Annotated in this window: 56 protein-coding genes and 2 pseudogenes (2 of these 58 running past the window's edge); 27 read left to right on the top strand and 31 right to left on the bottom strand. The window is 73.4% G+C overall.

Going from position 1 to position 54,920, the window contains the following annotated elements; genetic code table 11:
* From ABZ565_RS16940 to ABZ565_RS16975, 8 genes are all read left to right on the top strand, one after another.
* Positions 1–108: the 3' portion of a sensor histidine kinase gene (locus ABZ565_RS16940; protein WP_361026623.1), read on the top strand. It extends 327 nt beyond the left edge of the window; only the last 108 of its 435 coding nucleotides appear in the window; the start codon falls outside the window, past its left edge; it ends in the stop codon at positions 106–108.
* A gap of 392 nt (positions 109–500) precedes the next feature.
* Positions 501–1,352, top strand: coding sequence for a HipA family kinase (locus ABZ565_RS16945; protein ID WP_361026626.1), 852 nt, complete (start codon positions 501–503; stop codon positions 1,350–1,352).
* Positions 1,349–1,732 carry a DUF3037 domain-containing protein gene (locus ABZ565_RS16950; RefSeq protein WP_361026629.1) on the top strand — a complete coding sequence of 128 codons (384 nt, stop codon included), beginning with the start codon at positions 1,349–1,351 and terminating at the stop codon, positions 1,730–1,732. The genes ABZ565_RS16945 and ABZ565_RS16950 overlap by 4 nt, the downstream gene beginning before the upstream one ends.
* Positions 1,733–1,945: 213 nt before the next feature.
* Positions 1,946–2,707, top strand: a complete 762-nt coding sequence (fabG, locus tag ABZ565_RS16955) for a 3-oxoacyl-ACP reductase FabG (RefSeq protein ID WP_361026632.1) — start codon at positions 1,946–1,948, stop codon at positions 2,705–2,707.
* A 20-nt stretch (positions 2,708–2,727) separates the two neighbouring features.
* Positions 2,728–3,483, top strand: coding sequence for an SDR family oxidoreductase (locus ABZ565_RS16960; RefSeq protein ID WP_164401963.1), 756 nt, complete (start codon positions 2,728–2,730; stop codon positions 3,481–3,483).
* A 117-nt stretch (positions 3,484–3,600) separates the two neighbouring features.
* Entirely contained in the window at positions 3,601–5,187 is a 1,587-nt protein-coding gene (locus ABZ565_RS16965) for an ABC transporter substrate-binding protein (protein ID WP_361026981.1), read from the top strand.
* A 102-nt stretch (positions 5,188–5,289) separates the two neighbouring features.
* Positions 5,290–6,021 carry a uracil-DNA glycosylase gene (locus ABZ565_RS16970; protein ID WP_361026635.1) on the top strand — a complete coding sequence of 244 codons (732 nt, stop codon included), beginning with the start codon at positions 5,290–5,292 and terminating at the stop codon, positions 6,019–6,021.
* 51 nt (positions 6,022–6,072) lie between these two features.
* Complete coding sequence (locus ABZ565_RS16975) at positions 6,073–6,558, top strand: hypothetical protein (RefSeq protein WP_361026638.1); 486 nt, start codon at positions 6,073–6,075, stop codon at positions 6,556–6,558.
* Between the two features lie 25 nt (positions 6,559–6,583).
* Here ABZ565_RS16975 and ABZ565_RS16980 read toward each other — a convergent pair whose 3' ends face one another.
* Positions 6,584–7,024, bottom strand: a complete 441-nt coding sequence (locus ABZ565_RS16980; protein WP_361026984.1) for a hypothetical protein — start codon at positions 7,022–7,024, stop codon at positions 6,584–6,586.
* Positions 7,025–7,128: 104 nt separating this feature from the next.
* The gene (locus ABZ565_RS16985; protein ID WP_361026641.1) at positions 7,129–7,716 is read right to left on the bottom strand and encodes a TetR family transcriptional regulator; all 588 of its coding nucleotides are present in this window, start codon (positions 7,714–7,716) and stop codon (positions 7,129–7,131) included.
* An 82-nt stretch (positions 7,717–7,798) separates the two neighbouring features.
* Between ABZ565_RS16985 and ABZ565_RS16990 the strand changes: the two genes are divergently transcribed.
* Together ABZ565_RS16990 and ABZ565_RS16995 are read left to right on the top strand one after the other, a co-directional pair.
* Entirely contained in the window at positions 7,799–9,013 is a 1,215-nt protein-coding gene (locus ABZ565_RS16990; RefSeq protein ID WP_361026644.1) for an FAD-dependent monooxygenase, read from the top strand.
* A 19-nt stretch (positions 9,014–9,032) separates the two neighbouring features.
* Entirely contained in the window at positions 9,033–9,932 is a 900-nt protein-coding gene (locus tag ABZ565_RS16995) for a Gfo/Idh/MocA family oxidoreductase (RefSeq protein ID WP_361026647.1), read from the top strand.
* A 17-nt stretch (positions 9,933–9,949) separates the two neighbouring features.
* On the opposite strand, the pseudogene lnt reads toward ABZ565_RS16995, so the two are convergent.
* Both lnt and ABZ565_RS17005 read right to left on the bottom strand, forming a co-directional pair.
* Positions 9,950–11,500 (bottom strand): annotated as a pseudogene (lnt, locus tag ABZ565_RS17000) (apolipoprotein N-acyltransferase); the annotation flags it as partial.
* A 92-nt stretch (positions 11,501–11,592) separates the two neighbouring features.
* Complete coding sequence (locus tag ABZ565_RS17005; RefSeq protein WP_361026650.1) at positions 11,593–12,462, bottom strand: universal stress protein; 870 nt, start codon at positions 12,460–12,462, stop codon at positions 11,593–11,595.
* 152 nt (positions 12,463–12,614) lie between these two features.
* Between ABZ565_RS17005 and ABZ565_RS17010 the strand changes: the two genes are divergently transcribed.
* The gene (locus ABZ565_RS17010; RefSeq protein ID WP_361026653.1) at positions 12,615–12,992 is read left to right on the top strand and encodes a hypothetical protein; all 378 of its coding nucleotides are present in this window, start codon (positions 12,615–12,617) and stop codon (positions 12,990–12,992) included.
* Between the two features lie 45 nt (positions 12,993–13,037).
* Here the strand turns inward: ABZ565_RS17010 and ABZ565_RS17015 are convergent, their stop codons facing one another.
* Together ABZ565_RS17015 and ABZ565_RS17020 are read right to left on the bottom strand one after the other, a co-directional pair.
* On the bottom strand, positions 13,038–13,910 hold the full coding sequence (locus ABZ565_RS17015; RefSeq protein ID WP_361026656.1) for an undecaprenyl-diphosphate phosphatase: 873 nt from the start codon (positions 13,908–13,910) through the stop codon (positions 13,038–13,040).
* Positions 13,911–14,087: 177 nt separating this feature from the next.
* The gene (locus ABZ565_RS17020; RefSeq protein WP_361026659.1) at positions 14,088–14,798 is read right to left on the bottom strand and encodes a TVP38/TMEM64 family protein; all 711 of its coding nucleotides are present in this window, start codon (positions 14,796–14,798) and stop codon (positions 14,088–14,090) included.
* Positions 14,799–15,164: 366 nt separating this feature from the next.
* On the opposite strand from ABZ565_RS17020, the gene tuf reads away from it, so the two are divergent.
* Together tuf and ABZ565_RS17030 are read left to right on the top strand one after the other, a co-directional pair.
* Positions 15,165–16,334 (top strand): elongation factor Tu, encoded by a 1,170-nt coding sequence (gene tuf / locus ABZ565_RS17025; protein ID WP_361026662.1) that lies wholly within the window; start codon positions 15,165–15,167, stop codon positions 16,332–16,334.
* A 69-nt stretch (positions 16,335–16,403) separates the two neighbouring features.
* Positions 16,404–17,249, top strand: a complete 846-nt coding sequence (locus tag ABZ565_RS17030; RefSeq protein WP_361026665.1) for a fused MFS/spermidine synthase — start codon at positions 16,404–16,406, stop codon at positions 17,247–17,249.
* Here the strand turns inward: ABZ565_RS17030 and ABZ565_RS17035 are convergent.
* Together ABZ565_RS17035 and ABZ565_RS17040 are read right to left on the bottom strand one after the other, a co-directional pair.
* Complete coding sequence (locus ABZ565_RS17035; protein WP_361026668.1) at positions 17,211–18,524, bottom strand: MFS transporter; 1,314 nt, start codon at positions 18,522–18,524, stop codon at positions 17,211–17,213. The genes ABZ565_RS17030 and ABZ565_RS17035 overlap by 39 nt on opposite strands.
* A 54-nt stretch (positions 18,525–18,578) precedes the next feature.
* Positions 18,579–19,661 carry a hypothetical protein gene (locus ABZ565_RS17040; RefSeq protein WP_361026671.1) on the bottom strand — a complete coding sequence of 361 codons (1,083 nt, stop codon included), beginning with the start codon at positions 19,659–19,661 and terminating at the stop codon, positions 18,579–18,581.
* A gap of 155 nt (positions 19,662–19,816) precedes the next feature.
* Between ABZ565_RS17040 and ABZ565_RS17045 the strand changes: the two genes are divergently transcribed.
* Positions 19,817–20,254 carry a DUF4442 domain-containing protein gene (locus tag ABZ565_RS17045; RefSeq protein ID WP_361026987.1) on the top strand — a complete coding sequence of 146 codons (438 nt, stop codon included), beginning with the start codon at positions 19,817–19,819 and terminating at the stop codon, positions 20,252–20,254.
* Positions 20,255–20,413: 159 nt separating this feature from the next.
* Positions 20,414–21,076 carry a DedA family protein gene (locus ABZ565_RS17050; protein ID WP_361026674.1) on the top strand — a complete coding sequence of 221 codons (663 nt, stop codon included), beginning with the start codon at positions 20,414–20,416 and terminating at the stop codon, positions 21,074–21,076.
* A gap of 29 nt (positions 21,077–21,105) precedes the next feature.
* On the opposite strand, the gene ABZ565_RS17055 is transcribed toward ABZ565_RS17050, so the two are convergent.
* Entirely contained in the window at positions 21,106–21,636 is a 531-nt protein-coding gene (locus ABZ565_RS17055) for a gamma carbonic anhydrase family protein (RefSeq protein WP_361026677.1), read from the bottom strand.
* Positions 21,637–21,772: 136 nt separating this feature from the next.
* Here ABZ565_RS17055 and ABZ565_RS17060 point away from each other — a divergent pair, with 136 nt between their 5' ends.
* Positions 21,773–22,510, top strand: coding sequence for an acyltransferase (locus ABZ565_RS17060; protein WP_361026680.1), 738 nt, complete (start codon positions 21,773–21,775; stop codon positions 22,508–22,510).
* An 8-nt stretch (positions 22,511–22,518) separates the two neighbouring features.
* Here ABZ565_RS17060 and ABZ565_RS17065 read toward each other — a convergent pair whose 3' ends face one another.
* On the bottom strand, positions 22,519–23,385 hold the full coding sequence (locus ABZ565_RS17065; protein WP_361026683.1) for an EamA family transporter: 867 nt from the start codon (positions 23,383–23,385) through the stop codon (positions 22,519–22,521).
* A gap of 92 nt (positions 23,386–23,477) precedes the next feature.
* Between ABZ565_RS17065 and ABZ565_RS17070 the strand changes: the two genes are divergently transcribed.
* Complete coding sequence (locus tag ABZ565_RS17070) at positions 23,478–24,050, top strand: XRE family transcriptional regulator (protein WP_361026686.1); 573 nt, start codon at positions 23,478–23,480, stop codon at positions 24,048–24,050.
* A 43-nt stretch (positions 24,051–24,093) separates the two neighbouring features.
* On the top strand, positions 24,094–24,666 hold the full coding sequence (locus ABZ565_RS17075) for a YbaK/EbsC family protein (protein ID WP_361026689.1): 573 nt from the start codon (positions 24,094–24,096) through the stop codon (positions 24,664–24,666).
* On the opposite strand, the gene ABZ565_RS17080 is transcribed toward ABZ565_RS17075, so the two are convergent.
* Positions 24,663–25,073, bottom strand: a complete 411-nt coding sequence (locus tag ABZ565_RS17080; protein ID WP_361026692.1) for a CoA-binding protein — start codon at positions 25,071–25,073, stop codon at positions 24,663–24,665. The genes ABZ565_RS17075 and ABZ565_RS17080 overlap by 4 nt on opposite strands.
* A gap of 59 nt (positions 25,074–25,132) precedes the next feature.
* On the opposite strand from ABZ565_RS17080, the gene ABZ565_RS17085 reads away from it, so the two are divergent.
* From ABZ565_RS17085 to ABZ565_RS17095, 3 genes are all read left to right on the top strand, one after another.
* On the top strand, positions 25,133–25,759 hold the full coding sequence (locus ABZ565_RS17085) for a YigZ family protein (RefSeq protein WP_361026695.1): 627 nt from the start codon (positions 25,133–25,135) through the stop codon (positions 25,757–25,759).
* A gap of 134 nt (positions 25,760–25,893) precedes the next feature.
* Complete coding sequence (locus tag ABZ565_RS17090) at positions 25,894–27,060, top strand: exonuclease SbcCD subunit D (protein ID WP_361026698.1); 1,167 nt, start codon at positions 25,894–25,896, stop codon at positions 27,058–27,060.
* A complete protein-coding gene (locus ABZ565_RS17095; protein WP_361026701.1) occupies positions 27,057–30,155 on the top strand; it encodes an SMC family ATPase in 3,099 nt (1,032 codons plus the stop codon). Before ABZ565_RS17090 ends, ABZ565_RS17095 begins: the two co-directional genes overlap by 4 nt.
* Here ABZ565_RS17095 and ABZ565_RS17100 read toward each other — a convergent pair.
* Entirely contained in the window at positions 30,145–30,591 is a 447-nt protein-coding gene (locus ABZ565_RS17100) for an Lrp/AsnC family transcriptional regulator (protein WP_361026704.1), read from the bottom strand. The genes ABZ565_RS17095 and ABZ565_RS17100 overlap by 11 nt on opposite strands.
* A gap of 93 nt (positions 30,592–30,684) precedes the next feature.
* Between ABZ565_RS17100 and ABZ565_RS17105 the strand changes: the two genes are divergently transcribed.
* Complete coding sequence (locus ABZ565_RS17105; RefSeq protein WP_361026707.1) at positions 30,685–31,173, top strand: rhodanese-like domain-containing protein; 489 nt, start codon at positions 30,685–30,687, stop codon at positions 31,171–31,173.
* 45 nt (positions 31,174–31,218) lie between these two features.
* On the opposite strand, the gene ABZ565_RS17110 is transcribed toward ABZ565_RS17105, so the two are convergent.
* On the bottom strand, positions 31,219–32,904 hold the full coding sequence (locus tag ABZ565_RS17110; RefSeq protein ID WP_361026710.1) for a DUF885 domain-containing protein: 1,686 nt from the start codon (positions 32,902–32,904) through the stop codon (positions 31,219–31,221).
* A gap of 38 nt (positions 32,905–32,942) precedes the next feature.
* Entirely contained in the window at positions 32,943–33,461 is a 519-nt protein-coding gene (locus ABZ565_RS17115; protein WP_361026712.1) for an Lrp/AsnC family transcriptional regulator, read from the bottom strand.
* A 59-nt stretch (positions 33,462–33,520) separates the two neighbouring features.
* On the opposite strand from ABZ565_RS17115, the gene ABZ565_RS17120 reads away from it, so the two are divergent.
* The gene (locus ABZ565_RS17120; RefSeq protein ID WP_361026715.1) at positions 33,521–34,768 is read left to right on the top strand and encodes a PLP-dependent transferase; all 1,248 of its coding nucleotides are present in this window, start codon (positions 33,521–33,523) and stop codon (positions 34,766–34,768) included.
* Here ABZ565_RS17120 and ABZ565_RS17125 read toward each other — a convergent pair.
* The 4 genes and pseudogenes from ABZ565_RS17125 to ABZ565_RS17140 all read right to left on the bottom strand — a co-directional run bounded on the left by ABZ565_RS17125 (position 34,695) and on the right by ABZ565_RS17140 (position 38,273).
* Entirely contained in the window at positions 34,695–36,107 is a 1,413-nt protein-coding gene (locus ABZ565_RS17125) for a GNAT family N-acetyltransferase (RefSeq protein ID WP_361026718.1), read from the bottom strand. The genes ABZ565_RS17120 and ABZ565_RS17125 overlap by 74 nt on opposite strands.
* Before the next feature lie 154 nt (positions 36,108–36,261).
* A complete protein-coding gene (locus tag ABZ565_RS17130) occupies positions 36,262–36,474 on the bottom strand; it encodes a hypothetical protein (RefSeq protein WP_361027016.1) in 213 nt (70 codons plus the stop codon).
* A 28-nt stretch (positions 36,475–36,502) separates the two neighbouring features.
* Positions 36,503–36,769, bottom strand: a pseudogene (locus ABZ565_RS17135) (SWIM zinc finger family protein); the annotation flags it as partial.
* Between the two features lie 55 nt (positions 36,770–36,824).
* Positions 36,825–38,273, bottom strand: a complete 1,449-nt coding sequence (locus ABZ565_RS17140) for a PLP-dependent aminotransferase family protein (protein ID WP_361026721.1) — start codon at positions 38,271–38,273, stop codon at positions 36,825–36,827.
* Between the two features lie 47 nt (positions 38,274–38,320).
* Here ABZ565_RS17140 and ABZ565_RS17145 point away from each other — a divergent pair, with 47 nt between their 5' ends.
* Both ABZ565_RS17145 and ABZ565_RS17150 read left to right on the top strand, forming a co-directional pair.
* The gene (locus ABZ565_RS17145) at positions 38,321–39,292 is read left to right on the top strand and encodes a DMT family transporter (RefSeq protein WP_361026724.1); all 972 of its coding nucleotides are present in this window, start codon (positions 38,321–38,323) and stop codon (positions 39,290–39,292) included.
* A gap of 152 nt (positions 39,293–39,444) precedes the next feature.
* Entirely contained in the window at positions 39,445–40,212 is a 768-nt protein-coding gene (locus ABZ565_RS17150) for a GntR family transcriptional regulator (RefSeq protein ID WP_361026727.1), read from the top strand.
* 37 nt (positions 40,213–40,249) lie between these two features.
* Here ABZ565_RS17150 and ABZ565_RS17155 read toward each other — a convergent pair whose 3' ends face one another.
* On the bottom strand, positions 40,250–41,407 hold the full coding sequence (locus ABZ565_RS17155; protein WP_361026730.1) for an ROK family protein: 1,158 nt from the start codon (positions 41,405–41,407) through the stop codon (positions 40,250–40,252).
* 281 nt (positions 41,408–41,688) lie between these two features.
* Here ABZ565_RS17155 and ABZ565_RS17160 point away from each other — a divergent pair, with 281 nt between their 5' ends.
* The gene (locus ABZ565_RS17160) at positions 41,689–42,123 is read left to right on the top strand and encodes a hypothetical protein (protein ID WP_361026732.1); all 435 of its coding nucleotides are present in this window, start codon (positions 41,689–41,691) and stop codon (positions 42,121–42,123) included.
* Here the strand turns inward: ABZ565_RS17160 and mug are convergent.
* The 10 genes from mug to bioB all read right to left on the bottom strand — a co-directional run bounded on the left by mug (position 42,057) and on the right by bioB (position 53,070).
* Positions 42,057–42,665, bottom strand: a complete 609-nt coding sequence (gene mug / locus ABZ565_RS17165; RefSeq protein WP_361026735.1) for a G/U mismatch-specific DNA glycosylase — start codon at positions 42,663–42,665, stop codon at positions 42,057–42,059. The genes ABZ565_RS17160 and mug overlap by 67 nt on opposite strands.
* Positions 42,666–42,693: 28 nt before the next feature.
* Positions 42,694–44,136: an adenylosuccinate lyase gene (gene purB, locus ABZ565_RS17170; protein ID WP_361026738.1), complete on the bottom strand. Its 1,443-nt coding sequence runs from the start codon at positions 44,134–44,136 to the stop codon at positions 42,694–42,696.
* A gap of 59 nt (positions 44,137–44,195) precedes the next feature.
* Positions 44,196–45,065, bottom strand: coding sequence for an SGNH/GDSL hydrolase family protein (locus ABZ565_RS17175; protein WP_361026740.1), 870 nt, complete (start codon positions 45,063–45,065; stop codon positions 44,196–44,198).
* An 81-nt stretch (positions 45,066–45,146) separates the two neighbouring features.
* Positions 45,147–46,166 carry a hemolysin family protein gene (locus ABZ565_RS17180; protein WP_361026743.1) on the bottom strand — a complete coding sequence of 340 codons (1,020 nt, stop codon included), beginning with the start codon at positions 46,164–46,166 and terminating at the stop codon, positions 45,147–45,149.
* Positions 46,163–47,500 (bottom strand): hemolysin family protein, encoded by a 1,338-nt coding sequence (locus tag ABZ565_RS17185; protein WP_361026746.1) that lies wholly within the window; start codon positions 47,498–47,500, stop codon positions 46,163–46,165. Before ABZ565_RS17185 ends, ABZ565_RS17180 begins: the two co-directional genes overlap by 4 nt.
* A 166-nt stretch (positions 47,501–47,666) precedes the next feature.
* Positions 47,667–48,107 carry a GNAT family N-acetyltransferase gene (locus ABZ565_RS17190; RefSeq protein WP_361026749.1) on the bottom strand — a complete coding sequence of 147 codons (441 nt, stop codon included), beginning with the start codon at positions 48,105–48,107 and terminating at the stop codon, positions 47,667–47,669.
* 64 nt (positions 48,108–48,171) lie between these two features.
* A complete protein-coding gene (locus ABZ565_RS17195) occupies positions 48,172–49,455 on the bottom strand; it encodes a cytochrome P450 (protein WP_361026751.1) in 1,284 nt (427 codons plus the stop codon).
* A gap of 410 nt (positions 49,456–49,865) precedes the next feature.
* On the bottom strand, positions 49,866–50,555 hold the full coding sequence (gene bioD, locus ABZ565_RS17200; protein WP_361026754.1) for a dethiobiotin synthase: 690 nt from the start codon (positions 50,553–50,555) through the stop codon (positions 49,866–49,868).
* 3 nt (positions 50,556–50,558) lie between these two features.
* Positions 50,559–51,863 (bottom strand): adenosylmethionine--8-amino-7-oxononanoate transaminase, encoded by a 1,305-nt coding sequence (locus ABZ565_RS17205; protein ID WP_361026757.1) that lies wholly within the window; start codon positions 51,861–51,863, stop codon positions 50,559–50,561.
* A complete protein-coding gene (gene bioB, locus ABZ565_RS17210; RefSeq protein ID WP_361026760.1) occupies positions 51,856–53,070 on the bottom strand; it encodes a biotin synthase BioB in 1,215 nt (404 codons plus the stop codon). Before bioB ends, ABZ565_RS17205 begins: the two co-directional genes overlap by 8 nt.
* A gap of 142 nt (positions 53,071–53,212) precedes the next feature.
* Here bioB and ABZ565_RS17215 point away from each other — a divergent pair, with 142 nt between their 5' ends.
* On the top strand, positions 53,213–54,355 hold the full coding sequence (locus ABZ565_RS17215; protein ID WP_361026762.1) for an 8-amino-7-oxononanoate synthase: 1,143 nt from the start codon (positions 53,213–53,215) through the stop codon (positions 54,353–54,355).
* Between the two features lie 13 nt (positions 54,356–54,368).
* Here ABZ565_RS17215 and ABZ565_RS17220 read toward each other — a convergent pair whose 3' ends face one another.
* Positions 54,369–54,566, bottom strand: coding sequence for a DUF397 domain-containing protein (locus tag ABZ565_RS17220; RefSeq protein WP_361026765.1), 198 nt, complete (start codon positions 54,564–54,566; stop codon positions 54,369–54,371).
* A 25-nt stretch (positions 54,567–54,591) separates the two neighbouring features.
* Positions 54,592–54,920, bottom strand: partial view of a helix-turn-helix transcriptional regulator gene (locus ABZ565_RS17225; protein ID WP_361026768.1) — the 3' portion only. 532 nt of this gene lie beyond the right edge of the window; the window shows 329 of its 861 coding nt (coding positions 533–861); the start codon falls outside the window, past its right edge; the stop codon is at positions 54,592–54,594.

Consider the following 54,920-nt stretch of genomic DNA (forward strand, 5'->3'; position numbering starts at 1 on the left):
GTCGGCACACACCACGGACACGTCGAGGTCGACACCGCCCCCGGCCAGGGCACGACTTTCCGCATCCTGTTGCCCCTGCCCGACGAGAGCCCCCTCACCGGTTCCTGAAGAGCCCCGCTCAAGGCCGTGGCTCCAGGCCGCTCCGACAGCCAACCTGCCCAGCCCGTCGGGGTCCCGACGCAGCTTGCGCGGCACAGGACCCACCCGCCGGAGACGACACACCCGCGGCACGTACGTGGAGAGTCCGTCGTGACCCTGGTTCGGCGGCACGGGCACTCCTCGCCTGCGATCACTCTCGGTTACTATGCTCACTTCATGCCTGAGGCCGGCAGCAAGGGGCGCGGCACCGTCGACGGTCTGCTTGGAGAGCGTGAGGGATCAGCTTGCCAGCCGAAACTCCCCGGATGCTCCCCAGCACTGTCGACCCGTGTCCCCGGCCTCTACGCTCCGGAGAAGCCTTCCGTGGATCGCAAGGTTGAAGAGATGGGTGGCCTGGGAAAATGTTGGAAGAGGTCGTAGCGACCCGCTATGTCACGCCCTTGCGTGAAGGCGGCTCGCTCCCCGGGATCGTCGAGGCCGACGACCTCGGCACGTACGTCATGAAGTTCACCGGAGCCGGCCAGGGCCGCAAGACCCTCGTCGCGGAGGTGATCTGCGGGCAGCTCGGGCGGCGGCTCGGGCTGCGCGTGCCCGAGCTCGTGCAGATCCAGCTCGACCCGGTCATCGGGCTCGCCGAGCCCGACCAGGAGGTGCAGGAGCTGCTGAAGGCCAGCGGCGGCCTGAACCTCGGGATGGACTTCCTGCCCGGCTCGCTCGGCTTCGACGCGCTCGCCTACGAGGTGGACCCGCGCGAGGCCGGGCGGGTCGTCTGGTTCGACGCGCTGATCAACAACGTCGACCGGTCCTGGCGCAACCCGAACTTGCTCGTCTGGCACGGCGACCTCTGGCTCATCGATCACGGCGCCACCATGATCTGGCACCATAACTGGCCCGGTGCCCAGGCGTCCGCCGCCAAGCCGTACAACGCCTCGGACCACGCCCTCGCCCCCTTCCGGCCCGACATCGCCTCGGCCGCCGCCGAGCTCGCTCCGCTGGTGACGCCCGAGCTGCTCGCCGAGGCCGCCGCCGACGTCCCGGACGAGTGGCTGGTGGACGAACCCGGTTTCGGCTCGACGGACGAGCTGCGGCAGGCGTACGCGGACGCGCTGGCCGTTCGCGCGGCCACCATCCACGAACGGATCATCATGGACGCCCCCACCCCCGACAAGCCGTCCCAGGCCCCGGGCTGGATCACCGAACGGCTCGCCCCGCGCACCCACGCCACGGACGGCGAGAAGGGCGGCCGGGCATGAGCGGGCGCGATGTCTTCGAGTACGCGCTGCTGCGCGTCGTCCCCCGCGTCCAGCGCGGGGAGTGCTTCAACGCCGGGGTGGTGGTCTACTGCCGCGCCAAGGGCTTCGTGGCCGCCCGCACCGAGCTGGACGAGGCCAAGCTGAAGGCGCTCGACCCCGGCGCCGACGTGACCGGGGTCCGGGCCGCGCTGCACGCCGTCGAGGGCGTCTGCCGCGGCGGTACGGACGCGGGCCAGGCCGCCGGCGACGATGCGGGCCGCCGCTTCCGCTGGCTGATCGCGCCGCGCTCCACCGTCGTACAGCCGGGGCCCGTGCACAGCGGCCTGACCGCCGATCCCGAGGCCGAGGTGGAGCGGCTGCTCGACCTGCTGGTGCGCTGACCGGCGCCCGGGGCCGCCGCCCGCGCACCGCGTGACGGCGGCCCGGCGGAGTGTGACATGCGCCGCTGCGCCCGTGGCCCGTTGACACCGGGTGCCAGGGCTTCTAGCGTCTCGTCTGCTGAAGGTACTAAGCGGTTGCTCAGTCATCGGGCGGGTTCTCTCCGAGCCCCCGACGTCCGCTGAGCCGCTATCCAAGGGCGAGGAGAGCCAAGCATGTCGACCAGCGAGCAGCGCGTAGCCATCGTGACGGGAGCGGCCCGGGGCATCGGTGCCGCCACCGCGGTACGTCTGGCGGCCGAGGGCCGCGCCGTCGCCGTACTCGACCTCGACGAGGCGGCCTGCAAGGACACCGTCGAGAAGATCACCGCCGCCGGGGGCAAGGCCCTGGCCGTCGGCTGCGACGTGTCGGACGGCGCCCAGGTGGAGGCCGCCGTCGCCCGGGTCGCCGCCGAGCTGGGCGCCCCGACGATCCTCGTCAACAACGCGGGCGTGCTCCGCGACAACCTGCTCTTCAAGATGAGCGAGTCCGACTGGGACACCGTGATGAACGTGCACCTCAAGGGCGCGTTCCTGATGGCCAAGGCCGTCCAGAAGCACATGGTGGACGCCAAGTTCGGCCGTATCGTGTCGCTGTCCTCCTCCTCGGCGCTCGGCAACCGCGGCCAGGCCAACTACGCGGCGGTCAAGGCGGGCCTCCAGGGCTTCACCAAGACCCTCGCCAAGGAACTCGGCAAGTTCGGCATCACCGCCAACGCCGTGGCTCCCGGCTTCATCGTCACCGAGATGACCGCGCAGACCGCGGCCCGCGTCGGCATGGGCTTCGAGGAGTTCCAGGCGGCCGCCGCGACGCAGATCCCGGTCCAGCGCGTCGGCGTCCCCGACGACATCGCCAACGCCATCGCCTTCTTCACGGGCGACGCCGCCGGCTTCGTCTCCGGCCAGGTCATGTACGTGGCCGGCGGACCGCTCAACTGACCCGAAGGGCTGCGGACATCATGACTGTGCAGGACAGCGGCAAGGTCGCGCTGATCACCGGCGCGAGCCGGGGCATCGGCTACGGCATCGCGCAGGCGCTCGTCGAGCGCGGCGACCGGGTGTGCATCACCGGGCGCAACGAGGACGCCCTGAAGGAGGCCGTCGAGACGCTCGGCGCCGACCGGGTCATCGGCGTCGCCGGCAAGGCGCACGACGAGGCGCACCAGGCGGCGGCCGTCGCCCGCACCATGGAGGCGTTCGGCCGGGTCGACTTCCTGGTCAACAACGCCGGTACCAACCCGGTCTTCGGGCCCATCGCGGAGCTCGACCTGAACGTCGCCCGCAAGGTCTTCGAGACCAACGTGGTCTCGGCGCTCGGCTTCGCCCAGCAGACCTGGAAGGCGTGGCAGAAGGAGAACGGCGGGGCGATCGTCAACATCGCCTCGGTCGCCGGTGTCTCCGCCTCGCCCTTCATCGGCGCGTACGGGATGAGCAAGGCGGCCATGGTCAACCTGACCCTCCAGCTGGCGCACGAGTTCGCACCGGTGGTCCGGGTCAACTCGATCGCGCCCGCGGTCGTCAAGACCCGTTTCGCCCAGGCGCTGTACGAGGGCCGCGAGGAGGAGGCGGCGGCCGCCTACCCGCTCGGCAGGCTCGGGGTGCCGGAGGACATCGGCGGCGCGGCCGCCTTCCTCACCTCCGACCAGTCCGCCTGGATCACGGGCCAGACGCTGGTGGTCGACGGCGGCATCTTCCTGAATGCCGGAGTCGGCTGATCCGGCCTGGGCCGATATGGTCCTGATTGCCTCAAGTGCCCCGCCGGGCCTGCGGATTGACCCGGCGGGGCGCTGCGGTATGGTCTGCCGACCCATGGCTGATCGAGGAGCGTGCACGTGTTCTACCGGGCCAGTCTGCAGGCCGCTGCAGCCCTTGCGTCCCTGTCCTTGCTGGCCGGCTGCGGGCTGCTGCCCGGCGGCAGCTCGGATGTGGAGCAGAAGCTCGCCGTCGGGACGACCAGTGAGCCTTCGACCCTGGACCCGGCGGCGGCGTGGGACGGCTCCTGGGAGCTGATGCGCAACGTGTTCCAGACCCTGGTGAGCTTCCCCACCGGCAGCACGACCCCCGAGCCGGACGCGGCCGAGGAGTGCAGGTTCACCGACCGCACCAGCACCGCCTACCGCTGCCGGCTCCGCGAGGGGCTGAAGTTCTCCAACGGCGACAAGCTGGACGCGGCGGCCGTGAAGTACTCCATCGACCGGATCTCGGAGATCGGGGTCAAGGGCGGACCCGTCGGCATGCTCGGCTCGCTCGACCGGGTCGAGACCAAGGGCGACGACGTCGTCATCTTCAACCTGAAGAAGCCCGACGCCACCTTCCCGTTCGTCCTGGCCACCCCGGCCATGTCCCTGGTCGCGCCGAGCGCGTACTCGAAGCACAAGATCCGCGACGACGGCAAGGTCACCGGCTCCGGCCCCTACCTGCTGAACGCCTACGAGCAGGGCGACCGCTCCGAGCTGGTGAAGAACCCCGACTACGAAGGGTTCGCCGACCGCAAGAACGACGCCGTGACCATCCGGTACTTCAAGGACTCCGGCGCCATGGTGAAGGCGCTCCGGAAGAACGAGATCGACGCCACCTACCGCGGCCTGTCCGCCGAGGACGTCGTCAGCATCGAGGACAGCAACAGCAACGGGGAGGGCGGGGACCTCCAGATCGTGGAGTCCACCGGCGCCGACATCCGCTTCCTGGTCTTCAACCCGGACGACCCCGCCGCCGGGAAACCGGCCGTCCGGCGGGCCATAGCCCAGCTGGTCGACCGGGACGCGCTCGTCGCCAAGGTCTACCGGGGCACGGCCGAACCGCTGTACTCGATGGTCCCCAAGGGCATCGCGACGCACACCACCACCTTCTTCGACACCTTCGGCAACCCCAGCAAGGACAAGGCCCGCCGGATCCTGGCCGACGCGCACATCACCACGCCCGTCCCCATGACCTTCTGGTACACCACCGACCGCTACGGCTCCTCGACCGCGCCCGAGTTCGACGAGCTGAAGCGCCAGCTGGAGGCCTCCGGACTCTTCCGCATCACCCTCAAGAGCCGCCCGTGGAAGACCTTCCAGGCGGGCTTCACCAAGGGGGAGTACCCGGTCTTCGGCCGCGGCTGGTTCCCGGACTTCCCGGACCCGGACAACTTCATCGCCCCGTTCGTGGGCAAGAACAGCGTCACGGGCATGCCGTACGTGAAGGACGAGATCACCCAGCTGCTGCTGCCCCGGTCCCGCAAGCAGAGCGACCGGGGCGCGGTCGCCAAGGAGTTCGAGCGGGCCCAGAAGATCCTGGTGGACGACGTGCGGCTGCTGCCGCTCTGGCAGGGCAAGCTGTACGTGGCGGCAGGCGAGGACATCGGCGGCGGCGAGCGCGCCCTGGACCCGCAGACCGTCATGCAGATGTGGGAGCTGTACCGCAAGGCCAGCTGGTAGCACCGCGCGGGGCGGGCCCCGGTGGCCCGCCCGGACCGCGTTGTCAGTGGCGCCCGGTAGGTTCTGGAAGCAAGAACGGATTGCTTACCGGAGGTTGTTCACGTGACCGACACCGACCTGCTGCCCGAGTCCTGGCGCGGCGTCCTCGGCGAAGAGCTGCAGAAGCCGTACTTCAAGGAGCTCACCGCGTTCGTCGAGGAGGAGCGCTCCGCCGGACCGGTCTACCCGCCCCGGGAGCAGGTGTTCGCGGCCCTGGAAGCGACCCCGTACGACAAGGTGAAGGTCCTGGTCCTCGGCCAGGACCCCTACCACGGCGAGGGCCAGGGGCACGGTCTGTGCTTCTCCGTTCGGCCCGGCGTGAAGACCCCGCCCTCGCTGCGCAACATCTACAAGGAGATGAACGAGGAGCTGGGCCTGCCCGTCCCGGACAACGGCTATCTGATGCCGTGGGCCGAGCAGGGCGTCCTGCTGCTCAACGCCGTGCTCACCGTCCGCGCGGGCGAGGCCAACTCGCACAAGGGCAAGGGCTGGGAGAAGGTCACCGACGCGGTGATCCGGGCCGTCGCCGCCCGCCCCGACCCTGCGGTCTTCGTCCTCTGGGGCAACTACGCGCAGAAGAAGCTCCCCCTGATCGACACCGAGCGCCACGTGGTGGTGAAGGGCGCGCACCCCTCGCCGCTGTCGGCGAAGAAGTTCTTCGGCTCCCGCCCCTTCACCCGGATAAACGAGGCCATCGCCCAGCAGGGCCACCAGCCCATCGACTGGCGCATCCCCGACCTGGGCGGAGCCGGGCCGAGCCCGAGCCTCCCCGTGTCCGCCCGTCCCGGCGGTTAGCGTCGGAACCCGGACCGCCGGGTTCGGGCGGACGGGTGCGAGGAGGCCGTGGTGACGGAGCAGCGGGAGGCGTCGGAGGACGTCTTCATGACCAGGATCGGCCAGGCGGTCATGCTGCTGCACGGAGGCGACCGGGAGGAGGCCCGCAACCGCTTCACCGTGCTCTGGTCCGAGATCGGCGACGAGGGCGACGCCCTGCACCGCTGCACCCTGGCGCACTACATGGCCGATACGCAGGACGATCCGGCCGACGAGCTGGCCTGGGACCTGCGCGCGCTGACCGCGGCCCGGGCCCTGGCCGACGAACGCGTGGCCGGAGACCGGGACGCGCTCGCGATGCGCGCCTTCTACCCGTCGCTGCACCTCAACCTCGCCGCGGACTACATGAAGCTCCAGCGCCCGGCCGCAGCCCGGGACCATCTGGAGCGGGCCCGGGCGGCCTCGGCGGTGCTGGCCGACGACGGTGCGGACGACGGATACGGGGGCGGCGTCCGGGCCGCGATCGGCCGGCTGGAACGGCGGCTCCGCGAGTGGTGACCGGCTGCTCCGGAGCTCCGCCGCTTCACCGGCCGTAGGCGCGGTCGCAGATCCGGGACTGGGGGCTGCCCGCCGGCCAGTGGCCGTAGCCCCTGCCGAGATCGCACACCCCGGTTCCGCCGCCGGGCGCGGGCAGAACGGGCGCGGAGGCGGCCGGGGCGATCCGGCGCGGCAGCGGCAGGTCCGGAGCGGGCGCGGGCCGCTGCGGCAGCGGGAGGCGCGGCTCGCCGGGGCGGGCTGCCGGGCGGCCCGGCGACGGCTTGCGCGCGGCGGACGGCGAGGCCGCGCGGGACGGCTTCGCCTTCGGTACGGCCTCCAGCGTGTCGTGCACCGGCGGCCCGGCGGTCTGCGGGGCCAGGTCGTGGGCCGGCCGGCTGACCCCGGGGCGGGGCGGGGCTGCCGGATGCGGCTGGACGGACACGCACCCCGACAGGGCCGCGACCGCGAGGCAGACCAGGAGTTTCACGGCGGTTCTCGTTCGTTGCACGTGATCAACTCTGCGGGGCCGGCGACCGGTCCACGCCTCCGTCGCCCCCGATCCGCCCGCACGAGTGACGCCGGAGCGGCGCGTCAGCGCCCCAGCATCCCGCGCAGCAGCTCGTCGAAGCCGCGGCGCAGCTCCGCCTCGCTGGGGACGGAGCGGTGGTAGGAGCCGGCCGCGCACGAGAACATCAGCCCCTCGCACCAAGCCACCAGGGACAGCGTGTGCCGCTCCGGTTCCGGAGATCCGGCCGCTGTCATCAGCGCCACCAGCGGCGCGCGGAACTGCATGCCCGTCGCGTCGAAGAACTCCCGCAGCTCGGGGCGGCGAGTGGCCTCCAGCGCCAGTTCGTACCGGCAGACCAGCAGCTCCGGGTGGTGCGTCAGATAGCGGTGCAGCGCCCGGGCCAGCCCCGCGACCAGCTCGTCGGTGTCCGTGCCCGACCCCAGCCCACCGGGCGCCAGGATCCGCCCCTCGCGCTCCGCCAGCCGTCGCACCGCCGCCTCCAGCAGGGCCTGCCGGGTCCGGGCGTGGTTCGAGGTCGAGCCCTGGGGCAGACCGGCCCGCTCGTCCACCGCGCGGTGCGTCAGCCCCCGCATGCCGCGTTCCGCGAGGAGGGCGAGGGCGGCGTCGGCGATCAGTCCGGCCCGGTCGGAGCCGGTGGGGCGTGCGGTCATGGGGTCAACCTACCGCCGCAACTACAGCTGTAGTACGCTGGGCGGTGTCACTACAGATGTAGTTCCGACGGAAGGAAGGGTCATGGACATGCCCCGTGCGGTCGTCATGGGCAGCGGGATCGGCGGGCTCACCGCGGCTCTCGCCCTGCACAGGTCCGGCTGGCAGGTCACCGTGCTGGAACGCGCGGACTCCCTGGAACCCGTCGGCGCCGGCATCGGGCTCGCCCCCAACGCCCAGCGCGCGCTCGACGTCGTCGGCCTCGGCGACGAGATCAGGTCCCTGGCCGCCTGGCAGGGCGAGGGCGGGATGCGCGCGCCGTCCGGCCGCTGGCTCTCGCGCACCGACGCCTCGGCTGCGGCCGAGCGGTTCGGCGGCCCCCTCGTCCTCCTGCACCGGGCCGTCCTCATCGACCGCATCGCCGCCCGGCTCCCCGCCTCCGCCATCCGCACCGGCTGCCCGGCCCGCCTGACCGACCCGGGCACCGCCGTCGGCGCCCCCGCCGTCGTCACCACGCCGGCCGGGGCGATCGAGGCCGAACTCGTCGTCGGCGCCGACGGCATCCACTCCGGCGTCCGCAGCGCCCTCTTCCCGGACGCCCCCGGCCCCTCCTACGCGGGCTTCACCACCTGGCGCGTCGTCGTCCCGGCCCCGGACCGCCCCTTCCCGCCGCACGAGACCTGGGGACGCGGCGCGCTCTGGGGCACCCAGCCGCTCAAGGACGGCAGGATCTACGCGTACGCGGCGGCGACCGCCCCCGCCGGGGCCCGGGCGGCCGACGACGAGAAGGCCGAACTCCTGCGCCGCTTCGGCGACTGGCACGACCCGGTTCCGGAGATCATCGCCGCCACCGCACCGGAGGAGATCCTCCGCAACGACGTGTACCGGATGGCCGACCCGCTCCCCGCCTTCCACCGGGGCCGCACCGTGCTGCTCGGGGACTCCGCCCACGCCATGGCCCCCACCCTCGGCCAGGGCGGCAACCAGGCCATCGAGGACGGCATCGTCCTCGCCCACCACGTGGCGCCCGGGCGGGACCTGGGCGCCGGCCTCGCCGCGTACACCGCCGACCGGCTGCCGCGCACCGCCGCCGTCGTCCGCAAGGCCGACCGGGTCTCCCGGCTCATGAGCCTCAGCAGCGCCCCGGCCGTCGCCGCACGCGACTTCCTCATGTCCACCGTTTCGCGCCTCGGTCCCGGGCTCGTCCTGCGCACCTTCGACGGGATCGCAGACTGGCGCCCGCCGGGGGACACGTATGCTGCCGGGACGACGGACGAGGCGCCCGGCACACGGCGCTGACCAGCGAGAGGAACACCCTGTGAAGGTCGGCTGCATCGGGCTCGGGGACATCGCGCGGAAGGCGTACCTGCCGGTGCTCGGCGCCCTGCCGGGCATCGAACTCCACCTCCAGACCCGCACCCCGGCCACCCTGGCCGCGGTCGCCGCCGCCCACCGCGTCCCGGCGGACCGGTGCCACCGGGACCTGGACTCGTTGCTCGCCCAGGGGCTCGACGCCGCGTTCGTGCACGCCTCGACCGCCGCCCACCCGGAGATCGTGGGCCGGCTGCTCGACGCGGGCGTCCCCACGTACGTCGACAAGCCGCTCGCGTACACGCTGGCCGAGTCCACCCGCCTGGTGGAGCTCGCCGAGGCGCGCGGCACGGGTCTGGCCGTCGGCTTCAACCGCAGGCTGGCCCCGGGCTACGCCCAGTGCGCGGAGCACCCGCGCGAGCTGATCCTCCTGCAGAAGAACCGGGTCGGGCTCCCCGAGGAGCCCCGCACCATGGTGTTCGACGACTTCATCCACGTCGTGGACACCCTGCGCTTCCTGGCGCCCGGCCCCGTCGAGCGCACCGTGGTGAGCGGCCGGCTCGTGGACGGTCTGCTGCACCACGTCGTGCTCCAGCTCTCCGGCGACGGCTTCACCGCGATCGGCGCGATGAACCGGCTCAGCGGCTCGACGGAGGAGCGCCTCGAGGTCTCCGGCCAGGACTCCAAGCGCGAGGTGCTCAACCTCGCGGAGGTCATCGACCACAAGGGCCGGCCCAGCGTGCGCCGGCGCGGCGACTGGGTGCCGGTGGCCCGTCAGCGCGGTATCGAGCAGGCCGTGCTGGCCTTCCTGGACGCCGTACGCGAGGGCCGCCCGCTGAGCGCCCGGGACGCCCTGGAGACCCACGAACTCTGCGAGCGCGTCCTGCGGGAGCTGGACGCGGCCTGAACAGCCTGCGCCGCCGCCCGCGTACGCCTCCGGCCGCGCGCCCCCCGTACACCCTCCGCCGCGCAGAAGGCGGCCAGCACCCCCAGCGCCCCGTACACCGGCCAGTCGCCCAGGCGTACGTACAGCGTCGTGCCCCGGGCGAGCGGCACCCCGTAGACGGCGGTGCCGCTGGTCTCCGTGCCGAGGCGGGGTCCGACGGGCTCGCCCCCCGGGCCGTACACCGCGCTCACGCCCGTGAGGGTGGCGTGCACCATCGGGCGGCCGCTCTCCGCCGCCCGCAGCGCGCCGAGCGAGGCGTGCTGGACCGGGGCCCAGCTGTGCTGGAAGGACGAGGTGGAGGACTGGGCGACCAGGAGCCCCGCCCCGTCCCGGACCAGACGCCGGCTCATGTCCGGGAACGCGGACTCGAAGCAGACCAGCGGGCCGAGACGCAGTCCGTCCGCACCGGGCACCCGCATCGTGACCGGGCCCGTGCCGCGCAGCCGGTCCTCGCCCGCCGCCCGGCCCATCGAGGTCGCCCAGCCGAGCGCCGTCCGGGCCGGGATGTACTCGCCGAACGGCACGAGCCGCATCTTGTCGTACCGGTCCCCGGTGAGTCCCTGGGGCCCGACCAGCACGGCGCTCTTGAAGATCCCGGTGCGTCCCGCCGCGTCGGTCTGCCGGGCGTCCACGTTCACCAGGAGGGGGGCGCCCACCGACCGGGACAGGGCCGCGAGCCGGGCCGCGATGTCAGGCCGCCGGACCGGGTCCACGCCGACGCTGCTCTCACCCCACACGACCAGGTCGACGCCGCGCCCCGCGAGCGACCGGGTCAGCGCCTCGCTGCGGGCGAACCTGCGCTGGATGCTGCCCGGCCCCTCCACGATCCCGGGCTGCACGACGGCCACCCTGGCCGTGCCCGTCCGTTCGGGCTGCGGCGCCCACACCCAGGCCGCCCCGACCACCAGCGCGCCCACCAGGAGCGATACGGCGGCCACGACGCGGGCGGCGGAGTGCACCAGCAGCACGGTGACCGCCGTGTTCACCGCCACCACCAGCAGGCTCACCAGCCACACCCCGCCCACCGAGGCCAGCCGGAGCGCCGGTGCCACCTGCCACTGGCTCGCCCCCAGCAGCCCCCAGGGGCCGCCCAGCGCCTCCCAGGACCGCACCAGCTCGATCATCAGCCAGCCGCACGGCACCACGACCACCGCCACGACCGCCGCCCGCCCGCTCACCGGACCGCGCAGCAGCCGGTGCGCCAGCAGCCCCCACGGCGCCCACAGCAGACCGAGCAGCGCCGCGAGGATCACGATGAACACATGCAGGCTCGGCATCAGCCAGTGGTGCACGGCGATCATGTACCCCGTGCCGCCCAGCCACGCGTCGCGCGCAGCCCCGCGCCCCGTCCCGGCGGACCGGACCAGCAACAGCAGCGGGACCAGGCAGACATAGGCGAACCACCACAGCGAGGGCGCGGGAAAGGCGAGCGCCGGCAGCGCACCGGCCACCAGCGCGGCGGCCGCGCGCCCGGGGGCCCGGTCCAGCACGCGGGCGCCCCGCTCGCGCCACCCGGTCCACGCATCCATGCCGCACCTCCTCGCCCCGCCCGCCGGCAGGTCCGTCCGCCATCCGGTCCCGATCTTCTGCCCAGTGTGCGGCAGCGGACGCGGCCCGGCCGTCAGCAGGGGACGACGGCCACCGGGCCCAGGGCGTGCGTGAGCGTCGTGTGCGCCACCGGCGACAGCCCGAGGCCCAGCGACTCACCGCCGCGCCGCCGCCCGATGACGGTCAGCGACGCCGTCGCGGACGCGGTGACCAGGGTGCGGGTCGCGGAGCCGTTGACCGGCTCCTTCATGACCTCGACCTGCGGATACCGGGCCCGCCAGCCGGCGGTGAGTTCGGCCAGCGACCGCTCGGCCGCGTCCGCCGCCGCGTCCCGGTCGAAGACGGGCCCGCCGGACAGCATGGACGAGAACATGGTCCAGCCGTGCACGATCCGCAGCCGCGCGCCCGGGTGCGCCGCCGCCGTCTCGAAGGCGAAGTCCAGTACCCCTTCGCTGCTCTCGTCGGCGGCCACCCCGGCGACGATGTCCGGGAAGACCTCGCCCGCGCCCTCACCGGCCGGCTCCTCCTCGTCCCGGCCGCCGTGCACGATCACCACGGGGCACTTCGCCATGGACGCCGTCGCCAGGCTGTTGGACCCCAGCATCAGGGACCGGAATCCGCCTAGACCCCGCGAGCCGAGCACCAGCAGCGAGGCGTCCCGGCTCAGCGAGACCAGCGCCGCCGACGGGAAGTCGAGCGGCGCGAGCGTCGTGGGCCGCAGCCCCGGAGCGACCTGCGCGACGCGGCGCACGGCCGAGGCCAGCAGCTCGCCCGCCTCCCGCTCCTGCACTTCCTGGTCGGTGCGCCGGGCCAGCTGCCGGACATGCACGACGAGCAGCGGCCAGTTCCGTACGACCGCCTCACGGGCCGCCCAGTCCAGCGCGTCCCAGCTGTGCGAGGAGCCGTCGACCGCCGCGATCACGGGAAGCTCGGTGCCGCTCATGGGTTCCTCTCCGCCGTACGGACCTGTTGCGTACGCTACGGCGGCGCGGGCGCGGGTGCCGAGGTGGAGGCGGCCGTCCGGGCCCCGGCACGGCATGGCCGCGCACGTCGTTTGTCCCTCTGGGCCGGTCCGGCTGCGCCTATGCTCGCCGTATGGAGCAGAGCGAAGTGGTGAAGCGTGTGGTCGGCATCCTCACCGAGGCGGGGGAGATGCGCCGGCTGCTGGAGGAGAACCCGGACCGCGAGGACGCCGACACCGACTCGACCGTGGTGACCGCCCTACTCAACGAGACCATGCCCCGGATCGCCATCCCGGAGGACGCCACCGTCGAGGACGTGGTGGTGGTCGTCGGACGCGAGGTCGGCGGTGCGGTGGAACAGCTCGTCGGGGCGTTCACCCTGGCGTTCGCCATGCTGGCTCAGGTCCACGACTCCGGGCAGACGGACGTCACCTCGGCGGACGTGCTCCAGGACCTCGCGCTGCGCGCCGAGCAGTTCGGCGCCGAGGGCCCCGGCGACACGGAGATCTGACGTGGTGCGCCGCCCCCGGCGCGGCCGGGGGCGGTATGGCGGACGTCAGCCCGCGGACTCGCCCGCGTGCGGGCTCAGCGCGTCGGCGCCGACGAGGATGAAGAGCAGCACGCCCAGGACGATCCGGTAGATCACGAACGGCATGAAGCTCTTGGTCGTGATGTATTTCATGAACCACGCGATGACCGCGTACCCCACCCCGAACGCGATGACCGTAGCGAAGATCGTCGGGCCCCACGCGACGTGCCCCTCGCCCGCGTCCTTCAGTTCGAAGACGCCCGACGCGAGCACCGCCGGGACCGCCAGCAGGAACGAGTAACGCGCCGCCGCCTCCCGGGTGTAGCCCATCAGCAGACCGCCGCTGATCGTGGCGCCGGACCGCGAGACGCCGGGGACAAGGGCCATCGCCTGGCAGCAGCCGTAGATGAGGCCGTCCTTGACGCCCAGTTCGCGCAGGGTCTTGCGCTCCTTGCCGGCCCGGTGCCTGCCGCCCTTCTCGTCCCGGGCGGCCATCCGGTCCGCGAAGCCGAGGACGACGCCCATCACGATCAGGGTGGTGGCGATCAGCCGCAGATCGCGGAAGGGGCCCTCGATCTGGTCCTGGAACGCCAGGCCCAGCACGCCGATCGGGATGGAGCCGACGATGACCAGCCAGCCCATCTTGGCGTCGTGGTCGCCGCGCATCGAACGGTCCGTCAGCGACCTGAACCACGCCGAGACGATCCGGGCGATGTCCTTGCGGAAGTAGATGAGGACCGCGGCCTCCGTGCCGATCTGGGTGATCGCGGTGAAGGCCGCGCCCGGGTCCTGCCAGTCGGCGAACGCAGCGGTGAGCCGCAGATGCGCGCTGGAGGAGATCGGCAGGAACTCGGTCAGTCCCTGGACGAGTCCGAGGACGAACGATTCGAACCAGCTCATGGGGCTTGGGCCATCCCGGGATACTCATGCACCGGCCGCCGGCGTCGGGCGCCGGCGGCGTGCGGTCGTGCGAGGACAGGGCCCGGCCGGGCCCTGTTTCGTCTGTCGGTCGCGGGCAGCGTATCGCCCCCGGGTGAACGCCCGGCGACAACCCCCGCGCGCCCCGCCCTGTCGCCCTCAGCCGCCCAGACGGTGCCGGCGGCGCCAGGCGACCACCACCGCGCCGGCCCCCGTCAGCACGATGAACCCCATCGCGGCGAGGAACGCGGGCGAGGTCGGCGAGGACGCCTCGCTGCCCGCCACCACGTAAGCGGCGGTGTTCGGGATCGAGCCCAGGCCCGTGGCCAACAGGAACGGCGGATAGCCCATGCGGGAGACGGCGGCACAGTAGTTGGCGGCGGCGAACGGCACTCCGGGGAAGAGCCGCAGTGCCAGCATCGAGCGGAAGCCGTGCCGGCTCAGCTGACCGTCCGCAGCCCGCAGCCAGCGCCCCCGTACCAGGGTGCGCAGCGCGTCCTGGCCCAGCACCCGGCCGAGCATGAAGGAGACCCCCGCGCCCAGCACCGTGCCGCCGATCGCCGCCGCGAGGCCCGCCTGCGCCCCGAACAGGGCCCCCGCCGCGAGGTTCAGCAGCGGACGCGGCACGAACGCCACCGTGCAGACGCCGTACACGAGCCCGAAGAGCACCACCGCCATGGAACCGCCGCTCAGCTCCCCGAGCCGGCCGGAGGTCAGCAGCCGCTGCGGATCCAGGAGCAGCATGGCCGTCGCGGCGCCCACCAGAACGGCGACGAGCAGCGAGAGCCGGCACCACGGCGACAGCAGCATCCGCGTGCAGCGCACGGCGAGGCCGGGGGCGGGGCGGGTGGCGGGGGCGGTGTCGAGCATTCGGGGAGAGTAACCGACAAAGGTGTGTGATCGCCGTAATGCGACCCCGCCGGAGCGCAGCCCGCCCCGGGCTCAATCCCCGTACGGTCCGCCGTAATTCGCTCGACGGGCGGGCGGCCCTTCGGAGATGATCGGCGCATGTCCCGGTACGCCTTCCCCGCAGCGCCGTCCGCAGTCGCGGACGCGCCGAAGGCTGCCGTGTGCACCCTCGCAGCAGTTGTCGCCGCAGCGGTCACCGCTGCCGCAGCGCCCCTCGGCGGCGCCCGAAGCTGACCCTCCCCCGACCGTCCGGCGGACCCCGCGAGGGGAGGGTCGGCCGGGCCCCGGGGTCCTCACGTCACGCTTCGCATCCCAAGGAATGAACCCATGCCCAAGACGGCATACGTGCGCACCAAGCCGCACCTCAACATCGGCACCATGGGCCACGTCGACCACGGCAAGACGACCCTGACCGCCGCCATCACCAAGGTGCTCAGCGACCGCGGCACCGGCACCTTCGTCCCCTTCGACCGCATCGACCGCGCGCCCGAGGAGGCGCAGCGCGGCATCACCATCAACATCGCGCACGTCGAGTACGAGACCGGCACCCGGCACTACGCGCACATCGACATGCCCGGCCACGCCGACTACATCAAGAACATGGTCACCGGGGCCGCCCAGCTCGACGGGGCGATCCTCGTCGTCTCCGCCGTCGACGGGATCATGCCGCAGACGGCCGAGCACGTCCTGCTCGCCCGCCAGGTGGGCGTCGACCACATCGTGGTGGCGCTCAACAAGGCGGACGCCGGTGACCCCGAGCTCACCGACCTGGTCGAGCTGGAGGTCCGCGAGCTGCTGTCCGCGCACGGCTACGGCGGCGACACGGTGCCCGTCGTACGGGTGTCGGGGCTGCGGGCGCTGGAGGGCGACCCGCGCTGGACGGGGGCCGTGGAGGCGCTGCTCGACGCCGTCGACACCTACGTACCGATGCCGGTGCGCTACACCGACGCGCCGTTTCTGCTGCCGGTGGAGAACGTCCTGACCATCACCGGACGGGGCACGGTCGTCACCGGTGCCGTGGAGCGCGGCACGGTCCGCGTCGGCGACCGGGTGTCGGTGCTCGGCCCGGACATCGAGACGGTCGTCACCGGTCTGGAGACCTTCGGCAAGCCGATGGAGTCCGCCGAGGCCGGCGACAACGTCGCGCTGCTCCTGCGCGGCGTCGAGCGCGACCGGCTGCGCCGCGGCCATGTCGTCGCGGCGCCGGGCAGTGTCGCCCCGAGCCGGCGCTTCACCGCGCGGGTGTACGTCCTGTCGGGGCGTGAGGGCGGCCGCACCACCCCGGTCACCACCGGATACCGGCCGCAGTTCTACATCCGCACGGCCGACGTGGTCGGCGACGTGGACCTCGGCGAGGCGGCGGTCGCACGGCCCGGGGACACGGTCACCATGACCGTCGAGCTGGGCCGGGACGTCCCGTTGGAGCCGGGCCTCGGCTTCGCGATCCGCGAGGGCGGCCGCACGGTCGGCGCGGGCACGGTCACGGAGCTGCTCTGAGCCGTGCGGGTGACCTGGGCCCGCCTCCCCGTTTTCCCCGGGAAGGCGGGCCCACCCCACAATGGGGGAGTGAACGAGTCGATACCCGTCATCCGGGACGTGGACCACGGCACCGCACGCCTCCTCCCGGACGTGGACCGGGAACGGGCCTGGCTGCTCACGGTCGACGGTGCCCCGCAGTCCTACGTCGACCTGGACGCGCCGGAGTACCTGGAGTTCGAGTACGCCCGCCGGCTCGGCCACGTCGTGGACTGCGCGGCGGACCCGGGCGAGCCGCTGGACGTCCTGCACCTGGGCGGCGGCGGTCTCACCCTGCCCCGGTACGTCGCGGCCACCCGACCCGGCTCCCGGCAGGAGGTGGCGGACGCGGACCGCGGTCTGCTCGACCTCGTCGCCGAGCACCTGCCGCTGCCCGCGGACTGCGGCATCACCGTGCACGCGGCGGACGCCCGAGCCCGCCTTGAGGCGACCGCCCCCGGCTCGGTGGACCTGCTGATCGCGGACGTCTTCGGCGGGTCCCGGGTCCCCGCCCACCTCACCTCGGTCCCGTACGCCAGGGCGGCGGCGCGGGCGCTGCGGCCGGACGGGATCTACGCCGCGAACCTGGCCGACGGGCCGCCGTTCGGCTTCCTGCGCGCGCAGCTGGCCACCTTCGCGGCGGTCTTCGGCGCGCTGGCGCTGATCGCGGAGCCGGGCGTGCTGCGCGGCCGCCGCTTCGGCAACGTGGTCCTCGTCGCCTCCCGCGCCCCGTTCGACACGGCGGTCCTGGCCCGCCGGTGCGCGGCGGACGCGTTCCCGGCGCGGGTGGAGCACGGGGAGGCGCTGGCCGCGTTCGTCAACGGGGCCCGGCCGGTCGGGGACGAGGACGCGGTGGCGTCACCCGAGCCGCCCGACGGCGCCTTCCGCATCGGCTGAGGTGGGCGGCACGAGCGGGGCGGCGGCCACCTCGACCGACTCGGTCCGGCGGGTCAGGTTGCGTACGTCGGGAACGAACAGCACCAGCCCGGTGACGAGCACGACCAGGCCCGCGCACCCCCACAGCGCCTCACTGCGCCCGACCAGGGACTCGACCGGTCCGGCGAGGGCGGTGGCGACCGGCACCATGGCCACGGAGCCGAACCAGTCGTAGGCCGAGACGCGTGACAGCTTCTCCTCCGGGATCTCCTGGTGCATGGCCGTCATCCAGGAGACGCCGAACACCTCGATCGCCGTACCGCTGACGAACATCACCAGGCAGAGCCAGGTCGCCGACAGCGGCACGGCGAGCCCGGCCGACGGGAGGGCCAGCGGGAAGACGCAGAGGGTCCCGGCCAGCAGCAGCCGGCGCGGTTTCCACCGCATCATCAGCAGCGCCCCGGCCAGGTTGCCGACGCCGAACGCGGCGAGCGCGAACCCCCAGGGCCGGGCGCCGCCCAGCTCGTCGCGGGCGACCAGCGGCCCGTAGACCGCCTCGGCGGCCCCGACGGCGGCGACCACCACGGAGAACTGGGCGACGATGGACCAGAGCCACGGGCGGCCCGTGAACTCCTTCCAGCCGTCCCGCAGGTCCGCGAGCAGCCCGCCCCCGGGCTCACGCGCCGGGATGTGGCTGACGTCGAGGAAGGCGCGCAGGGCTCCCGCGACCGCGAAGGCCGCCGCGTCCACGGCGAGCACCCAGCCGGGGTCCATCGCCGCGATCATGGCGCCGCCGAGGGCCGCACCGCCGATCGCGGCGCCCTGGGTGGACATCCGGAAGAGGGCGAAGGCGCGGCTCGCCTGCTCGCCGCTGACGCTCGACATCAGCATGCCCTCGGCCGCCGGGCTGAAGAACGCCTGACCGGTGCCGCACAGCGCGGTGAGCACCATCATCTGCCACAGCTTCGGGTCGCCGGCCAGGACGAGCAGGGCGAAGAGGCCCTGGGAGACGCAGTTGAGGGTGTTGGCCGCGACCATCACCCGGTGGCGCGGCACCCGGTCGGCGATCGCCCCGCCGATGAGCAGGAAGAGCACCAGCGGCACGGTCCTGGCGGCGGCCACGAGACCGACGTCACCGCCGTCGCCGCCCGCCTGGAGAACCGCGAACGCCGCCGCGATCAGCGCGCCGTGGGTGCCCAGGGCGGTGATGATCGAGGCGGCGGTCAGCAGCCGGTAGTTGCGGCCCGCCGGGACGGGGCGGGAGGAGTGGGGAGCGGGGGCGGCTGCGTCGGTCACCCAGGGACTATCGCGGCCGCCGCCCCGTTGCGCAAATGAGTTCCCGGACCGGGGTCAGGATTCGCCGTCGGGGTCGACCACCGGCACCAGACGCACGGTGCTGAGGATCTTCTCGATCGTCGCGTTCGGCAGCTCGTCGTCCACGTCCGCGGCGGCGTACAGCACCCACGAGGCGAACGCGCCCTTGCTGTTCTTGAACGTGAACGCGTACGTCTTGCCGTCGCTGCTGCACTTGGACCGCTTGGTGACGTTGGGCGCGGTCGCGGTGACCAGGCTCCCGGTCAGCCCCGACTTGGTGGTGTACTGCTTGGCCTTGCTGATCTTGATGCTCTTCTTCGGCATGTGCTGCGCGAACGCGGCCCAGGCCCAGGTGCCCGCCTCGTTACGGGCGTTCACATCGGCGTCCGTGGCGCCCTCCGCGCCCCGGGTGCCGGCGCCGGCCAGGCTGTACTTGTCCTCCGTGCCGTCCCTGTCGGCGTCGTCGGTGCACCACTTCTCCTTGAGGTCCGCCGGCCCGGTGAAGCCGATGAGCGGCAGGCCGTCGTTCTTCTTCTCGTCCTCGAAGAAGGACATCACGCCGGGCGGGGACACCTCCCAGTCGCCCGGCACGTCGAACTGGGTGCCCCACTTGGGGTTCGTCACGACCTTCCAGCCCGCGATCTGCGGCTTGGCGTCCTCGCCGCCGCGCGGGTTGGCCTCGGGAGAGGACGCGGACCCGGACGGCTTGGCGGGTGCGGACGACTTCTTGCCGTCGGCGACGTTCTTGCCGTCCTTGTCGTCGTCCTTGTTCAGCACGATGACACCGGTGACCGCGGCGGCCACCACGACCGCGGTCGCCGCGACGATGGCGATGACCGTCGTCTTCTTCTTGTCGTTGCCCGGCTGCGGGTCACCGGGAGGACCGGGCACCGCGTACTGCGGAACCGTCGGCTGCTGGTACGGGTTGGGCTGTCCGTACCCCCCCTGCCCGTCCTGCGGGTAGCCGTAACCGGGCTGCTGGCCCGGCTGCTGGCCCTGCTGCTGATATCCCGGCTGCTGATAGGGATTCGGCTGCTGGTACCCCGGCTGCTGGTACGGGTTCTGGTTCTGGTCCTGCGGGTTCTGCTCGCCCCCGGGCGGCTGCTGTCCTGGCCACATGGCGAGTAACGATAGAGGGGCCCCGCCCGGCGTGCTACGTCCGCCCCCGTGTGCGAACGGTGAAGGAGCGGCGGCCGCCCGGCCGGTGAGTGTCCGGGGGGCATGGCCAAAGTTGGCTACCCATGAGTAACATCCCGTCCATGAGCGCTGAACAGATGACCGCGGGCGAGATGCTCGCCGCGACGGTTCCCATGGTCCGGACCCTCAACCTCGAATTCCTGGAGTCCACCCCCGACCGCGCGGTGGTGCGTATGCCGGACCAGGCCGACTACCACAACCACGTCGGCGGACCGCACGCCGGAGCGATGTTCACGCTGGCCGAGTCGGCGAGCGGCGCCATCGTCATCGCCGCCTTCGGCGACCAGCTCTCCCGGGCCGTACCGCTCGCGGTCGGCGCCGAGATCGCCTACAAGAAGCTGGCCATGGGCGAGGTCACCGCGACCGCCGTCCTCGGCCGCCCCGCCGCCGAAGTCGTCGCCGAACTCGACGCGGGCGAGCGTCCCGAATTCCCGGTGACCGTGGAGATCCGGCGCGGGGACGGCGCCGTGACCGGCGAGATGACCGTGGTCTGGACACTGCGCCCGAACTCCTGACCCGTCACCCTCGTCCGTACGAGGGTGGGGCCGCCGCGCACCGAAGGGTGCCCGGCGGCCCTTCGCGCTGTCCGCCCCGGCGGAGCTGAGGGTAGGCTTCCCGCGGTGCGCCGATGAGTGTCCGGCGGGCGACAGGACATCACACGTAAGGAAACGGCGTTGCACATCCAGGAGTGGCTGGAGACCGTCCCCGCGATCAGCGTCTACATCCTGGTGGGCGCCGTCATCGGCCTGGAGAGCCTGGGCATTCCGCTGCCCGGCGAGATCGTCCTGGTCAGCGCCGCGCTGCTGGCCGCGAGCCACGACGGCATCAACCCCTGGATCCTGGGCGCCTGCGCCACGGCCGGCGCCGTCATCGGGGACTCGATCGGCTACGCCATCGGCCGCAAGGGCGGACGGCCGCTGCTGGCCTGGCTCGGCGGGAAGTTCCCCAAGCACTTCGGTGAGAGCCAGATCGGCCTGGCCGAGCGCTCCTTCCAGAAGTGGGGCATGTGGGCCGTGTTCTTCGGCCGCTTCGTCGCCCTGCTGCGCATCTTCGCCGGTCCGCTGGCCGGTGTGCTGCACATGCCGTACTGGAAGTTCCTCATCGCCAACGTGCTCGGCGGTATCGCCTGGGCGGGCGGCACCACGGCCGTCATCTACTCGGTGGGCGTCGTCGCCGAAGCGTGGCTCAAGCGGTTCTCCTACCTGGGCCTGGCCATCGCGGTCCTGATCGGCCTCGCCTCCATGCTGATCCTCAAGAACCGCGCCAAGAAGGCCGCCGCCGCGCACTCCGCCGCGGCCGCCGAGCCGGAACCCGGGACCGTGCCGGTCGCTGACTGAACCGGCGGACCGGCGGGTCCGGCGGCTCCTCAGCCCTCACAGGCTTCGCGGTGGGCCTTGGCCAGCTCCACGTAACCCACCGCGTTGAAGCGGACGCCTTCCAGTTCCTCCTCGGTCAGCGGCCGCTTCACCTCCGCCGGGACGCCCGCCACCAGCGACCCCGGCGGCACGCGCATGCCCTGCGGTACGAGGGCCTGCGCTGCGACCAGTGAGCCCGCGCCGATGTGCGCGCCGTTGAGGACGGTGGCCCCCATGCCGATGAGGACGTCGTCCTCGACGGTGCAGCCGTGCAGGACGGCGTTGTGCCCGACCGAGACCCGCTCGCCGACCGTCACCGCGAAGCCGGGGTCGACGTGGACGCTGCAGTTGTCCTGGATGTTGGAGTCCGCGCCGATCACGATGGGCCCGCAGTCCGCGCGCAGCACCGCCTGGTACCAGAGGCTGGAGCCCGCCGCCATGGTGATGTCGCCGATCGCCACCGACGTCGGCGCGGTGAACGCCTCCGCGTCGATGACCGGTTCCTTGCCGCCGATACCCATGATCATCGCCTGCTCCGCCATCGCCCGTTCCTCCGTGTTCCGGTGCCGTCGGTCGCCGGGGGAACCGTATGCGACGGGGCGGCGCGGCCCCCTGTTGGGGTGAAGATCACAGGCCGGTCCCCCCGCCCGTCCGGTGGGCGCGGCTTACGGTGAGCGCGTGCCGAAGAACCGGAATCCGCTCGCCCCCCTGACCGCCTGGCGGCGGCGCGCCCTGTCCGGGGCCGTCCACCGCTGCTGGCGCTGGGCGCGCGAGGCGGGCGCGGTGACCGCCGAGCACCCCGGCGGGCTGCGGTTCGCCCGGATCGGCGAGGGCACCCGGCTGGCGTTCCCGCAGGGCACCGTCTTCGGGGAGCCGTGGATCCGGCTCGGCGACCACTGCGTCATCGGTGAACAGGTCACGCTGACCGCGGGTCTCATGCCCGACCTGGACCTCGGGCCGGACCCGATCCTCACCCTGGGGGACGGTGTCGTGCTGGGCCGGGGCAGCCATGTCGTCGCCGACACGACGGTGACCATAGGCGCGGACACGTACTGCGGTCCGTACGTCTACATCACCTCGACCAACCACAGCTACGACGACCCGCACCAGCCGGTCGGCAAGCAGTGGCCCCGGATGGAGCCCGTCTCCATCGGCCCGGGCTGCTGGATCGGCACCGGGGCGGTGATCCTGCCCGGCGCCCGGCTCGGCCGCAACGTCGTCGTGGCCGCCGGGGCGGTGGTCCGCGGCGAGGTGCCCGACCGGGCGGTGGTGGCCGGAGCGCCCGCCCGTGTCGTACGCAGCTGGGACCAGGAGAAGGGCTGGCAGCCGCCCCTGCGGACACCGGCCCCGGTCCCGATCCCCGAGGGCGTCACCCCGGAACAGCTGCTCGCCGTGGCCCAGCTCGACGAGGGCTGACCGCCTGCCTACCCCGTCGCGAGCAGCACCGTGCCCACCAGGGCCAGCCCCGCACCCGCCGCCTGCACGCCCCGCAGCCGCTCCTTCAGGAACCCGCGCGCGGCCAGGGCCGTCACCACCGGGTAGAGCGAGGCCAGCACGGCGGCCACGGTGACCGGGCCGTACTGGGCGGCCATGGAGTACGTGCCGTTCGCGGCCACGTCCGCGAGCCCGACGAACGCCAGCGCCGGCAGCGCCGCCCGGACCGCCGCCGCGCCGCCGTCCTCGGGCAGCGCCCGGCCGCCGCGCCGCACCGAGACGTACAGCGCCCCGCCGCCCACCGCCACGTTGGTGACGCGCTGCACGAACAGGGCGAGGAACAGCCCGGTCACCGTGGTCGACGCCTCGGCGATCAGCGACATCACGGCCCCGAAGCCGAAGGCCGCCACCAGCGTCAGCAGGACCGCCCGCCGCTGCACCGGCGCCCCGCGCAGCTGCGGGCCGCCCGCCATCACGATGCCCGCGACGGCGACCGCGACTCCGGCGCCCTGGAGGAGATCCGGGCGCTCCCCGGCGATCAGTCCGATGCCCACCGGTACGGCGACTCCCAGCGAGCCGAGCGGAGAGACCACGCCCATCGGGCCGAGTGCGAGTGCCTGGTAGAAGCAGAGCATCGCCACCGGTCCGACGACCCCCGCGGCGACCGCGTACCAGAGCCGGGGCCCCGCCCCGCCCCAGCCGCCCGTGGCGATCACGATCACGCCCAGCACCGCCGCCGCGATGATCTGCGAGACCACGACCACGGTCAGCGCGGGCGTACGCCGGGTCAGCAGGCCGCCCCCGAAGTCGGCCAGCCCCCACAGGAGGCTGGTGGCCAGGGCGAACAACGCGGTCATGGGGGCCTCGCAGTACAGTGCGGCGAACGGTCGGGTACACCGCACCGTAGTACAGGATGCTGCACCACGTCTTACAGAATATTGGACGGAATGTGACTGACCTCGATCAGCTGACCCAGTCCCTCGCGCGGAATCTCAAGCGCTGGCGCGGTGAACGCGGCTTCACCCTGGACCAGTTGGCGGCCCGCGCCGGAGTCAGCCGCGGGATGATCATCCAGATCGAGCAGGCCCGCACCAACCCGAGCGTCGGCACCACGGTCAAGCTGGCCGACGCGCTCGGCGTGAGCATCACCACGCTGCTCGACTACGAACAGGGCTCCCCGGTCCGCCTGGTCCCCGCCGACCAGGCCGTGCGCCTCTGGTCCACCGAGGCGGGCAGCGCCACCACGCTCCTGGTCGGAACGGAGGCGCGGGGGCCCCTCGAACTCTGGTCCTGGCGGCTGATGCCCGGCGACGGCAGCCGGTCCGACCCGCACCCCGAGGGCACGGTGGAACTGCTCCACGTCACCGCCGGCACCCTCACGCTCGTCGTCGCCGACACCCCCTACGCGGTGGACGCCGGCTCCTCCGCCACTTTCGAGGCACACCACCCGCACGCCTACCGCAACGAGGGCACCGAACCGGTCGAACTCACCATGGCCGTCAGCATTCCGCCCGCCAGATGAGACGCCTCACACCCCGGTGTGCGGCGCTGTTAGCGTGACGCGCATGCGCGCACCCATCGGCACCTTCGAGAATGCCGGCCCCGCCGTCGACCGTCAGGACCTCCTCACCGCCCCGGTGGCCCAGGCGGTGCGCATGGGCTGGGGCGGCATCACCCCCGACCAGGTCCTGCACGTGGACACCGCCCCGGAGATCGCCGACACCGCGGCCTTCGTCGCCCACCACGGGGCGGACCTGCTGGAGCACTCGGCGAACTGCGTCGTCCTCTCCGGCAAGCGCGGCGCCGACGTCACCCTCGCCGCCTGCCTCGTCCTGTCGCACTCGCGCGTCGATGTGAACGGCGTCGCCCGCAAGCACCTCGGCCTGCGCAAGGCGCGCTTCGCCTCGATGGACACGGCGGTCGGCGAGACCGGCATGGAGTACGGCGGCATCACGCCCATCGGGCTCCCCGCCGCCTGGCCGCTGCTCATCGACTCCGCCGTCGTGGACGAGGAGTGGGTCCTGATCGGCAGCGGCTCGCGCCGGGGCAAGCTGATCGTGACCGGGAAGGCGCTGGGCGCCCTGCCGGGCGCGGTGGTCCTCGAAGGGCTCGGGGTCCGCGCCCCGGACGCCTCCTAGGCGCCGAGCCTCGGGATCTCGATGGCGGGGCAGCGGTCCATGACCATGTCCAGGCCGGCCGCCCGGGTGCGCTCGTACGCCCGCTCGTCCACCACGCCGAGCTGGAACCACACGGCCCGGGCGCCCCTGGCGACCGCCTCGTCGGCCACCGCGCCCGCCAGGTCGCTGTTGACGAAGACGTCCACCACGTCCACCGGGAACGGGATGTCCGCCAGCGAGGCGTACCCCTCCTCACCGTGCACCCGCTCGGCCTTCGGGTGCACCGGGACCACGCGCTTGCCGAAGCGCTGAAGCACTTCGGCGACCCCGTAGGCCGCGCGCGAGCGGTTGTTGGACAGCCCCACCACCGCCCAGGTGTCGCCGGTGTCTTCCAGGATCCTGCGGATCGTCTCCGTGTCTGCGTACATGCACCGCACAACCGGCGGCCCGCCCAGGCCATTCCCGCAGGTACGCATAGGGTGGCGGGATGCAGGAGGAGTACCGGACCGTCGCCCGCGCGGGTGTGCACGAGAGCGAGATCAACCGGTCCCGCTTCATCTGCGCGCTCGCCCCCGCGGCCACCGAGGAGGAGGCGCAGGAGTTCATCGCCCGCGTCCGCAGGGAGCACCCGACCGCCACGCACAACTGCTACGCGTACGTGATCGGCGCCGACGCCTCCGTACAGAAGGCGAGCGACGACGGCGAGCCCGGCGGCACCGCCGGCGTCCCCATGCTCCAGATGCTCACGCGCCGCGAGGTCTGCTACGCCGTCGCCGTCGTCACCCGCTACTACGGCGGTGTGAAGCTGGGCGCCGGCGGGCTCATCAGGGCGTACGGGGGAGTGGTCGGCGAAGCCCTCGACGCACTCGGCACCCGCACCCGGCGCCGCTTCCGGCTCGCGACGGTCACCGTCGGCCACCAGCGGGCGGGCAGGCTGGAGAACGAACTGCGCGCCACCGGACGGACGGTGCGCGAGGTCCGGTACGCGGCCGACGTCACCATCGAGATCGCGCTGCCGGACGCAGACGTCGAAGCGTTCCGCCGCTGGCTGGCCGACGCGACGGCGGGCGAGGCGCGGATGGAGCTGGGCGGCGAGGCGTACGACGACGCGTGACGGGGAGGGTCCTGCCGCGCGTCGCGGGCCGGGCGGGACTTTCCGGATGCGGCCGTGGCTCCCCGGCGGGATGGGAGACTGTGGGGCGTGAGGGCACAGGGGCGGAGGAAGCGCATGCGGACCGGAGCCGGGACTTGAGGATTCTGCACACATCGGACTGGCACCTCGGCCGGTCGTTCCACCGGGTCCCCCTGCTCGACGCCCAGGCCGCCTACCTCGACCACCTGGTCGCCGCCGTCGCCGAGCACGCGGTCGACGTCGTCGTCGTGGCGGGTGACGTGTACGACAGGGCGGTGCCCCCGCTCAGCGCGGTGGAACTCTTCGACTCCGCCCTGCACCGGCTCGCCGCCGCCGGGGTGCCGACCGTGATGATCTCCGGAAATCACGACTCGGCACGCCGCCTCGGCGTCGGCGCCGGGCTCATCGGCCGGGCCGGCATCCACCTGCGCACCGACCCCGCGCACTGCGCGACGCCCGTCGTCATCCCCGACGCGCACGGCGACGTCGCGTTCTACGGGCTGCCGTACCTGGAACCCGCCCTGGTCAAGGACGTCCTCAAGGCCGAGCGCGCCGGGCACGAGGCCGTGCTGACCGCCGCCATGGACCGCGTCCGCGCCGACCTCGCCGCTCGCCCGGACGCCACCCGGTCCGTCGTCCTCGCCCACGCCTTCGTCGCCGGCGGCGAGCCCAGTGACAGCGAGCGCGACATCACTGTCGGCGGCGTCGCCGCGGTCCCGGCCGGGGTCTTCGACGGCGTCGACTACGTGGCGCTCGGCCACCTCCACGGCTGCCAGGCCGTCACCGACCGGGTCCGGTACTCCGGCTCCCCGCTGGCCTACTCGTTCTCCGAGGCGACCCACCGCAAGACCATGTGGCTCATCGAGCTGGACGCCTCCGGGGCGGTCACCGGCGAACGGATCGACTGCCCGGTGCCCCGCCGCCTCGCCCGCCTGCGCGGCCGGCTGGACGAGCTGCTCGACGACCCGGCGCTCGACCGCCACGAGGACGCCTGGGTGGAAGCCACCCTCACCGACCCGGTCCGCCCCGCCGACCCCATGGCCCGGCTCGCCGAGCGCTTCCCGCACACCCTCGCCCTCGTCTTCGAACCGGACCGCGCCCCCGACGACCCCGACCTCTCGTACGCCCGCCGCCTGCGCGGCCGCGACGACCAGACCATCGCGGAGGACTTCGTGGCCCATGTGCGCGGCGGTGCGGGGACCGACGAGCAGGAGCGTGCGGTGCTGCGGGGCGCCTTCGACCACGTCCGGGTGGACGACGGCGTACGCGAGGTGAACCGGTGAGGCTCCACACCCTCCGCGTCACCGCGTTCGGCCCCTTCGGCGCCACCCAGGAGATCGACTTCGACGCGCTCTCCACCGCCGGGCTCTTCCTGCTCCACGGACCGACCGGAGCCGGCAAGACCTCCGTCCTGGACGCCGTCTGCTACGCCCTGTACGGGGCGGTCCCTGGCGCCCGGCAGAGCCCCGGCACCTCGCTGCGCAGCGACCACGCGCCCGCGGACCTGCCCACCGAGGTGCTGCTCGACCTCACCGTCGGCGGGCGCCGCCTGGAGATCACCCGGCGCCCCGCCCAGCCCCGCCCCAAGAAGCGCGGCGGCGGCCACACCACGGAGAAGGCCCAGAGCCGGCTCCGCGAGTACGACCCCGAGGACGGCTGGCGGGCGCTCAGCCGGTCGCACCAGGAGATCGGCGAGGAGATCACCCAGCTCGTCGGCATGAGCCGCGAGCAGTTCTGCCAGGTGGTCCTCCTGCCCCAGGGCGATTTCGCACGCTTCCTGCGCGCCGACGCGGAGGCGCGCGGCCGGCTCCTCGGCCGGCTCTTCGACACCCGGCGCTTCGCGGCCGTCGAGGAGCGCCTCGCCGAACTGCGCCGGACGGCCGAGGCCCAGGTCAAGGCCGGTGACGACCAGATCCTCGCGCTCGCCCAGCGCATCGCCCAGGCCGCCGGGCCGGCCGCCCACGAGTGCCCGCTGCCGGACGTCCAGCCCGGCGACCCCGGTCTCGCGGACGCGGTCCTCGGCTGGGCGGCGACCGCCCGCAGCGGTGCCGGGGAACGGCTCGACATCGCCGCGTCGGTCCTGGCCACGGCGGAGCGCCGGCACGCCGCCGCCCGCATCGCCCTGGACGCCGAACGGGAGCTCGCCGCGCTCCAGCAGCGGTACGCCGAGACCCGGCACCGCGCGGACGCCGTGGAGGCCGGCCGCGCCGCCCACGAGGACGCGCGGGACCGCCTCGCCCGCGCCCGCAAGGCGGACCTCGTCGCCCCCGCGCTGGAGCTGCGCGAGGCGGCGGAGCGGGCGTACCGGGGGGCCCGCGAGGAGCGGGACCGCGCCCGGAGCCGGCTGCCCGAGACCCTGGCCGACGCGGGCGCCGAACAGCTGGCCGCGCTGGAGCACCGGCTCCGCGAGGACCTGGGCGGCCTCGAATCCGCCCGGCGCGCCGAACAGCGGGCCACCGAGATCGCCGACGAGCGTGCCGCCCTGGACCGGCAGGCCCGGGCCGACGAGGAACTGGTCCGCGACGCCGAGGACTGGCTCGCCGGCTGGGAGACCACCCGGCTGGACCTCCAGGCCCGCCTGGACGCGGCCCTCGAAGCCGCCACCCGCACCGAACTCCTGGCCCGCCGCCTCGACCCGGCCCGCCGCCGCCTGGACGCTGCCCGCCGCCGCGACGCGCTGGCCGCCGAGGCGGCCACCGCCGGGCAAGCGCTGACCGACGCCCGTGAATACGCCGCCGGCGCCCACGAGCGCTGGCTCGACCTGCGCGAACGCCGTCTGCGCGACATCGCGGCCGAACTCGCCGCACAGCTGGCGGACGGCGCGCCCTGCGCGGTCTGCGGCGCGACGGACCATCCGGCCCCGGCCCGTCCCGGCGACGGACACGTGGACCGCGTGGCGGAGGAAACCGCCGAACGCGCCCACCGCGACGCGGAGCGGGCCCGCGCGACGGCCGAGCAGGCCCTGGCGCTGGTACGCGAACGCCACGCGACGGCTCGCGCGGAGGCGGCGGGGGCCCCCGGTGACGGGGGAACGGTTGCCGAGCCGGCCGCCTCCGCGCGAGCCGGCGCCGAGGGGGCCGGGGGCGGGTCGGCCGACGCCCCCTCCGTCGCCGACCTCACCGGCCTGGTGGACGGTCTCGCCGCCGCGCACGCCGAGGCGTACCGCCTGGCCGCCGGTGCGCACTCCGCCAGGGAGGCGCTGGCCGGGGCCGAGCGGGAGCAGCGGAGGCGGGCCGAGGAACGGCAGCTGGTCGGGCAGCGGGGCGCCGCGCGGACCTCGCGGCGGGAGTCGCTGGACCGGGAGCAGGCGGACATCGACGCGGTGCTGGACCGGGCGCGCGGGGGGTACCCGAGCGTCGCCGAGCACGCCGCCGTACTTCAGCGGCGGGTCGCCCTGCTCGCCGGGGCGGCCGGGGCGGTGCGTGAGGAGGAGAGCGCGGCGGCACGGCTGAAGGAGGCCGACGACCGGCTCGCGGACGCCGCGTTCCGGGCCGGGTTCGAGACGCCGGAGGCCGCCGCCGCGACCCTGCTGGACGACGCGGCGCAGCGTACGCTCCAGCACCGGATCGACGCCTGGCAGGCCGAGGCCGCGGCCGTCGCCGACCGGCTCGCCGAGGCGGACGCCCGGGACGCCGCACACTGCCCGCCCGCCGCCCCGGAAGCGGCCCGCGAGCGCTTCGACCGGGCCGAGCGCGCGCTGCGCGAAGCCGCGGCCGGCCTCGGCGCGGCGCGGGAACGCCGCGCCGAACTCGCCAGGCTCTCCCGCCGCGTGGCGGACGAGGTGCGCGCGCTGGGGCCGGTGCGCGAGGAGTACGAACGCGTCGCCCGGCTCGCCGGGCTCACCGCCGGCACCTCGGCGGACAACGCGCGCAAGATGCGGCTGGAGTCGTACGTGCTCGCGGCCCGGCTGGAACAGGTCGCGGCGGCGGCCACCGCCCGGTTGCAGCGGATGTCCTCGGGCCGCTACCAGCTCGTCCACTCCGACGCCCGCACCGGCGGCCGCAGGGCCGGGCTCGGCCTGCACGTCATCGACGCCTGGACCGGCCGCGAGCGCGACACCGCCACGCTCTCCGGCGGCGAGACGTTCTTCGCCTCGCTCGCCCTGGCGCTCGGCCTCGCCGACGTCGTGACCGACGAGGCCGGAGGCGTACGGCTCGACACCCTGTTCATCGACGAGGGGTTCGGCAGCCTGGACGACCAGACGCTGGACGAAGTGCTCGACGTACTCGACTCGCTGCGCGAACGGGACCGCAGCGTCGGCATCGTCAGCCATGTCGCGGACCTGCGCCGCCGCATCCCCGCCCAGCTGGAGGTGGTGAAGGAGCGGCACGGGTCGGCCGTGCGGCTGCGGGCGGCGGCGGACGGGCTCAGCGGCTGATCGGCCGCCCCGGCAGCGGCGAGGAGTAGACGACGCTGGTGGTGACGGAGCCGAGCGCGCCGATCTTTCCGGAGACGGTCTCCAGATGGCTCATCGAGCGAGCCGTCACCTTGAGCACGAAGCAGTCGTCGCCGGTGACGTGATGGGCCTCCACGATCTCCGGCGTGGTCTCCAGCAGATCGTGGAACGGCTTGTAGTTGCCGTTCGGATACCGCAGCCGTACGAAGGCGAGGATCGGCAGCCCGAGCCGTTCCGGATCGACCACGGCCGCGTAACCGCTGATGATCCCGGCCTCCTCCAGCCGGCGGACCCGCTCGGTCACGGCGCTGGGCGACATGGCCACCGCCCGCGCCAGCTCCGCGAACGAGGCGCGGCCCTCGCGTTGCAGCACGTCGAGAATGCGCCAGTCGGTGGCGTCCGGGGAATAGTCGCTCATACCGATAGCGAACCGTGGAATCCCCGGCAGATCAAGACCAGCGCCGGGGATCTCGCCTTCCGGACCGGGAGCGCCGATCATAGATTTTCAGGCATGACACCCCAGCCCGGCGCCCTCGCCGCCCACCCCGTCCTGAGCGTCGCGCCCGCCGAACCGGCCGACGCCGTCGCCTACTTCGGAGCCTCGCTCGCCTTCCACGCCGACGTCTCGGACGTCGCGGCCGCCCTGGCCGCCGGGGGAGACCCCGGCTTCGTCCTGCTCGACTCCCGGTCCACGGAGTCCTGGGACCAGGGGCACATCCCGGGCGCCCTGCACCTGCCGACGGCACTCATCGCCGCGCAGGCACCCCGGCTCCTCGACCCGGCCGTACCGGTGGTCACGTACTGCTGGGGCCCCGGGTGCAACGGCGCCACCCGCGCCGCCCTCGCCCTGGCGCGGCTCGGCTACCGGGTCAAGGAGATGCTCGGCGGCTTCGAGTACTGGGCGCGCGAAGGATTCCCGTACGAGACCTGGGAGGGCGAAGGCAAGCGCGCGGCCGACCCGCTGACCGCCCCGGCCGGCACGGAGGACTGCGGCTGCTGACGACGGCCGCCCCGGCGGTGGCGCCCCGGGGCCGGCCGCACGCGGTCAGAGCTTCGACAGCTCGTCCACCAGGTCGTCCAGACCCAGCGGGCCCTGGGACAGGGCCGCCATGTGCCATGCCTTGAGATCGAAGGCGTCCCCACGGGCCGCCCGCGCGTTCTCCCGGCCCAGCAGCCAGGCGCGCTCGCCCAGCTTGTAGCCGATGGCCTGGCCCGGCATCGAGAGGTAGCGGGTCAGCTCGCTCTCCACGAAGTCGGCGGGCCGGCCGCTGTGGTTGCCGAAGAACTCCTGCGCCAGCTCCGGCGTCCACCGCTCGCCCGGGTGGAACGGCGAGTCGGCCGGGATCTCCAGACCCACATGCATGCCGATGTCCACGATCACCCGGCAGGCGCGCATCATCTGCGCGTCCAGATAACCGAGCCGGCGCTCCGCGTCGGGCAGGAAGCCCAGCTCGTCCATCAGCCGCTCCGCGTACAGCGCCCAGCCCTCGGCGTTCGCGCTGACGATGCCGATCGACGCCTGGTAGCGCGACAGGCTCTCCGCCACGTGCGCCCACTGGGCGAGCTGGAGGTGGTGGCCGGGAACGCCCTCGTGGTACCAGGTGGACACCAGGTCGTACACCGGGAAGCGGGTCTCGCCCATGGTCGGCAGCCAGGTGCGGCCGGGCCGCGAGAAGTCCTCGGAGGGGCCCGTGTAGTACGGGGCGGCGGCGCCGCCGGGCGGGGCGATCCGCGACTCCACCCGGCGGACCCGCTCGGCCAGCTCGAAGTGCGTCCCGTCCAGCGCGTCGATCGCCTCGTCCATCAGGCCCTGGAGCCATGCCTGGACCTCGTCCACGCCCTCGATGTGCTTGCCGTGCACATCGAGATGGGCCAGCGCCTCCCAGGGGCCCGCCCCCGGCAGCACCTTCTCGGCCTCGGCCTTCATCTCGGCGAGCAGCCGGTGGTATTCGGACCAGCCGTACGCGTACGCCTCGTCCAGATCCAGGTCGGTGCCGTTGAAGTAGCGCGACCAGCGGGCGTACCGCTCACGGCCCACCGTGTCCGGCTCGCCCTCGATCGCCGGCGCGTACACCTCGCGCATCCAGTGCCGCAGCTCGTCCAGGGCCCCGGCGGCCTGCGCGGCGGCCGCGTCCAGGTCCGCGCGCAGGGCGTCCGGGCCCTTCGCGACGAAGTCCTGGAAGAAGCCCCTCGTCCCGTCCCCGACCCACTCGTCGAGCTGGCCCACGAACGTGGCGGTGGCGCGCGGACCGCCGTACAGCTTGCGCTCCAGGCCGAGCGCCAGGGACTCCTGGTAGCCGGCGAGCGCAGCCGGGACGGCCCGCAGCCGCTCCACGACGGCCGCCCAGTCCTCGTCCGTCTCGGTCGGCGTCACCGTGAACACCTCACGGATCGAGTGCGCCGGGGAGTGCAGATTGGAGACGGCCCGCAGCGCCTCGTCCGCCTCGTGGACGGCGAGTTCGGCCGTCAGACGCTCCCGCAGCAGCCGGCCGCAGCGGCGCTCGGCGTCCTCGGCGGCCCCGGGCAGCTGCTCCGCGCGGTCCAGCCGGGCGAGCGTGTCCCGGGCCAGCGCGGCCAGCTGTTCCTGGCCGGCGGGGGAGAAGTCGGGAAGGCGGCGCGAGCTCGCCGCGACACCGAGGTAGGTGCCGGAGATCGGGTCGAGTTCGATGAAGGCGTCGACGTAGGCGTCGGCGATCTGGCGCGGCAGTGCGCTGCTGGAAGAGTCTGACATGTGGACATCCTCGTACGGGGAGGGCCCTCACGTCACTATCAACCGGCAGGACGGACCTGACCGGGGACCGGTCCGGCCGCCCCCGGCGCAGGCGGGAGCAGCGGTCCGCACTCCCACTGCTGGAAGATCAACCGCGTCTCCACCCGGGCCACTTCGCGCCGCGAGGTGAACTCGTCCAGCACGAGCCGCTGCAGATCCGCCGTGTCCGCCACCGCCACGTGCACCAGGTAGTCGTCGGGGCCGGTCAGATGGAACAGGGCCCGGGACTCCGGCAGCGACCTGATCCGCTCCACGAACGGCCCGATGAGCTCCCGCCGGTGCGGCCGCACCTGTACGGAGAGCAGCGCCTCCAGCCCCCGGCCCAGCCTGGCCGGATCCAGCCGCAGCTGGTGCCCGAGGATGACACCGGTGCGGCGCAGCCGCGCCACCCGGTCCAGGCACGTCGAGGGAGCCACGCCGACCTCGGCCGCCAACTCCCGGTACGTGGTCCGGGCGTCGTTCTGCAACAGCCGCAGAATGTGGAGATCCACCGTGTCGAGAGCGACGGAATCAGTCATTCGGCGAACGTAGCACGGGTTTTGGGCCGCATCTTCCGGTGAGCGTTCAGAGTGCGCGCATGGACAACGAATCCGTGCTGCCGCCCTCGGCCACCCCGTCCCGGGCACTCGCCACCGAAGCCGTGCACGCCGGACGCGACGACCTCGCAGCCCTCGGCCTGCACGCCGCACCGATCGACCTGTCGACCACCTACCCCTCGTACGACTCCCGCGCCGAGGCCGAGCGGATCGATGCGTTCGCCACCACCGGGGCCCGCCCGGACGGCCCGCCGGTCTACGCCCGGCTCGACAACCCCACCACCGGCCGCTTCGAAACGGCACTGGCCCGGCTGGAGGGCACCGCGAGCGCGGTGGCGTTCGCCAGCGGCATGGCCGCGCTGACCGCTGTCCTGCTGGCCCGCGCCGGCGCGGGGCTGCGCCATGTGGTGGCCGTGCGGCCGCTGTACGGGTGCAGCGACCACCTGCTCGGCGCCGGGCTGCTGGGCACCGAGGTGACGTGGACGGACCCGGCGGGCATATCGGAGGCGATCCGGCCCGACACGGGCCTGGTGATCGTGGAGACCCCGGCCAACCCGACCCTGGCCGAGGTGGACATCCGGGCCGTCGCCCACTCCTGCGGTTCAGTGCCGTTGCTGGTCGACAACACCTTCGCGACGCCCGTCCTCCAGCGCCCCGTCGAACTCGGTGCCCGGATCGTGCTGCACAGTGCGACGAAGTACCTGGGCGGGCACGGCGACGTGATGGGTGGAGTCGTCGCGTGCGACGAGGAGTTCGCCGCCGTGCTGCGCCAGGTGCGCTTCGCCACCGGCGGGGTCCTGCACCCGATGGCCGGCTATCTGCTGCTGCGCGGTCTGTCCACCCTGCCGGTGCGGGTCCGGGCCGCCTCCGCGAGCGCCGCCGAACTCGCCCGCCGGCTCTCCGCCGACCCCCGCGTGGCCCGCGTGCACTACCCGGAGATCGGCGGCGCGATGGTCTCGTTCGAGGTGTACGGGGACCCGCACCAGGTGATCGCCGGGGTGCGGCTGATCACCCCCGCCGTCAGCCTCGGCAGCGTCGACACCCTGATCCAGCATCCGGCCTCCATCAGCCACCGCATCGTGGACGAGACGGACCGGCACTCCTCCGGCGTCGGCGACCGGCTGCTGCGCATGTCGGTGGGCCTGGAGGACGTCGAGGACCTGTGGGCCGACCTGTGCCGGGCGCTGGGCGGCGCGGCGCCCGTACTCGGTGGGATCAGCGCTCGGCTCGCTCGTACGGCGGCGACTGCGGCAGGGAACGTGCCGGGGGCGCCGCAAGGCGTGCGGTGATCACGAGGGTGCCCTCCTCGATCTGGTAGTCGAGCGGCAGCGAGAGCGAGCGCATGGCGGCGACCATGCCGGTGTTCGAGGCCTGGGTGACGGCGTAGACGTTCTCGCAGCCGGCCTCGACGGCCAGCGCCACGAGGCGGGCGAGCAGCTCGGAGCCGATCCCGCGCCGCTGCCACTCGTCCTCCACCAGGAGGGCCACCTCGGTCTCGTCGCCGTCCCACAGCAGATGGCCGAGGGCGACCAGCCGCCCGGAGGCCGTCTGCACGGCGAGGGTGCGGCCGAAGCGCGGGCTCAGCAGGTGGTCCAGATAGCGGTCGGCGTCCCGGACCGGCCCGTGGTAGCGCAGCCGCAGGGTCTGCTCGGAGCACCGTCCGTGCATCTCCACGGCCGCGTCGAGATCGGCGCGGTCCGCCCGGCGCACGGTGATCTCGTCACCCTCGGGCAGCCGGAGCACCTGCTCGCCGCGCGGCACCCGGGGGCCGAGCCGGGCGTCGAGCTCCACCAGCGCACGGGCCCGGGCGAACTCCGTGGGCGTGAACGGCAGATAGGGCCGCTCCACGGTGATGACACCGCCCGACGGGTCGCGCAGCCGCATCACCGTCTCCTCCAGCACCCCTTCGACCGGGGCGGTCTCGCCGGTGGCGCGTCCGGTGACCGACACGGCGGGCAGCGAGTGGATCGTGCACCGGCCGAGCAGCTGGCGCAGGGCGAGGGGGAGTTCGGCGGCGTCCAGGGCGGTACGGGTGGCGAGGCCGAGCACCCGCGTCGGCGCGTCCACCAGATCGTGGGCGTCGGCCCGCTCCGTCCAGGTGGAGCTGCCTCCGGCGGCGGCGACCGCGCGGGACAGCTCCCGGGCCGGCAGGGAGGCGGGCACCCTCAGCAGGAACTCGTCGACGGTGCCCCGCGCCAGCGGGTGCGTCTGGAGCGTGAGGATGTCGATGCCGTACCGGGCCAGCACCGTGCACAGCGCGGCCAGGCTGCCCGGAACGTCCCGCACCGTCGTCCGCATCCGCCACAGCACGGTCTCGCCGGGGGCGGCGGGCGTGGCTTCCACGTCGACCGCGTGCGCCTCCGGGGCCACGCCCGTCTCCGTGCCCGTGGCGTCGGGCGGGGGCGGAGCGTGGCTGTGGCGCCGCGCCCACCAGGTGTGGAAGGCGGCCGTCGCGGTCAGCGCCACGGCCGAGGCCACGAGCAGGTAGGGGCCGTCCGGCTGGTGCCCGATTAGGTTGGCGATCGCGTCGGCGACCGCCACCGCCGTGAACAGCGCGGCCAGTTCGATCACGTCCCGCCGCCAGTGGTGGGGGCGGTGGGCACTCTTCGCGGATGTCACATCAGTCATGAACCCACTGTGACCGCACCGTGTTGCCTGATCACGAACGCTTTGTGACCGATGGGTTAAAGGGCGACCGGGCCTCCTGCCGTCGGTTTCGAAGGCGTTGGCCGTGTGTTTCGAAGGGCCTCCCCGGGGAGCGGGCGCGCGCCGCACCGGGGCCTCAGCCGGTCGCCGTCCGGCTGGCGGTCTCCAGGCGTATTGCCTGCCGCGCGAGCTGACACGTCCCGCCGCGCGCGGCGGTCTCCGCGAGCCCCGGGACCGGCCCGGTCTTCGGCGGCCCACTGTGCTCCGCGCACTCCGCCGCCACGGCGAGCAGATCGCTCAGCCCCCGGGGCGCCCGTTCCCGGGCCAGCAACGCGGGCAGCACCGGCACCAGGACGGACAGGGCCGTCCCGTACGCCCCGGTCCCCGTTGCCCGTCACCACCGGGTCCAGGGAGGACGGCAAGGTCCGCTGGTAGTAGCGCGCGGCGGCGACGTCCGCGACGGCGAGCAGCCCCCGCGCCGCTATGTGCGGCGCGGCAAGGAACCCCGAGAAGAACCGGGGGTGCGCCTCGGCGCCGTGGGGTGTGGAGCCACCGGCCGTCTCCAGGCCGAGCGACCGCCCGGCCCGCGAGGAGGCCAGGACGGAGGGACGTGAGTCGGCCAGGGCCTGCACGGTTCGGGGCATGGAGAAACCGTAGAACCCCCCACTGACAATCAGTCATCACCACAGGTCAGCAGCCCTATCGAACAAGTCCGGCCAGCGCGTGCACCCCGCGCACGATGTCGGCCGGCGCCAGATGGGCGTAACCGAGCACGAGGCGTACGCAGTCGTCCGCCGGCCGCTCCGTCCCGTACTCGCGCAGCAGCCGTACGGCGACCCCGGAACCCGCCGCGCGCCCGGCGAACTCCTCCTCCGGACCCCAGCGTCCGGGGAGCCGCGCGATGGCGTGCAGCCCCGCCGCGACACCGCTCACCTCCGAGCCCGGGATGTGCTCGGCCAGGGCACGCGTGAGCACGTCGCGCCGCTCCCGGTACGCGCGCTGACAGCGCCGCAGCTGGCGGTCGTAGCCCCCACCGCTCACGAAGTCGGCGAGCACCGCCTGTTCGAGGGACGGGTTGCCGAGGTCCATCATCCGCTTCCGCTCCACGAGCTCGGCGGTCATCGACGCGGGCGCGATCAGCCAGCCCAGACGCAGCCCGGGAGCCAGCGACTTGCTGACCGACCCGGTGTACGCCACGCGTTCCGGATCGAGGCCCTGGAGGGCGCCCACGGGGGCCCGGTCGTACCGGAAGTCACCGTCGTAGTCGTCCTCGACCAGCAGCCCGTCCGTCGCGCGCGCCCACTCCAGGAGACGGCTGCGACGCGCCGCGGAGTAGGCCACTCCGGTCGGGAACTGGTGGGCCGGCGTCGTCACCACGGCCCGCACCCCGGAACGTTTCAGCGGCTCAAGGGCCAGGCCCTCGTCGTCCAACGGGACCATGGTGGTCGCCACCCCGGCGGAGGCGAAGAGCGCCGTGTGCTCGGGACTGCCCGGGTCCTCCACCCCGACCGTCCGCACCCCGCGTCCGTGCAGGACGAACCCGAGCAGCGTCGTCGCCTGCGCGACCCCGGAACACACCAGCAGCCGTTCCGGATCGGCGACCACCCCGCGCCGGCGCGTCAGCAGCGCGGCCAGGGCGACACGCAGCTCCGGCAGACCGCGCGGGTCCGGATAGCCGAGCGCGCCGTGCGGCAGCCGTCCGAGCACCGAGCGGTGGGCGGCGGCCCAGGCGCTGCGCGGGAAGAGGGAGAGATCGGGCGTCCCGGGCCGGAAGTCGACCCGCACCCCCCGGGCGCGCGGCGCCAGGTCCCGCGCACCGCCCGCCGCCGCCCGCGCCGACCCGCTCACCCACGTCCCCGCACCACGCCCGCTGCGCAGATAGCTCTCCGCCGTCAGCTGCTCGTACGCCTCGGTCACCAGACCGCGCGACACCCCCAGATCGGCGGCCAGCTCACGGCTGGACGGCAGCCGCGTCCCCGGCGCCAGGCGGCCGGAGCGGACCGCCTCGCGCAGCGCCGACTGGAGCGCCCGGCCTCGGCCGCGCGCCGGAGCCGACGCCACCGGAAGCAGCAACTCCCAGGCCGTCGAGACGGATTCACGGCCATCGCCGCTGCCGCCGGAGGGCGGATTGGTCCCCGAAGCTGTCATGGAAGTGGACCTTAAACCGAGCCACCGCGCTCCCTAGCGTCGGTCCCATGAACGCGACCTCTCTGCGCGGCGCCCTGCTCGCCGCCTTCGCCTGCGTCCTCGTCGGCGCCTCCTTCACCGCCAACAGCGTCCTCGGCGACTACCCCTACGCGGGCGGCCAGGCGCTCCGCTACGGCCTCGCGGCGCTTCTCCTGCTGCCCCTGATCCACCGTCCCGGCGAGCCGCGCCCCGCCCCCGCGCTCCGCCTGCTCACCGGACGGCAGTGGGCACGCCTCGCGCTGCTCGCTGCCGTCGGCATGGTGGGCTTCAACTTCGCCGTCCTGGCCGCCGAACGCTCCGCGGAACCAGCCGTTCCGGGCGTCTTCGTCGGTTGTGCCCCGATCCTCGTCGCCGTCCTCGTACCCATGCTGGAAGGGCGAAAGCCCACCCGGCCCGTGCTGTACGCGGCGGCGCTGGTCGCCGCCGGGGCATTCACGGTCCAGGGCTGGGGGCGCACCGACCTGAGCGGGATCCTGTGCTCGGTCGGCGCGCTGGCCGGCGAGGTGGGCTTCGCCGTGATCGCGGTCCCCGTCCTGCGCCCGCTGGGCCCGAAGCTGCTGTCCGCGACGGTGTGCGCCGTCGCGGCGGCCGAGTCGACCCTCCTGGGCCTGGTGCTGGACGGCGGCGGCTTCCTCCGCGTGCCGACCGGAGCCGAGGCGCTGGCGCTGATCTGGCAGGCGGCCGTCGTGACGGTCATCGGCTTCGTCTGCTGGTACATGGGCATGCAGCGCATCGGCGCCGAGCGCGCCACCCTCTTCTCCGGCCTCATTCCGGTCTCCGCCGCGCTCACCGCCCCGCTCGTGGGCACCGGTTCGTACGGTCTCGCCCAGGCCGCCGGGTCCTGCCTCGTCGGCCTCGGGGTGGCGATCGGCTCGGGGGTGCTGGGGCGGCGCGGAGGCACCGCTGCGCAGGTGGGAGCCCCCGCTCCGAAGGCGGACGTCGGGCCGCGCCCGGTGCGCCGGTCCGCGAACGTCCTGTGAACGCTGTGCGGCGGACCGTCCCTTCACAGGGTCCCCGGCGCAGGATTGGTCTTGACCAAGGGGTTGCGCCGTCCTATGGTCTCAACGTTAAGACAGGAACCTTTAATAAATAACGTCGCGGAATAAGCCGCTGGGCGATTGCGGAGGACAGGGTGGGGACCACGCAGCTGGAAACGGTGCAGGAGCCGAAGTACTGGCACCTCAAGACCGTGCTCAGTGAGGCACTCGACTCGGACTTTGCGGTGGGGGAGATCCTTCCCAACGAGCGCGAGCTCGCCGCCCGGTTCGGCGTCGCCCGGGCCACGCTCCGGCAGGCCCTGGAGCAGCTCGAACTCGAAGGCAGGCTGCACCGCCGCCGCGGCGTCGGGACCACCGTCGCCCCGCCCCGCGTCGGCGTGGCCCTCTCCACCGCCCGCAACGACTGGGCCGACGGCGGGGCCGACACGGCCTGGCAGCCGGTGGACTGCGAGAGCGCTCCCGCCCCGGCCGCCGTCGCCGCGACGCTGAACGCCGGCGCCGAGGAGCCCGTCCACATCGTGCGCCGCATCCGCACCAGCCACGGCCAGGTGGTCGCCGCCGAGCTGCTGTACGTGCCGTCCTCCTCCGTGCCCGAGCTGTCCGGGATAGACGCCCCGTCCGGCGCGGCCCGCGCCCGCAACGTCGTCCGCGAACTGCACCGCCTCGGCCTCGACGGCCAGGACCGCTCCGTCGAGCTGGGCTCCGCCCGCGCCGACGACGCCAAGGAGCTGGACCGGCTCCCCGGCGCCCCCGTCCTCGTGGTCACCACCCGCTACCTCGCCGCGGGCGGCACGGCGGCGGTCTCGGTCGCCACGTACCGGGCCGACACCTGCCGGCTCACCTTCGGCGACGCGGGCGACCTGGAGATCAGCCACCCGGCCCAGGAGCGCCAGGCTTCCTGAGCCCGGACAGCAAACCCGCCCCCACGGCCCGTCGCGCTCAGCGGCGGGCCGTCACCGTTCCCTCGACGGCGAACAGCTGCTCCTCGACATGGTCGAGCGCGAGCCGCAGCGCACCGGTCGCCACCGCCGCCTCGCCGAGGAGCGACAGGCACACCCGGGGCGGGCGCAGGCAGTAGCGGGCCAGCTCGCCCCGCAGCGGGTCCAGCACCCCGTCGAGTCCCGCGGCCCAGCCCCCGACCACCACCAGCTCGGGGTCGAGCGCCAGCACCAGCGCCGCCACGTCGTGCACCAGGCGCTGGATGAACCGCTCCACCGCGGCCCGCGCCTGCTCGTCCCCGTGCCGCGCCTTCGCGAACACCGCGGCCACCGCGTGCTCGTCCAGCGGGTCCAGCGGGGTGTCCGTCGTGGACAGCAGGTGCTCCGGCGTCACGTCCCGGCCCAGCAGGTGCAGCGCGCCGATCTCCCCGGCCGCGCCGCCGAACCCGCGGTGCAGCCGCCCGCCGATCAGGGAACCGGCGCCCGGGCTCAGCCCCGCCAGTACGAACACGATGTCGTCGGACTCCGTGGCCGCGCCCTTCCAGTGCTCGGCGACGGCGGCGGCGTTGGCGTCGTTCTCCACGAGGACCGGGCAGCGGAAGGAACGCCGCAGCCGCTCGCCCAGGGCCAGGCCCGTCCAGTCCGGCAGCGCGGTGCCCAGCCGCACGGTCCCGTCGGCCTCCACGATGCCCGGGCTGCCGACGCCGACCGCGCGCAGGCTGCTGCGGGCCACGCCGGTGCGGCGCAGGACGTCGGCGACCACGGCCCGTACCCGGTCGAGCCGGTCGTCGGCACCGGCGGTCTCCGACACCTCGCGGGAGCCGGCACCGATGATCCGCCCGTCCAGCCCCGAGAGCAGCGCGGAGACACGGTGCGGGCCGATCTCGATGCCCAGCAGGTGCCCGGCCTCGGCGCGGAAGCGGAAGCGGCGGGCCGGACGGCCCTGACGGCGGGTTTCGGCCCCTTCCGGAGCGCACTCCACGACCAGGCCCGCCTCGAAGAGCCCTTCCACGACGCCCTCGACCGTCGGGCGGGACAGGCCCGTGATCCGGGTCAGATCCGTGAGGGTCGAGGAGGACGCGCCCCGGAGGGCGTGCAGTACCACCGCGGAATTGATCCGCCGCAGCAGCGAGGGGTCCCCGCCGGTCAGCCGGCCCACGGTGTGTCCTCCCAGCTAGTGCGCATGTCAGGCGGATCGTACTCGCTGCTCAGGGGGGAGGCGACCGAGGGATGCGAAGCCGTTAGGAAGGGGTCCGGCACGCCGGGCGCGGCTGCCGTGGACCCGGGGTCGGTGACCGGTCCCATCTTCTGCGGGGCGCCCCCCAGTTGGTGTCCGCGGGGCACCAACTGAGGGTGCCGCAGCCGGAACGAGGTGGCCGAAATCATCTCAAAGTGCGGAGCGGAGCCCCGATTGTCAGTGGGGGGAGGTTTACTGACGGCATGACCACCGCACATCACCTCCGCCTCATCGACGGGATGCGCGCCCGGGAGTTCCCCGGGGAACGCGTCCGGTCGGGTTCGGGAGTCAGCGGTCCTGGTTACCACACGGCGTTCCTGTACGTGGACGAGTCCTGGGAGGACGACGAGGCGGGACGGCTGGAGCGCCGCGCCCAGTGCCTCGCGGACCATGAGGCGCTGGTCACCCTGCTCGGCAGCCGCTGGGGCGAGCCGCAGCTGGTGAGCCTCTTCAGCGCCCAGGAGCGGATGCTCGCCGGCGAGGAGATACCGCAGCCGTGGGCGGACACCGTCGCGGGCTGCGAGTACCTGCGCCTCTGGTACATAGAGGAGCGCTGGATAGCGCTGGCCCTCTATCTGGAGGAGGGCGGCTCCGGCTGCGAGCTGAGCGTGGTCGTGACGGAGACCGACCCGCCCTGAGAGCTCCCGGCCTCCACGGCCGCGCGCAGCCGCGCGTACTCCTCGGCCATCGTGGCGGCCGTCCAGTGCGCGTTGAGGCCGCTGGGGTTGGGCAGCGCCCAGACCCGGGCCCCGCCGACCGTCCGTTCCTGCGGCCCGATCCGGGCCCGGCGCTCCCCGAACGCCGTGCGGTAGGCCGTGATCCCCACCACGGCAAGCCAGCGCGGGCGCAGCCGCTCGACCTTGGCGGTCAGGATCCGTCCGCCCTCGCGGAACTCCTCGGCTGACAGCTCGTCGGCCCGGGCGGTGGCCCAGGCGACGACGTTGGTGATGCCGAGCCCGTGGTCGAGCAGTTCGGCCTGCTCGGCGGGGGCCAGCCGGCGCGGAGTGAAGCCCGACAGGTGGAGCACCGGCCAGAAGCGGTTGCCGGGGAAGGCGAAGTGGTGCCCCGTCGCCGCCGTCGTCAGGCTCGGGTTGATCCCGCAGAACAGGACGCGCAGGCCGCCCGCGGCCACGTCGGGAACGACGCGGTCGCGGGCGGCCTGGAGCTCTTCGGGTGTCATCGGCGGCGAGGGTTCGGCCGGTTCGTCGTCAGAGGATGGAGCCGGGCGTGTAGCCGGCGGCCTCGGGGTGCTGCTTGGTGATCTCCTCGATCCGTGCGACGAGGGCGGCGACCTGGTCGCTGGCCGCTCCGGTGAAGGAGAGCTTGTCGGCCATCAGCTCGTCCAGCTGGGCGCGGTCCAGTGGGATGCGCTCGTCGGCCGCGAGCTTGTCCAGCAGCTCGTTGCGCTCGGTACCCTGCTCGCGCATGGCGAGGGCGGAGGCGACGGCGTTCTCCTTGATGGCCTCGTGGGCGACCTCGCGGCCGACGCCGGCGCGCACCGCGCCCATCAGGACCTTGGTCGTGGCGAGGAACGGCAGGTAGCGGTCCAGCTCGCGGGCCACGACGGCCGGGAACGCGCCGAACTCGTCCAGCACCGTCAGGAACGTCTCGACCAGCCCGTCGAACGCGAAGAACGCGTCCGGCAGGGCCACCCGGCGGACCACGGAGCAGGAGACGTCGCCCTCGTTCCACTGGTCGCCCGCCAGCTCGCCGGTCATCGACGCGTAGCCGCGCAGGATGACCATCAGGCCGTTGACGCGCTCGCAGGAGCGGGTGTTCATCTTGTGCGGCATCGCGGACGAGCCGACCTGGCCGGGCTTGAAGCCCTCGGTGACCAGCTCGTGGCCGGCCATCAGCCGGATGGTCTTCGCCACTGACGAGGGCGCCGCCGCCAGCTGGACCAGCGCGGTCACCACGTCGTAGTCGAGCGACCGGGGGTAGACCTGGCCGACCGAGGTGAAGGCGTGCGCGAAGCCGAGGTGTCCGGCGATGCGCTCTTCGAGCTCCGCGAGCTTCCCGGCGTCGCCGCCGAGCAGGTCCAGCATGTCCTGCGCGGTGCCGACGGGGCCCTTGATGCCGCGCAGCGGGTAGCGGCCGAGCAGGTCTTCGAGACGGCCGTACGCCACCAGCAGCTCGTCGGCCGCGGTCGCGAAGCGCTTGCCGAGGGTGGTGGCCTGTGCGGCCACGTTGTGGGAGCGCCCGGCGACGACCAGCTCGCGGTACTCGGCCGCCAGCTTGCCCAGGCGGGCCAGGACGGCGACGGTGCGGTCGCGCATCAGCTCCAGGGAGAGCCGGATCTGCAGTTGCTCGACGTTCTCGGTGAGGTCGCGCGAGGTCATGCCCTTGTGGACGTGCTCGTGGCCGGCGAGGGCGTTGAACTCCTCGATCCGGGCCTTCACGTCGTGCCGGGTGACCTTCTCGCGCTCGGCGATCGAGGCCAGGTCGACCTGGTCGAGGACGCGCTCGTAATCGGCGAGGGCGGCGTCGGGCACCTCGATCCCGAGGTCCTTCTGGGCGCGCAGCACCGCCAGCCACAGCCGGCGTTCCAGCTTCACCTTCTGCTCGGGGGACCAGAGGACGGCCAGCTCCGTGGAGGCGTAGCGGCCGGCCAGGACATTGGGGATGCGAGGCTTCGCAGACACAGCAGTCACGTGTACGGATTCTACTGGCGGTTTGTGCAGCTCAGCGCCGAGGTCCGGTTTGTGCGTTGCTACGAACCGGACGCGTCCCGCGCCTCCCGCTCACCGGACTCCACCTGCCGCCACGTCGCCACCGGAGCCGCCCAGCCGTCCTCCTCCGGGGTCACCCAGAAGGCCCGCCCCAGCGCGGCGTCGAACTGGGCCCCGGCCCGCCCGTCGCCCGAGGAGCGCCCCGTGAGCCGGCGGCCGATCCAGGGGAGCAGGTGCTGCCGGGCGAAGCGCACGTCCTCCACCCGCCGGGCGGCCCAGCGCGCCGGGGCCGAGTGGGGCAGGGGGGCCTGCCAGTCGCTCTCCGGCGGCAGCCCGAGAGCCTGCCAAACCGCTTCGGCGACGCGGCGGTGACCCTCGGCGGTCAGGTGCAGCCGGTCGACGTCCCACATGCGCTGGTCGCTCAGCGCCGGAGCGCCGTACAGGTCGACCACCACCGCGTCGTGCCGTGCGGCCAGCTCGTCCACCAGCGCGAACAGCTCCTCCATGCGCGGCCGGAACCGCTCCAGCACGGGGCCGTTGCGGCCGGGGCTGCGCATCAGCACCAGCTTCTCGCAGGAGGGCGCCAGGCGCTCCACCGCCTCCTCGAGGCGTCCGCGCACCATCCCCATGTCGCACTTGGGGCGCAGGGTGTCGTTGAGGCCGCCGACCAGCGTCACCACGTCCGCCCGCATGGCGGCCGCCACCTCCACCTGCTCGTCCACGATCTGGCCGATGAGCTTGCCGCGTACCGCGAGATTGGCGTACCGGAAACCCGGTGTGCGGGCGGCGAGCCGGGAGGCGAGCACATCGGCCCAGCCCCGGTACGAACCGTCGGGCAGCAGGTCCGACATGCCCTCGGTGAACGAGTCGCCGACCGCGACCAGACTGGTGTATGAGGCATTGATTTCCATGGCGATGCGATCGTATCGCGGTGCCGTACGGCCCCGACGGGCGAAGGGCGGTTCCGGACCGGGGCCCGGAACCGCCCCGGCTCAGCGGCTCTGCGGCCGCCCCACCAGCTCCCGGAGCACGTCCTCCATCGTCACCATGCCCGCGAGCCTGCCGTCCTCGTCCAGGACCGCCGCCAGGTGCGTACGGCTGCGCCGCAGCGCCGTGAGCGCGTCGTCCAGCGGCGTCGCCGCCCGCACCCGGGCGATCGGCCGCATCGAGGACACCGGGAACGGCATGTCGCGCGGGGTGACGTCCAGGGCGTCCTTCACATGGAGGTAGCCGAGGATGCGCTGCTCCGCGTCCATCACCGGGAAGCGCGAGAAGCCCGTCTCGTACGACAGCCGCTCCAGTTCCTCCGGTGTCGCCCCGACCCGGATGTACATCACCCGGTCGACCGGCAGCACCACGTCCCGTACCGGCCGGCGGCCCAGCTCCAGCGCGTGGTGCAGGCGCTCGGCCGCCCGGTCGTCCACCAGCCCGGCGTCACCGGCGTCCTTCACCAGGCGCGCCAGCTCGTCGTCCGAGAACGTCGCCTCGACCTCGTCCTTCGTCTCCACCCGCAACAGTTTCAGCAGGGCGTTGGCGAAGGCGTTGATCGCGAAGATCACCGGGCGCAGCGCCCGGGCCAGCGCCACCAGCGGCGGGCCGAGCAGCAGCGCGGACCGCACCGGCTCGGCCAGCGCGATGTTCTTGGGGACCATCTCGCCCAGCAGCATGTGCAGATAGGTCGCCACCGCCAGGGCGATCACGAACGAGGCCGGGTGGACCAGACCGTGCGGCACGCCCACCGCGTCGAAGACGGGTTCCAGCAGGTGCGCGATCGCGGGCTCGGCGACGATACCGAGCACCAGGGTGCACAGCGTGATGCCGAGCTGCGCCGCCGCGAGCAGCGCCGAGACGTGTTCGAGGCCCCAGATGACGCTGCGCGCCCGCCGGTTCCCCTGCTCGGCCTGCGGCTCGATCTGGCTGCGGCGCACGGAGATGAGGGCGAACTCCGCGCCGACGAAGAAGGCGTTCACGACCAGCGTCAGCAGACCGATGAAGAGCTGTACGGCGGTCATCGCTCGTCCTCCGAGGGCAGGTGGGAACCGGTCAGCGGCGCGTGCAGCAGCGCCCGGGCGGCGCGGCGCCCGGAGGCGTCCACCACGTCGAGGCGCCAGCCGGCCAGCTCGATCGAGTCGCCCACGGCCGGGATACGGCCGATCTCCGTGGCGATCAGGCCCGCCAGCGTCTCGTACGGGCCGTCCGGCACCCGCAGCCCGATCGTCTCCAGCTGGTCCGTGCGGGCGGCGCCGTCCGCCGACCACAGGACGCGCCCGTCGGCGTCCTCACCGGCCGGGGCCAGGTCCGGCGTCTCGTGCGGGTCGTGCTCGTCGCGCACCTCGCCGACGACCTCCTCCACGATGTCCTCCAGCGTCACGACGCCCGCCGTGCCGCCGTACTCGTCGATCACGACCGCCATGGCGAGCTTGCCGGACAGCCGGTCGAGCAGCCGGTCCACGGTCAGTGTCTCGGGGACGAGCACCGGCTCGCGCAGCATCTCGGACACCCGCTTGCGGGGCCGCTGCTCGGCCGGGACCGCCAGCACGTCCTTGATGTGGGCGACGCCGACGACGGTGTCGAGGCTGCCCCGGTAGACGGGGAAGCGGGAGAGCCCGGTGGCCCGGGTCGCGTTGGCGACGTCCTCGGCGGTCGCGCTGACCTCCAGGGCGGTGACCTGCACGCGCGGGGTCATCACGTTCTCGGCGGTGAGCTCCGGGAGGTTGAGGGTGCGGACGAACAGCTCGGCGGTGTCCGCCTCCAGCGCGCCCTCCTTGGCGGAGTGCCTGGCCAGCGCGACCAGCTCCTGCGGGCTGCGGGCGGTGGCCAGTTCCTCGGCGGGTTCGAGACCGAAGCGGCGCACGATCCGGTTGGCGGTGTTGTTGAGGTGGCTGATGAAGGGCCGGAAGACGGCCGTGAAGGCCCGCTGCGGGGCGGCGACCGTCTTCGCGACCGCGAGCGGCGAGGAGATGGCCCAGTTCTTCGGGACCAGCTCACCGACGACCATCAAGAACACCGTGGACAGGGCCGTGCCGATGACGAGCGCGACGGACGAGGCCACACCGGGCGACAGGCCGACGGCCTCCACCGGACCCCGGATCAGCTTCGCGATGGACGGCTCGGAGAGCATGCCGACGACCAGGTTGGTGACGGTGATGCCGAGCTGCGCCCCGGACAGCTGGAAGGTGAGGCTGCGCACGGCCTTCATGGCGCTCGCGGCGCCGCGCTCACCCTGCTCGACGGCCCGCTCCAGCTGACCGCGCTCCACCGTGGTCAAGGAGAACTCCGCCGCGACGAAGGCGCCGCAGGCGAGCGAGAGCAGTACCGCAACGAACAGCAGAAGCACTTCGGTCATCGGTTCACCTCCGTCCCATGATCGTGCAGGGACCGGCGGACCGCGCGATGTCGGTGGCTTCTGGTACTGGGAGGCTCGCCCATGGGCGGACGTTCACACCTTTCGTCGGAAGGGGCAGGACTGCCTCCCCATAGTAAAGGATCGGCAAAGTCGCGGGTGCGGCCGGTCACCTGCCCCCTGTGCCCGGCCGGAGCGGCTTCACCCACCGCCGCCAGTGGTTCTCACGGTGGTAGCCGGCCGCCTGCCAGGTGTGGTGGGCCCGCTCGTTCTCCTCCAGGACCATGGCGTCCGCCCGCCGCCCGCCCAGCTCGGCGAAGCGCTGCTCCGCCGCGTCGAGGAGCGCGGTCGCGATGCCCTGCCGGCGGTGGTCCGGATGGACGGCCAGCCGGTAGGCGGAGCACCGCCAGCCGTCGAAGCCCGCGATGACGGTCCCCACGAGCACCCCCTCCCGCTCCGCGAGGAGCAGCGCCCCCGGGTCGCGTTCGATGAGCCGGGCCACTCCGTCGTGGTCGTCGCTGATGCTGGTCCCCTCCGCCGCCGTCCGCCAGAAACGCAGCACGGCGTCGATGTCCGAAGGGGCGGCGGGGCGTATGGGTAGATCACTCATGGGACGAGCCAATCAGAGGACCGCTCTTCCGGGCGAGCGCTTTCCGCACCGGTACGGGGACGGCTCAGCGCAGCCGTGCGGGCAGCGAGTCGACGCCGTACACGATCGACAGCTTGCGGAAGGCCAGGTCCTGCGGCGGGACGGCGAGCCGCATCGCGGGGAAGCGCCGGACCAGGGCCGGGAACGCGGAGCGCAGTTCCATACGCGCGAGCTCCGCGCCGATGCAGCGGTGGATGCCGTACCCGAAGGCGAGATGCCCGGCCGGAGTGACCCGGTCCACGTCGAACCGCCCGTCGTCCGTGACGTACGCGGGGTCGCGGTTGGCGCCGCTCAGCGAGCAGAGCACCATGTCGCCGCGCGGGATCACCACCCCCGCGATCTCGATGTCCTCGCGGGCGAACCGGGGGAAGGCCATCTGCACGGCCGACAGATAGCGCAGCACCTCCTCCACGAAGGGCGCCGTCACACCGTCGTCCGCGCGCAGCCGGTCCGCCACCCCGGGGTTCCGCAGCAGCACCAGGGCGCCGAGCGCGATCGTGCTGGCGGTCGTCTCGAAGCCCCCGGTGAGCACCCCGTCCGCGAGGCCCGCCAGTTCCTCGTCGTCCACGCTGTCCCCGTGCTCCCGCACGATCATCCCGAGCAGGCCGTCGCCCGGGGCCCGCCGCTGGTCCCGCACGACGCCCCGGAAGTAGTCGAGCGAGGCCGACATGGCGCCGAAGGGCGCGGTGGTCCCCGCGAACAGGTCGAAGCGGTCCATGGCCAGCTTCTGGAAGTCGTCGCGGTCCTCGTAGGGCACCCCGAGCAGTTCGCAGATGGTCAGCGACGGCACGGGCAGCGCGAACGCGTGCACCAGATCGACCGGCCCCGGCGCGGCCGCCATCGCGTCCAGCCGCTCCGCGACGATGGCGTCGATCCTGGGCGTCAGCCGGCGCAGCCGGCGCATCGTGAACTCCGGCGTCAGGATGCGGCGCAGCCGCGTGTGCACCGGCGGATCGCTGAACCCCAGGCCGCCCGGGCTGTGCTCGGCGGCTATGCCCGCGTTGCCCGCCAGATGGGCGAAGTCCGTGCTGAAGCCCTCGGCGGAGCCGAGCACGGCCTTCGACTCCTCGTAGCCGGTGACCACCCAGGCGTCCATGCCGAACGGCAGCGCCACCCGGGTCACCGGTGCGCTCGCCCGGGTCGCGGCGAGCCGCCGGACGGGGTCGAGCCCGTCCCTGCGCAGCGGCATCAGCAGCTGTTCCGGGAGCAGCTTCATCGTGGTCGACCCGAATCCGTGCTTCTGGATCCTGGCCAGGTAGCCGCGCCCGAGCCGGGCCGTGATGCGGGAACGGAACGTCGTCGTACTCAATGTCACTCCATGAGTCGTCGCGGGAAATGGTCGGTTGGCGCGCCTGTGGCGCCAGGACGTGGCCGACCGCGGTGACTTCGGCTACCTGAGCCCTGAGCAGGAATTATGACCAGGTGTTCGACCGATGGGGTGCCGGGGTGCGGAATACGTCCGGGATGTGACGCTGAAGGGACACGTGGGCATTTCCCGGACGCCCGCGAAGCCCGTACCGGCTGGCGCGGCACCGCCGCGTCGGGCCGCCGCCCGGCCCCGTCGAAGGCCTCGCTCTTCGCCGGCAGTGCCTCCGCCGTCCGGCACGTTCAGCCCGGACGGGCTTGGATTTCCGCCAGGCGGCCCGGGGTGTCGCCACGCGGCCCGGGGCGTCCCCGGGGAAGTCCACGCTCGTCCGCGTTCCGCCCCTTACCGGCGGCTCAGCCCAGCGGCCGGGAGCCGCCCAGCGGTGCGGCCAGCCAACTCGCCGCCCGCGCCCGGAATTCCGCCGGGGCGAGCGATCCGGCGCCCTCCGGGACGACGCCCAGCACCGGAGCCCCGGCGGCCACCGGGAGGTCCGCCACATTGCAGCGCGCCGCGAGATCGGGCGCGGCCGGCATGCTGCCGATGACCACCCCCAGGCAGTCGAGCCGCCGGGTCCGCAGCGCCTCCGCCGTCAGGGCCGTGGAGTTCAGCGTGCCCAGACCGGCCGGGGCGACCACCAGGACCGGGGCCGTGAGCAGCCGGGCCGCGTCCGCCAGGGTCGCGCCCTCGTCATCGAACCGTACGAGCAGCCCTCCGGCGCCCTCGACCAGGACCAGGTCGTGGTCGGCGGCCAGCTTCTCGGCGGCCTCGGCGACCTCGTACGGGCGCACCGGGTCCATCCCGGCCCGGCGGGCGGCCGTCGCGGGCGCCAACGGCTCGGGGAAGCGGGCCAGTTCGACCGCCGTGACGTGGGCGCCCGCCAGTCGCGCCACCTCCGCCACGTCACCGGGCTCGCCCGGCTCCAGACCGGTCTGGGCCGGCTTGAGGACGGCGACGCGGCGGTGCGCGGCGGCCGCCGCCACGGCCGCCGTCACGATCGTCTTGCCGATCTCCGTACCGGTCCCGGTCACCACCAGAACGCTCATGCCTCAGCCCTCCCGCGCCGCAGCGCACACCGCGCGGCAGATCCGTGCCACATCGTCGTCACCGGTCACGTACGGCGGCATGGTGTAGACGAGGTCCCGGAACGGCCGCAGCCACACCCCCTCGCCCACCGCCGCCGAGGTCGCCGCCGCCATGTCCACCTCGTGGTCCAGCTGGACGACCCCGATGGCGCCGAGCACCCGCACATCGCGGACCCCGGGCAGCGTCCGCGCCTCCGCCAGGCCCTCGTGCAGCCCGGTCTCGATCCGCTTGACCTCCTGCTGCCAGTCCTGGCCGAGCAGCAGGTCGATGGAGGCGCAGGCCACCGACGCGGCCAGCGGATTGCCCATGAACGTCGGACCGTGGGCGAGCACGGGCACCTCGCCGCGCGAGATGCCGTCCGCGACCTCGCTCGTGCACAGGGTCGCCGCCATCGTCAGATAGCCGCCGGTCAGCGCCTTCCCCACGCACATCACGTCGGGGGAGACCCCCGCGTGCTCGGCGGCAAAGAGCCTTCCCGTACGGCCGAAGCCCGTTGCGATCTCGTCGAACACGAGCAGCACACCGTACGCGTCGCACGCCTCGCGCAGCACGCGCAGATAACCGGGGGAGTGGAAGCGCATGCCGCCCGCCCCCTGGACCACCGGCTCCACGATCACGGCCGCCAGTTCGTCCGCGTGCCGTCCGATCAGCTCGCGCAGATGCGCCGCGTACGCGGGGTCGGGCCCGGAGTCGTAACCGGCGGGCGGTTCACCGGCGAAGACCTGGCGGGGCAGGGCGCCGGACCACAGCTCGTGCATCCCGCCCTCGGGGTCGCACACCGACATCGGCTGCCAGGTGTCCCCGTGGTAGCCGCCGCGCCAGGTCAGCAGCCGCTTCTTGGCCGGCCGCCCGGCCGAGCGCCAGTACTGCAGGCACATCTTCACGGCGACCTCGACCGACACGGAGCCCGAGTCGGCGAGGAAGACGTGGCGCAGCGGCTCCGGGGTGATCTCCACCAGCCGGGCCGCCAGCCGGACGGCGGGCTCGTGCGTGAGCCCGCCGAACATCACATGGCTCATCCGGTCCAGCTGGCCGCGCGCCGCCTCGTTCAGCACGGGGTGGTTGTAGCCGTGTACGGCCGACCACCACGAGGACATCCCGTCGACCAACTCGTCGTGCCCGTGGACGGGTTCGGCGAGCCGCAGCCGGACCCCGGACGCGGACTCCACGACCAGCGGTTCCTGCCGGCCCGGCATGGGACCGTACGGGTGCCAGACGTGCGCCCGGTCCAGCTCCAGGAGTGCGGCGGGGGAGAGCGGCTCAGGCATTGGGAGCGAGGTCCGTGCCCGCGCCACGGCGGCGCACCGCCACCAGATCCGTCCGGGCACCCGGTACCGGGGCCTCCGGCGCCTCGACGGCGGATACGGGCTCCCCCGCTCCGGCCTCCGCGCCTCCGCCGCACGGCCCGCAGCCGCCCGCGTGCGAACCGCAGCTCTCGGCGGCATGCGAACCGCAGCCGGCCGCCGCGTCCGCGCGGTGCCGGGGGAGCGTCGTCGTACCCGCACCCTCCACCTCGAAACCGGCGTCCGCGATCATGTCCAGATCCGCCTGCCCGGCCTGGCCCTCACTGGTCAGGTAGTCGCCCAGGAAGATGGAGTTGACCAGGTGCAGGGCGAGCGGCTGCATCGAGCGCAGATGGACCTCGCGCCCGCCCGCGAGCCGCACCTCCACGTCCGGGCAGACGAACCGCACCATCGCCAGGATCCGCAGACAGCGCTGCGGCGTCAGGTTCCACTCCTTGGCGAGCGGCGTCCCCTCGAACGGGATCAGGAAATTGACCGGCACCGAGTCCGGGTCCAGCTCGCGCAGCGAGAAGACCACGTCGACCAGGTCCTCGTCGCTCTCGCCCATCCCCGCGATCAGCCCCGAGCACGCGGAGAGCCCGGCGGCCTGAGCCTGGTGCACCGTGTCGACGCGGTCGGCGTAGGTGTGGGTGGTCGTGATCTCCCCGTACGTCCCCTCGGACGTGTTGAGGTTGTGGTTGTACGCGTCGGCGCCCGCCGAACGCAGCCGGTCGGCCTGTCCCTCGGAGAGCAGACCGAGGCAGGCGCACACCTCGACGCCGTCGTTCTGCTCCTTGATGGCCTCGATGGTCTGCGAGACCCGGTCGACGTCCCGGTCCGTCGGGCCCCGGCCGCTGGCCACCAGGCACACGCGCTTGGCGCCGCCGGCCACCCCGGCCGCCGCCGCCTTCGACGCCTCCTCCGGCTTCAGCCAGGTGTACTTGAGGATCTCGGCCTTGGAGCCGAGCCGCTGCGAACAGTACGAGCAGTCCTCGGGGCAGAGCCCGGACTTCAGATTCACCAGATAGTTCAGTTTCACCCGCCGCCCGAACCACTGACGCCGCACCTTGCCGGCCGCGGCCACCACGTCGAGCAGTTCGTCGTCCGGGGTCGCCAGTACGGCGAGCGCTTCTTCACGGGTCGGCAGCTCGCGCCGCAGCCCCTTGTCCACCAGCGTGTTCAGGAGGTCCATGGCGATGATCCTGACGCACCGCACCGCCCGGAGCCAAGGAGGAACCGGACAACAGAGCTGACACGGGGTGTGTGCATCGCCACACCGTGTCTCGGCATGAGCCCGGTTAGGGTCTGTGAGCTGCCTACAAAAGGGACCGCCCATGCCCGCCACCCCGTTCGACTGGATCGACGACGAGGCGCGCCGGCGCGCGGACGCGGGGCTCGTCCGCCGGCTGCGGCCCCGCGAGGCCGGGGCGGAGCCGCTGGACCTCGCGAGCAACGACTACCTCGGCCTCACCCGGCACCCGGAGGTGACCTCCGCGGCGGCGGACGCGGCGCGCCGCTGGGGCGGCGGGGCGACCGGCTCCCGCCTGGTCACCGGCTCGACCGCGCTGCACGCCGAGCTCGAACGCGAACTCGCCGCGTTCTGCGGCTTCGAGGCCGCGCTCGTCCTCTCCTCCGGTTACGCCGCCAACCTCGCGGCCCTCACCGCGCTCACCGGGCGCGGCGCCCTCATCGCGTCGGACGCGGGCAACCACGCCTCCATCGTGGACGGCTGCCGGCTCTCCCGGGCCGAGACCGCCGTCGTCCCGCACGCCGACCCGGAGGCCGTCCGCAAGACGCTGCGCGGGCACGCGGGCCGGAAGCTGGCCGTCACCGACTCGGTGTTCTCCGTGGACGGCGACGCCGCGCCGCTGGCCGCGCTGGCCGCCGTCTGCCGGGCGGAGGGCGCCGCGCTCCTGGTGGACGACGCGCACGGACTCGGGGTGCTCGGCGAGGGCGGACGGGGCGCGCTCGCCGCGGCGGGGCTCGCGGGCGACGCGGACGTCGTCGCCACGCTCACCCTGTCCAAGTCCCTGGGCAGCCAGGGCGGCGCGGTCCTCGGACCGGCCCGGGTCGTCGACCACCTGGTCAACACCGCCCGGACGTTCATCTTCGACACCGGACTCGCCCCGGCCGCCGTCGGCGCCGCATTGGGCGGACTGCGGCTGCTGCGCCGCGAACCGGAGCGCGCACTCAGGGCGCGTACGGTCGCCACCGCGCTGTACCAAGGGCTGACGGCGGCCGGTCTGACCGCCGTGCGTCCCGACGCGGCGGTCGTCTCGGTCCGGGCGCCCTCGGCCGACGCCGCCGTGCGCTGGGCCGCCGACTGCCGGACGGCCGGGATGGCGGTGGGCTGCTTCCGGCCGCCGTCCGTCCCCGACGGCGTCTCGCGGCTCCGGCTGACCGCCCGCGCGGACCTGACGGACGAGCAGATCGCGCGGGCGGTGGAGACGGTGCGGCGGACCGCACCTCGGAGCTGAGGCGAGGTCCGCCTCAGCGTTTCAGGCCGGAGACGAAGGACGTCCAGGCCGGGGCGGAGAACTCCAGGGGCGTCCTGGCCACATCCTTCGAGTCGCGCACGGCCAGCAGCCGCCCGCTCCCGAACGGCGCGGTCTCCACACAGTTGTTCATCCCCGTGCTGTAGCTGCTGCTCCGCCAACGTAACGCGTGCCGGGCAAGGTGATCGGACATGACGCTTCCTCCGGGCGGTGGGGGGTCACCGGTCGCCGCGGTCGATCGCGGCGATCAGGTCCAGCGTGTGCTCCGGCGACAGCGCGTGCGTCTGAAGGGTTTCGAAGGCCGAGCTGTACGCCGCAAGGTCTTCTTTCCGTTCCAGATAGAGGCTACTCGTCAAATGGTCCAGAACGACCACGTCAAGGTCGGAAGCGGTCGGAAAGGAGAAGATAACGAAAGGGCTGGTGAGGCTCACATAGCCGCCGACCGAGAACGGAAGTAACTGGAGTCGCACATGGGGAAGTTGAGCCACCCGGGCGAGATGGCGCAGCTGTTCCCGCATCACTCTTCGGCCACCGACCTCCCGGCGCA

The sequence above is a fragment of the Streptomyces sp. NPDC016469 genome (assembly GCF_040632905.1).
In the GTDB taxonomy this organism is placed as follows: Bacteria; Actinomycetota; Actinomycetes; order Streptomycetales; family Streptomycetaceae; genus Streptomyces.

What these genes read in the sequence shown, in the direction of transcription:
- ABZ565_RS17005 (WP_361026650.1), bottom strand. Translation starts at nt 12,462, where the DNA reads ATGAGCGGCACCGAGCTTCCCGTGATCGCGGCGGTCGACGGCTCCTCG.
- ABZ565_RS17215 (WP_361026762.1), top strand. Translation starts at nt 53,213, where the DNA reads ATGCCCGCCACCCCGTTCGACTGGATCGACGACGAGGCGCGCCGGCGC.
- ABZ565_RS16990 (WP_361026644.1), top strand. Translation starts at nt 7,799, where the DNA reads ATGGACATGCCCCGTGCGGTCGTCATGGGCAGCGGGATCGGCGGGCTC.
- ABZ565_RS17055 (WP_361026677.1), bottom strand. Translation starts at nt 21,636, where the DNA reads ATGGCGGAGCAGGCGATGATCATGGGTATCGGCGGCAAGGAACCGGTC.
- ABZ565_RS17100 (WP_361026704.1), bottom strand. Translation starts at nt 30,591, where the DNA reads ATGAGCGACTATTCCCCGGACGCCACCGACTGGCGCATTCTCGACGTG.
- ABZ565_RS16985 (WP_361026641.1), bottom strand. Translation starts at nt 7,716, where the DNA reads ATGACCGCACGCCCCACCGGCTCCGACCGGGCCGGACTGATCGCCGAC.
- ABZ565_RS16945 (WP_361026626.1), top strand. Translation starts at nt 501, where the DNA reads ATGTTGGAAGAGGTCGTAGCGACCCGCTATGTCACGCCCTTGCGTGAA.
- ABZ565_RS17085 (WP_361026695.1), top strand. Translation starts at nt 25,133, where the DNA reads ATGCAGGAGGAGTACCGGACCGTCGCCCGCGCGGGTGTGCACGAGAGC.
- ABZ565_RS17040 (WP_361026671.1), bottom strand. Translation starts at nt 19,661, where the DNA reads ATGTGGCCAGGACAGCAGCCGCCCGGGGGCGAGCAGAACCCGCAGGAC.
- ABZ565_RS17075 (WP_361026689.1), top strand. Translation starts at nt 24,094, where the DNA reads ATGCGCGCACCCATCGGCACCTTCGAGAATGCCGGCCCCGCCGTCGAC.
- fabG (WP_361026632.1), top strand. Translation starts at nt 1,946, where the DNA reads ATGTCGACCAGCGAGCAGCGCGTAGCCATCGTGACGGGAGCGGCCCGG.
- mug (WP_361026735.1), bottom strand. Translation starts at nt 42,665, where the DNA reads ATGACACCCGAAGAGCTCCAGGCCGCCCGCGACCGCGTCGTTCCCGAC.
- ABZ565_RS17160 (WP_361026732.1), top strand. Translation starts at nt 41,689, where the DNA reads ATGACCACCGCACATCACCTCCGCCTCATCGACGGGATGCGCGCCCGG.
- ABZ565_RS17185 (WP_361026746.1), bottom strand. Translation starts at nt 47,500, where the DNA reads ATGACCGAAGTGCTTCTGCTGTTCGTTGCGGTACTGCTCTCGCTCGCC.
- ABZ565_RS17140 (WP_361026721.1), bottom strand. Translation starts at nt 38,273, where the DNA reads ATGACAGCTTCGGGGACCAATCCGCCCTCCGGCGGCAGCGGCGATGGC.
- ABZ565_RS17190 (WP_361026749.1), bottom strand. Translation starts at nt 48,107, where the DNA reads ATGAGTGATCTACCCATACGCCCCGCCGCCCCTTCGGACATCGACGCC.
- ABZ565_RS17045 (WP_361026987.1), top strand. Translation starts at nt 19,817, where the DNA reads ATGACCGCGGGCGAGATGCTCGCCGCGACGGTTCCCATGGTCCGGACC.
- ABZ565_RS17115 (WP_361026712.1), bottom strand. Translation starts at nt 33,461, where the DNA reads ATGACTGATTCCGTCGCTCTCGACACGGTGGATCTCCACATTCTGCGG.
- ABZ565_RS17175 (WP_361026740.1), bottom strand. Translation starts at nt 45,065, where the DNA reads ATGGAAATCAATGCCTCATACACCAGTCTGGTCGCGGTCGGCGACTCG.
- ABZ565_RS17110 (WP_361026710.1), bottom strand. Translation starts at nt 32,904, where the DNA reads ATGTCAGACTCTTCCAGCAGCGCACTGCCGCGCCAGATCGCCGACGCC.
- ABZ565_RS17120 (WP_361026715.1), top strand. Translation starts at nt 33,521, where the DNA reads ATGGACAACGAATCCGTGCTGCCGCCCTCGGCCACCCCGTCCCGGGCA.
- ABZ565_RS16960 (WP_164401963.1), top strand. Translation starts at nt 2,728, where the DNA reads ATGACTGTGCAGGACAGCGGCAAGGTCGCGCTGATCACCGGCGCGAGC.
- ABZ565_RS17180 (WP_361026743.1), bottom strand. Translation starts at nt 46,166, where the DNA reads ATGACCGCCGTACAGCTCTTCATCGGTCTGCTGACGCTGGTCGTGAAC.
- ABZ565_RS17080 (WP_361026692.1), bottom strand. Translation starts at nt 25,073, where the DNA reads ATGTACGCAGACACGGAGACGATCCGCAGGATCCTGGAAGACACCGGC.
- bioB (WP_361026760.1), bottom strand. Translation starts at nt 53,070, where the DNA reads ATGGACCTCCTGAACACGCTGGTGGACAAGGGGCTGCGGCGCGAGCTG.
- bioD (WP_361026754.1), bottom strand. Translation starts at nt 50,555, where the DNA reads ATGAGCGTTCTGGTGGTGACCGGGACCGGTACGGAGATCGGCAAGACG.
- tuf (WP_361026662.1), top strand. Translation starts at nt 15,165, where the DNA reads ATGCCCAAGACGGCATACGTGCGCACCAAGCCGCACCTCAACATCGGC.
- ABZ565_RS17065 (WP_361026683.1), bottom strand. Translation starts at nt 23,385, where the DNA reads ATGACCGCGTTGTTCGCCCTGGCCACCAGCCTCCTGTGGGGGCTGGCC.
- ABZ565_RS17105 (WP_361026707.1), top strand. Translation starts at nt 30,685, where the DNA reads ATGACACCCCAGCCCGGCGCCCTCGCCGCCCACCCCGTCCTGAGCGTC.
- ABZ565_RS17205 (WP_361026757.1), bottom strand. Translation starts at nt 51,863, where the DNA reads ATGCCTGAGCCGCTCTCCCCCGCCGCACTCCTGGAGCTGGACCGGGCG.
- ABZ565_RS17145 (WP_361026724.1), top strand. Translation starts at nt 38,321, where the DNA reads ATGAACGCGACCTCTCTGCGCGGCGCCCTGCTCGCCGCCTTCGCCTGC.
- ABZ565_RS17020 (WP_361026659.1), bottom strand. Translation starts at nt 14,798, where the DNA reads ATGCTCGACACCGCCCCCGCCACCCGCCCCGCCCCCGGCCTCGCCGTG.
- ABZ565_RS17220 (WP_361026765.1), bottom strand. Translation starts at nt 54,566, where the DNA reads ATGTCCGATCACCTTGCCCGGCACGCGTTACGTTGGCGGAGCAGCAGC.
- ABZ565_RS17015 (WP_361026656.1), bottom strand. Translation starts at nt 13,910, where the DNA reads ATGAGCTGGTTCGAATCGTTCGTCCTCGGACTCGTCCAGGGACTGACC.
- ABZ565_RS16950 (WP_361026629.1), top strand. Translation starts at nt 1,349, where the DNA reads ATGAGCGGGCGCGATGTCTTCGAGTACGCGCTGCTGCGCGTCGTCCCC.
- ABZ565_RS17010 (WP_361026653.1), top strand. Translation starts at nt 12,615, where the DNA reads ATGGAGCAGAGCGAAGTGGTGAAGCGTGTGGTCGGCATCCTCACCGAG.
- ABZ565_RS17125 (WP_361026718.1), bottom strand. Translation starts at nt 36,107, where the DNA reads ATGACTGATGTGACATCCGCGAAGAGTGCCCACCGCCCCCACCACTGG.